The organism is Aquilutibacter rugosus (assembly GCF_036541335.1).
Lineage (GTDB): Bacteria > Pseudomonadota > Gammaproteobacteria > Xanthomonadales > Xanthomonadaceae > Aquilutibacter > Aquilutibacter rugosus.
The window spans coordinates 567,587-624,471 of the sequence record NZ_JAZHBO010000002.1; the positions used below are offsets into that span (position 1 = coordinate 567,587).

At 59.4% G+C, this 56,885-nt stretch carries 57 protein-coding genes, 3 tRNA genes and 1 pseudogene (2 of these 61 running past the window's edge); 18 read left to right on the forward strand and 43 right to left on the reverse strand.

Translation table 11 applies throughout. From position 1 onward, the window contains the following. The 20 genes from nuoG to prmB all read right to left on the reverse strand — a co-directional run. Positions 1-1,888 carry the 5' portion of an NADH-quinone oxidoreductase subunit NuoG gene (gene nuoG / locus V3390_RS07895; RefSeq protein ID WP_331704029.1) on the reverse strand. 386 nt of this gene lie to the left of the window's left edge, so only the first 1,888 of its 2,274 coding nucleotides appear in the window; the start codon lies at positions 1,886-1,888; the stop codon falls past the left edge of the window. Continuing rightward, entirely contained in the window at positions 1,885-3,252 is a 1,368-nt protein-coding gene (gene nuoF, locus V3390_RS07900) for an NADH-quinone oxidoreductase subunit NuoF (protein ID WP_331688765.1), read from the reverse strand. The genes nuoG and nuoF overlap by 4 nt, the downstream gene beginning before the upstream one ends. A 14-nt stretch (positions 3,253-3,266) precedes the next feature. Then, complete coding sequence (gene nuoE, locus V3390_RS07905) at positions 3,267-3,794, reverse strand: NADH-quinone oxidoreductase subunit NuoE (RefSeq protein WP_331688766.1); 528 nt, start codon at positions 3,792-3,794, stop codon at positions 3,267-3,269. Between the two features lie 29 nt (positions 3,795-3,823). Then, entirely contained in the window at positions 3,824-5,116 is a 1,293-nt protein-coding gene (locus V3390_RS07910; RefSeq protein WP_331688767.1) for an NADH-quinone oxidoreductase subunit D, read from the reverse strand. Positions 5,117-5,137: 21 nt separating this feature from the next. Continuing rightward, positions 5,138-5,878, reverse strand: a complete 741-nt coding sequence (locus tag V3390_RS07915) for an NADH-quinone oxidoreductase subunit C (protein ID WP_331704030.1) — start codon at positions 5,876-5,878, stop codon at positions 5,138-5,140. Beyond that, entirely contained in the window at positions 5,875-6,450 is a 576-nt protein-coding gene (locus V3390_RS07920; RefSeq protein WP_331688769.1) for a NuoB/complex I 20 kDa subunit family protein, read from the reverse strand. Before V3390_RS07920 ends, V3390_RS07915 begins: the two co-directional genes overlap by 4 nt. After that, on the reverse strand, positions 6,441-6,797 hold the full coding sequence (locus tag V3390_RS07925; RefSeq protein ID WP_331688770.1) for an NADH-quinone oxidoreductase subunit A: 357 nt from the start codon (positions 6,795-6,797) through the stop codon (positions 6,441-6,443). Before V3390_RS07925 ends, V3390_RS07920 begins: the two co-directional genes overlap by 10 nt. Before the next feature lie 29 nt (positions 6,798-6,826). Next, a tRNA-Leu gene (locus V3390_RS07930) sits at positions 6,827-6,911 on the reverse strand. A 129-nt stretch (positions 6,912-7,040) separates the two neighbouring features. After that, complete coding sequence (secG, locus tag V3390_RS07935) at positions 7,041-7,403, reverse strand: preprotein translocase subunit SecG (RefSeq protein ID WP_406805112.1); 363 nt, start codon at positions 7,401-7,403, stop codon at positions 7,041-7,043. 81 nt (positions 7,404-7,484) lie between these two features. Continuing rightward, a complete protein-coding gene (tpiA, locus tag V3390_RS07940) occupies positions 7,485-8,234 on the reverse strand; it encodes a triose-phosphate isomerase (protein ID WP_331688771.1) in 750 nt (249 codons plus the stop codon). 45 nt (positions 8,235-8,279) lie between these two features. Next, on the reverse strand, positions 8,280-9,221 hold the full coding sequence (locus V3390_RS07945; protein WP_331704031.1) for an isopenicillin N synthase family dioxygenase: 942 nt from the start codon (positions 9,219-9,221) through the stop codon (positions 8,280-8,282). A 15-nt stretch (positions 9,222-9,236) separates the two neighbouring features. After that, complete coding sequence (gene glmM, locus V3390_RS07950; protein WP_331704032.1) at positions 9,237-10,583, reverse strand: phosphoglucosamine mutase; 1,347 nt, start codon at positions 10,581-10,583, stop codon at positions 9,237-9,239. After that, positions 10,580-11,470: an acetyl-CoA carboxylase, carboxyltransferase subunit beta gene (gene accD, locus V3390_RS07955; protein ID WP_331688774.1), complete on the reverse strand. Its 891-nt coding sequence runs from the start codon at positions 11,468-11,470 to the stop codon at positions 10,580-10,582. Before accD ends, glmM begins: the two co-directional genes overlap by 4 nt. Before the next feature lie 41 nt (positions 11,471-11,511). Beyond that, positions 11,512-12,312 carry a tryptophan synthase subunit alpha gene (gene trpA / locus V3390_RS07960; protein WP_331704033.1) on the reverse strand — a complete coding sequence of 267 codons (801 nt, stop codon included), beginning with the start codon at positions 12,310-12,312 and terminating at the stop codon, positions 11,512-11,514. Next, the gene (gene trpB / locus V3390_RS07965; RefSeq protein ID WP_331688776.1) at positions 12,309-13,502 is read right to left on the reverse strand and encodes a tryptophan synthase subunit beta; all 1,194 of its coding nucleotides are present in this window, start codon (positions 13,500-13,502) and stop codon (positions 12,309-12,311) included. The genes trpA and trpB overlap by 4 nt, the downstream gene beginning before the upstream one ends. Positions 13,503-13,514: 12 nt before the next feature. Continuing rightward, positions 13,515-14,144: a phosphoribosylanthranilate isomerase gene (locus V3390_RS07970; RefSeq protein ID WP_331704034.1), complete on the reverse strand. Its 630-nt coding sequence runs from the start codon at positions 14,142-14,144 to the stop codon at positions 13,515-13,517. Next, entirely contained in the window at positions 14,141-14,968 is an 828-nt protein-coding gene (gene truA / locus V3390_RS07975) for a tRNA pseudouridine(38-40) synthase TruA (protein ID WP_331704035.1), read from the reverse strand. Before truA ends, V3390_RS07970 begins: the two co-directional genes overlap by 4 nt. Then, on the reverse strand, positions 14,965-15,984 hold the full coding sequence (locus tag V3390_RS07980; protein ID WP_331704036.1) for an aspartate-semialdehyde dehydrogenase: 1,020 nt from the start codon (positions 15,982-15,984) through the stop codon (positions 14,965-14,967). The genes truA and V3390_RS07980 overlap by 4 nt, the downstream gene beginning before the upstream one ends. Then, a complete protein-coding gene (gene aroC, locus V3390_RS07985; protein WP_331688780.1) occupies positions 15,981-17,069 on the reverse strand; it encodes a chorismate synthase in 1,089 nt (362 codons plus the stop codon). Before aroC ends, V3390_RS07980 begins: the two co-directional genes overlap by 4 nt. After that, the gene (prmB, locus tag V3390_RS07990; protein ID WP_331688781.1) at positions 17,066-17,998 is read right to left on the reverse strand and encodes a 50S ribosomal protein L3 N(5)-glutamine methyltransferase; all 933 of its coding nucleotides are present in this window, start codon (positions 17,996-17,998) and stop codon (positions 17,066-17,068) included. Before prmB ends, aroC begins: the two co-directional genes overlap by 4 nt. 95 nt (positions 17,999-18,093) lie before the next feature. Here prmB and V3390_RS07995 point away from each other — a divergent pair, with 95 nt between their 5' ends. Beyond that, positions 18,094-18,735, forward strand: a complete 642-nt coding sequence (locus V3390_RS07995; protein ID WP_331704037.1) for an SCO family protein — start codon at positions 18,094-18,096, stop codon at positions 18,733-18,735. After that, positions 18,732-19,574 (forward strand): archaetidylserine decarboxylase, encoded by an 843-nt coding sequence (asd, locus tag V3390_RS08000; protein WP_331704038.1) that lies wholly within the window; start codon positions 18,732-18,734, stop codon positions 19,572-19,574. The genes V3390_RS07995 and asd overlap by 4 nt, the downstream gene beginning before the upstream one ends. Positions 19,575-19,609: 35 nt before the next feature. Here the strand turns inward: asd and V3390_RS08005 are convergent, their stop codons facing one another. Then, a complete protein-coding gene (locus V3390_RS08005; RefSeq protein ID WP_331704039.1) occupies positions 19,610-21,160 on the reverse strand; it encodes a transglycosylase SLT domain-containing protein in 1,551 nt (516 codons plus the stop codon). Positions 21,161-21,325: 165 nt separating this feature from the next. Here V3390_RS08005 and V3390_RS08010 point away from each other — a divergent pair, with 165 nt between their 5' ends. Together V3390_RS08010 and greB are read left to right on the forward strand one after the other, a co-directional pair. Continuing rightward, on the forward strand, positions 21,326-22,834 hold the full coding sequence (locus V3390_RS08010; protein ID WP_331704040.1) for a helicase HerA-like domain-containing protein: 1,509 nt from the start codon (positions 21,326-21,328) through the stop codon (positions 22,832-22,834). Positions 22,835-22,836: 2 nt separating this feature from the next. Continuing rightward, positions 22,837-23,313, forward strand: coding sequence for a transcription elongation factor GreB (greB, locus tag V3390_RS08015; RefSeq protein ID WP_331704041.1), 477 nt, complete (start codon positions 22,837-22,839; stop codon positions 23,311-23,313). Between the two features lie 2 nt (positions 23,314-23,315). Here greB and rimO read toward each other — a convergent pair whose 3' ends face one another. Further along, positions 23,316-24,647 (reverse strand): 30S ribosomal protein S12 methylthiotransferase RimO, encoded by a 1,332-nt coding sequence (gene rimO, locus V3390_RS08020; protein WP_331704042.1) that lies wholly within the window; start codon positions 24,645-24,647, stop codon positions 23,316-23,318. Positions 24,648-24,716: 69 nt separating this feature from the next. Between rimO and V3390_RS08025 the strand changes: the two genes are divergently transcribed. Next, the gene (locus V3390_RS08025) at positions 24,717-25,133 is read left to right on the forward strand and encodes an HIT domain-containing protein (RefSeq protein WP_331704043.1); all 417 of its coding nucleotides are present in this window, start codon (positions 24,717-24,719) and stop codon (positions 25,131-25,133) included. Between the two features lie 10 nt (positions 25,134-25,143). On the opposite strand, the gene dcd is transcribed toward V3390_RS08025, so the two are convergent. Together dcd and apbC are read right to left on the reverse strand one after the other, a co-directional pair. Continuing rightward, positions 25,144-25,710 (reverse strand): dCTP deaminase, encoded by a 567-nt coding sequence (dcd, locus tag V3390_RS08030; RefSeq protein WP_331688788.1) that lies wholly within the window; start codon positions 25,708-25,710, stop codon positions 25,144-25,146. Between the two features lie 79 nt (positions 25,711-25,789). Next, on the reverse strand, positions 25,790-26,629 hold the full coding sequence (apbC, locus tag V3390_RS08035; RefSeq protein ID WP_331688789.1) for an iron-sulfur cluster carrier protein ApbC: 840 nt from the start codon (positions 26,627-26,629) through the stop codon (positions 25,790-25,792). Between the two features lie 435 nt (positions 26,630-27,064). Here apbC and V3390_RS08040 point away from each other — a divergent pair, with 435 nt between their 5' ends. The 4 genes from V3390_RS08040 to V3390_RS08055 all read left to right on the forward strand — a co-directional run bounded on the left by V3390_RS08040 (position 27,065) and on the right by V3390_RS08055 (position 33,005). Then, entirely contained in the window at positions 27,065-29,698 is a 2,634-nt protein-coding gene (locus V3390_RS08040) for a TonB-dependent receptor domain-containing protein (RefSeq protein WP_331704044.1), read from the forward strand. A gap of 183 nt (positions 29,699-29,881) precedes the next feature. Beyond that, entirely contained in the window at positions 29,882-30,328 is a 447-nt protein-coding gene (locus V3390_RS08045) for a DUF2147 domain-containing protein (protein WP_331688791.1), read from the forward strand. Positions 30,329-30,434: 106 nt separating this feature from the next. After that, positions 30,435-32,498, forward strand: coding sequence for a methionine--tRNA ligase (gene metG, locus V3390_RS08050; protein ID WP_331704045.1), 2,064 nt, complete (start codon positions 30,435-30,437; stop codon positions 32,496-32,498). 30 nt (positions 32,499-32,528) lie between these two features. Continuing rightward, on the forward strand, positions 32,529-33,005 hold the full coding sequence (locus V3390_RS08055; RefSeq protein ID WP_331688793.1) for an RnfABCDGE type electron transport complex subunit B: 477 nt from the start codon (positions 32,529-32,531) through the stop codon (positions 33,003-33,005). Between the two features lie 13 nt (positions 33,006-33,018). On the opposite strand, the pseudogene V3390_RS08060 reads toward V3390_RS08055, so the two are convergent. The 4 genes and pseudogenes from V3390_RS08060 to tsaE form a co-directional block, all read right to left on the reverse strand. Then, a pseudogene (locus tag V3390_RS08060) lies at positions 33,019-33,906 on the reverse strand (TraB/GumN family protein); the annotation flags it as partial. A gap of 1 nt (position 33,907) precedes the next feature. Next, entirely contained in the window at positions 33,908-35,734 is a 1,827-nt protein-coding gene (gene mutL, locus V3390_RS08065) for a DNA mismatch repair endonuclease MutL (protein WP_331704046.1), read from the reverse strand. A gap of 7 nt (positions 35,735-35,741) precedes the next feature. Continuing rightward, positions 35,742-37,316, reverse strand: coding sequence for an N-acetylmuramoyl-L-alanine amidase (locus V3390_RS08070; protein ID WP_331704047.1), 1,575 nt, complete (start codon positions 37,314-37,316; stop codon positions 35,742-35,744). 141 nt (positions 37,317-37,457) lie between these two features. Next, entirely contained in the window at positions 37,458-37,952 is a 495-nt protein-coding gene (tsaE, locus tag V3390_RS08075; RefSeq protein WP_331704048.1) for a tRNA (adenosine(37)-N6)-threonylcarbamoyltransferase complex ATPase subunit type 1 TsaE, read from the reverse strand. Positions 37,953-37,969: 17 nt separating this feature from the next. Between tsaE and queG the strand changes: the two genes are divergently transcribed. After that, on the forward strand, positions 37,970-39,091 hold the full coding sequence (queG, locus tag V3390_RS08080) for a tRNA epoxyqueuosine(34) reductase QueG (RefSeq protein ID WP_425493028.1): 1,122 nt from the start codon (positions 37,970-37,972) through the stop codon (positions 39,089-39,091). On the opposite strand, the gene pgi is transcribed toward queG, so the two are convergent. From pgi to pcnB, 6 genes are read right to left on the reverse strand one after another with little or no spacing between them, the layout of a single operon-like run. Further along, positions 39,054-40,556, reverse strand: coding sequence for a glucose-6-phosphate isomerase (gene pgi, locus V3390_RS08085; protein WP_331704050.1), 1,503 nt, complete (start codon positions 40,554-40,556; stop codon positions 39,054-39,056). The two genes, queG and pgi, sit on opposite strands and share 38 nt — an antisense overlap. Before the next feature lie 24 nt (positions 40,557-40,580). Further along, complete coding sequence (gene panD, locus V3390_RS08090; RefSeq protein WP_331704051.1) at positions 40,581-40,964, reverse strand: aspartate 1-decarboxylase; 384 nt, start codon at positions 40,962-40,964, stop codon at positions 40,581-40,583. Positions 40,965-40,970: 6 nt separating this feature from the next. Further along, the gene (panC, locus tag V3390_RS08095; RefSeq protein ID WP_331704052.1) at positions 40,971-41,825 is read right to left on the reverse strand and encodes a pantoate--beta-alanine ligase; all 855 of its coding nucleotides are present in this window, start codon (positions 41,823-41,825) and stop codon (positions 40,971-40,973) included. After that, complete coding sequence (gene panB / locus V3390_RS08100; protein WP_331688801.1) at positions 41,822-42,646, reverse strand: 3-methyl-2-oxobutanoate hydroxymethyltransferase; 825 nt, start codon at positions 42,644-42,646, stop codon at positions 41,822-41,824. The genes panC and panB overlap by 4 nt, the downstream gene beginning before the upstream one ends. Then, complete coding sequence (gene folK, locus V3390_RS08105) at positions 42,636-43,163, reverse strand: 2-amino-4-hydroxy-6-hydroxymethyldihydropteridine diphosphokinase (protein WP_331704053.1); 528 nt, start codon at positions 43,161-43,163, stop codon at positions 42,636-42,638. The genes panB and folK overlap by 11 nt, the downstream gene beginning before the upstream one ends. Positions 43,164-43,166: 3 nt before the next feature. Then, entirely contained in the window at positions 43,167-44,444 is a 1,278-nt protein-coding gene (gene pcnB, locus V3390_RS08110) for a polynucleotide adenylyltransferase PcnB (RefSeq protein ID WP_331688803.1), read from the reverse strand. A 47-nt stretch (positions 44,445-44,491) separates the two neighbouring features. Here pcnB and fdxA point away from each other — a divergent pair, with 47 nt between their 5' ends. Both fdxA and V3390_RS08120 read left to right on the forward strand, forming a co-directional pair. Then, positions 44,492-44,815, forward strand: coding sequence for a ferredoxin FdxA (fdxA, locus tag V3390_RS08115; RefSeq protein WP_331704054.1), 324 nt, complete (start codon positions 44,492-44,494; stop codon positions 44,813-44,815). Positions 44,816-44,836: 21 nt separating this feature from the next. Further along, on the forward strand, positions 44,837-45,136 hold the full coding sequence (locus tag V3390_RS08120) for a Dabb family protein (RefSeq protein ID WP_331704055.1): 300 nt from the start codon (positions 44,837-44,839) through the stop codon (positions 45,134-45,136). 47 nt (positions 45,137-45,183) lie between these two features. Here V3390_RS08120 and V3390_RS08125 read toward each other — a convergent pair whose 3' ends face one another. Together V3390_RS08125 and dapA are read right to left on the reverse strand one after the other, a co-directional pair. Continuing rightward, positions 45,184-45,648 (reverse strand): hypothetical protein, encoded by a 465-nt coding sequence (locus V3390_RS08125; protein ID WP_331704056.1) that lies wholly within the window; start codon positions 45,646-45,648, stop codon positions 45,184-45,186. 47 nt (positions 45,649-45,695) lie between these two features. Further along, complete coding sequence (gene dapA, locus V3390_RS08130) at positions 45,696-46,601, reverse strand: 4-hydroxy-tetrahydrodipicolinate synthase (protein ID WP_331704338.1); 906 nt, start codon at positions 46,599-46,601, stop codon at positions 45,696-45,698. Between the two features lie 161 nt (positions 46,602-46,762). Here dapA and V3390_RS08135 point away from each other — a divergent pair, with 161 nt between their 5' ends. From V3390_RS08135 to V3390_RS08155, 5 genes are read left to right on the forward strand one after another with little or no spacing between them, the layout of a single operon-like run. Next, entirely contained in the window at positions 46,763-47,353 is a 591-nt protein-coding gene (locus tag V3390_RS08135; protein WP_406805113.1) for a glycine cleavage system transcriptional repressor, read from the forward strand. 3 nt (positions 47,354-47,356) lie between these two features. Continuing rightward, positions 47,357-47,824 (forward strand): peroxiredoxin, encoded by a 468-nt coding sequence (locus V3390_RS08140; RefSeq protein ID WP_331688808.1) that lies wholly within the window; start codon positions 47,357-47,359, stop codon positions 47,822-47,824. A 53-nt stretch (positions 47,825-47,877) separates the two neighbouring features. Then, positions 47,878-49,281, forward strand: a complete 1,404-nt coding sequence (locus tag V3390_RS08145; protein ID WP_331704057.1) for a PhoH family protein — start codon at positions 47,878-47,880, stop codon at positions 49,279-49,281. Beyond that, positions 49,278-50,081: a bifunctional hydroxymethylpyrimidine kinase/phosphomethylpyrimidine kinase gene (thiD, locus tag V3390_RS08150; RefSeq protein WP_331704058.1), complete on the forward strand. Its 804-nt coding sequence runs from the start codon at positions 49,278-49,280 to the stop codon at positions 50,079-50,081. Before V3390_RS08145 ends, thiD begins: the two co-directional genes overlap by 4 nt. Before the next feature lie 7 nt (positions 50,082-50,088). Then, on the forward strand, positions 50,089-50,940 hold the full coding sequence (locus V3390_RS08155) for an alpha/beta hydrolase family protein (RefSeq protein WP_331704059.1): 852 nt from the start codon (positions 50,089-50,091) through the stop codon (positions 50,938-50,940). On the opposite strand, the gene fabB is transcribed toward V3390_RS08155, so the two are convergent. Further along, on the reverse strand, positions 50,924-52,138 hold the full coding sequence (fabB, locus tag V3390_RS08160; RefSeq protein WP_331704060.1) for a beta-ketoacyl-ACP synthase I: 1,215 nt from the start codon (positions 52,136-52,138) through the stop codon (positions 50,924-50,926). The two genes, V3390_RS08155 and fabB, sit on opposite strands and share 17 nt — an antisense overlap. Then, positions 52,138-52,653 (reverse strand): bifunctional 3-hydroxydecanoyl-ACP dehydratase/trans-2-decenoyl-ACP isomerase, encoded by a 516-nt coding sequence (fabA, locus tag V3390_RS08165; RefSeq protein ID WP_331688813.1) that lies wholly within the window; start codon positions 52,651-52,653, stop codon positions 52,138-52,140. The genes fabB and fabA overlap by 1 nt, the downstream gene beginning before the upstream one ends. A 172-nt stretch (positions 52,654-52,825) precedes the next feature. Here fabA and V3390_RS08170 point away from each other — a divergent pair, with 172 nt between their 5' ends. Beyond that, the gene (locus V3390_RS08170; protein ID WP_331704061.1) at positions 52,826-54,130 is read left to right on the forward strand and encodes a dicarboxylate/amino acid:cation symporter; all 1,305 of its coding nucleotides are present in this window, start codon (positions 52,826-52,828) and stop codon (positions 54,128-54,130) included. A 53-nt stretch (positions 54,131-54,183) separates the two neighbouring features. On the opposite strand, the gene V3390_RS08175 is transcribed toward V3390_RS08170, so the two are convergent. The 5 genes from V3390_RS08175 to alaS form a co-directional block, all read right to left on the reverse strand. Continuing rightward, the gene (locus V3390_RS08175; RefSeq protein ID WP_331688815.1) at positions 54,184-55,239 is read right to left on the reverse strand and encodes an NAD(P)-dependent alcohol dehydrogenase; all 1,056 of its coding nucleotides are present in this window, start codon (positions 55,237-55,239) and stop codon (positions 54,184-54,186) included. Between the two features lie 262 nt (positions 55,240-55,501). Beyond that, positions 55,502-55,578 (reverse strand) — tRNA-Arg (locus V3390_RS08180). Positions 55,579-55,644: 66 nt separating this feature from the next. Then, a tRNA-Ser gene (locus V3390_RS08185) sits at positions 55,645-55,737 on the reverse strand. 106 nt (positions 55,738-55,843) lie between these two features. Then, positions 55,844-56,056 carry a carbon storage regulator CsrA gene (csrA, locus tag V3390_RS08190; RefSeq protein ID WP_331688816.1) on the reverse strand — a complete coding sequence of 71 codons (213 nt, stop codon included), beginning with the start codon at positions 56,054-56,056 and terminating at the stop codon, positions 55,844-55,846. 151 nt (positions 56,057-56,207) lie between these two features. After that, positions 56,208-56,885, reverse strand: partial view of an alanine--tRNA ligase gene (gene alaS / locus V3390_RS08195; protein WP_331704062.1) — the end only. Its footprint extends 1,962 nt past the window's final position; only the last 678 of its 2,640 coding nucleotides appear in the window; the start codon falls outside the window, past its right edge; the stop codon is at positions 56,208-56,210.

Here is a 56,885-nt window from a genome sequence, read left to right on the forward strand (position 1 = left end):
CCTGCAGACCGTTCCAGTCCGTGAAATCAAAGCCGGCGGCACCGAGCTTTTCGCCCAGCACGCGCAGAACGCGCCAGCCGGGACGGGCTTCGTTCGGCAACTTGGCGCCGGCGACTGCGAACTGGTCTTCGCCGTCCATGTTGGTCAGCGAACCGTCAATTTCGGGGAGCACACCAATCGGCAGAATCACATCGGCTACGGCACGAGTCGAACGGCAAGCATATTGGCTAAATGCCACGACCTTGGCGGCCTTAAGTGCCGAATTGGTAGTGGCGACATCGGCAAAATCCAGGCCCGGCTCAATGCCATACAGCACATAAGCACTGCGCGGCTTGCGGGTCATGGCCAGTGCATCGTCACCGGTCGGCAGCACGCCATAACGGCTCAGTCCGACGGCGTTGGCACCTTGCGGAATACGGACAACCCGGCCGCCAACTGCATCGGCGAACTTCAGCGCGGCGGCGCGAATGGCTGCAGCATAGGCAGAATTTTCAGCGATACCACCGACGATCACGACGGTATCGCCTTCGGCACCCTTGACTGCATCAATCAGTGCGGAATCGCCCAGCGCTGTTGCAATGGTCGAAGGCGGGGCCAGTTCGATACCGGACATGGGCACCGAGAAATCAAATTCGACCGGGTTGACTGCGAACACCTTGGCGCCCTTGCGTTGTGCCTGACGGACACGGTGCAGGAGCAGCGGCATTTCGGCGCGCAGATTGGTACCGACCAGAACGATGCGCGCGGCGCGTGCGATCGAAGCGATGGCTACCGGCGAGGCTTCGGCGGTAGCGGCGTCACTCAGATCCAGCTGGCTGATGCGGTGATCGATATTGCCGCTACCCAGTTGAGCTGCGATGCGGGCGAGCAAGGCGCCCTCTTCGTTCGTCGTGGACGGATGCACCAGGAAGCCGCTTTGTTCGCCACCGGCGTCGCGCAGGATCTCAGCCGCCTTGGTCAGCGCCTCATCCCAGCTCGCAACGCGGAAGTCATCGCCTTCGCGAATCATCGGCGCCTGCGCACGATCAGCGGCCTGCAAGCCCTGATGCGAATAGCGGTCGCGGTCGGACAGCCAGGATTCGTTGACGTCATCGTTGTCGCGCGGCACGGTACGCAGCACTTCTCCGCGGCGCAGGTGCAGGTACAGATTGCTGCCCAACGCATCGTGATAACCGAGCGAAGGCTTGGCGGTCAGCTCCCACGGACGGGCCTTGAACTGGAACACCTTGTTGGTGAGCGCGCCAACAGGGCACACATCGACCACGTTGCCCGACAACTCAGTCGTCAGCGGCTTGCCGTCGTAGGTGCCGATTTGCAGATTCTCACCGCGGTACATGCCGCCGAGCTCGTATGTACCCGCGATTTCAGCGGTAAAACGAACGCAACGCGTGCATTGAATGCAGCGCGTCATTTCTGTGGCAACCAACGGACCCAGATCTTCGTCGGGCACTACACGCTTACGGTCGACGTAACGCGAGACCGAACGGCCATAGCCCATGGACACGTCCTGCAGTTCGCACTCACCACCCTGATCGCAGATCGGGCAATCGAGCGGATGGTTCACCAGCAGGAATTCCATGACATTGCGTTGCGAACCCAGCGCCTTGTCGGAACGGGTCAGCACCTTCATGCCATCCATGACCGGCGTTGCACAGGCCGGTGCGGGCTTGGGCATCTTTTCCACTTCGACCAGGCACATACGGCAGTTTGCCGCAATGCTCAGCTTGTCGTGGTAGCAGAAACGCGGGATCGGAATACCGGCCTTGTCGGCGGCTTCGATGATCATCGAACCCTTAGGTACAGCCAGGTGCTGGCCGTCGATCTCGATACCGACGTGACCTTCGGGCACCACAGGCGCCACAGGGGCGGCGGGATTCACGGTACTCATGCAGCCTGCTCCGAAGGGACAACCGTCCCGGCAGCCAAGTCATCAACGTAGAAACGCTTGTTCACGATGGCGTATTCGAACTCATTCCAGAATTGGGCAAGGAAGGCCTGCACCGGCCATGCAGCGGCCTCACCGAATGCACAGATGGTATGACCTTCGATCTGGCCTGCCGCAGCGCGCAGCATTTGCAGATCGTCCATCGTGGCTTGCATTTGGACGATGCGGGTTAGCACGCGATACATCCACCCGGTACCTTCGCGGCACGGGGTGCACTGACCGCAGCTTTCCTTGTAATAGAAACGGGAAATGCGATGGCAGGCACGCACCATGCAGGTGGTGTCATCCATCACGATCACGGCGCCCGAACCCAGACCCGAACCGGCTTTCTGGATCGAGTCGTAATCCATGGTCAGATCCATCATCACGGCGCCCGGCAGGACCTTCATCGAGGAACCACCCGGAATCACAGCCTTGATCTTGCGACCTTCGCGCATGCCACCGGCCATTTCCAGAAGTTCTGCAAACGGGGTGCCGAGGCGTATCTCGAAGTTGCCCGGCTTGGCCACGTGACCGGAGACCGAGAAGATCTTCGGGCCACCGTTGTTCGGCTTGCCCTGACTGAGGAACCACTCGGATCCGTTACGGATAATGGCCGGCACCGACGCATAGGTCTCGGTGTTATTGATGGTGGTGGGCTTGCCGTACAGACCGAAGTTGGCGGGGAACGGCGGCTTGTAACGCGGCTGTCCCTTCTTACCTTCGAGCGACTCCATCAGAGCGGTTTCTTCGCCGCAGATGTATGCACCTGCACCGAGCGCGTTGTAGAGATCGATATCGACGCCGCTACCAAGAATATCCTTGCCCAGCCAACCATTCGCATAAGCTTCGGCCGTGGCCTCTTCGAGATGCTCGAAGGGCTCGTGGTGAAACTCACCGCGCAGGTAGTTGTAGGCAACAGTCGAACCGGTCGCATAACAGGCGATGGCCATGCCTTCGATCACGGCATGCGGGTTGAAGCGCAGAATATCGCGATCTTTGGCCGTACCCGGCTCGGATTCGTCGGAGTTACAGAGAATGTACTTTTGACCGTCGCCCTTGGGCATGAAGCTCCACTTGAGCCCGGTCGGGAAGCCTGCGCCACCACGGCCACGCAGGCCGGAGGCCTTGACCATCTCGATGACGTCTGCAGGCGGAATTTTTTCGGTCAGGATCTTACGCAGCGCTGCGTAGCCGCCGGTCTTGACGTAATTCTCGTACGACCAGGGCTTATCAAAGTGCAGCGTCGTGTAAACGACCTGATGTTCCTTGGGGGCCGGACCGACCGGTCCGTAGCCTTCTGAAACGTGCGAATGTTCGTGTGTCATCGGCGCGCTCCTGTTTATTTCAGATTATCCAGAAGCTCATCCACCTTGGCGGTGTCGAGTTTCTCGTGATAGTGACCGTTGATGACCACAACCGGCGCACCGCAGCAGGCGGCGACGCATTCTTCTTCGCGCTTCAGGTAGACGCGGCCGTCGGCAGTCGATTCGCCCAGCGCGCAACCCAGCTTCTGCTCGGCATGACGAACCAGATCCTCGGCGCCGTTGAGCCAGCACGAAATGTTGGTGCAGAAGGCAACGTTGTTGCGGCCGACCGGAGCCAGCTCGAACATCGAGTAGAACGATGCGACCTCGTAGGCCCACACCGGCGGAATGTCCAGATACTTGGCGACGGCTGCAATCAGCTCGTCGGTCAGATAGCCGCCATTCTGCTCCTGCGTGGCATGCAGACCTTGCAGCACCGCCGAGCGACGGCGATCGGCAGGAAACTTGCTGACCCAATGATCGATGTGTGCACGGGTGCTGTCCGACAGGGCGACCATCGGGTCGACATCGGCGCACGCTGCGAAATTACCGGTTGCTTTCATGTAGTTCTCTAATCCTCGTGCACGCGCGGTTAGCGATCGATTTCGCCGAACACGATGTCGTAAGTGCCGATCATGGCCACCACGTCCGCCAGCATATGGCCGCGAACAATGGCATCCATGGAGCTCAAATGGGCAAATCCCGGGGCCCGCATGTGCAGACGGAACGGCTTGTTTGCCCCATCGGAAACCAGGTAGCAGCCGAACTCGCCCTTCGGGGCCTCGACAGCGCTGTAGGTTTCACCCGCCGGCACGCAATAGCCCTCGGAGAACAGCTTAAAGTGGTGAATCAGTGCTTCCATGTCGTCCTTCATGGCCTCGCGCTTGGGCGGCGCGACCTTGAAGTTGTCAATGTTGACCGGCAGGCCCTCGTTCTCACGGAGCCACTTCACGCATTGCTTGATGATGCGGTTGGATTCGCGCATTTCGGCCATGCGGACCAGATAGCGGTCATAGCAGTCGCCGTTGCGACCGACCGGAATATCAAAGTCCATGTTGGCGTACATGGCGTACGGTTGCTTTTTACGCAGATCCCAGGCGATACCCGAACCGCGCAGCATCGGACCGGTCATGCCCCAGGCCAAAGCCTGTTCCGGCGAGATCACACCGATACCGACGGTCCGCTGTTTCCAGATGCGGTTGTCGGTCAGCAGCGTTTCGTACTCATCAATCTTGGACGGGAAGTCATCGGTGAACTTGTCGAGAAAGTCCAGCATGGAGCCGTCGCGCCAATCGTTGAAGCGCTTGAGCTTTGCGCCCTTGCGCCACTTGGACTCCTTGTAGCGCGGCATCTGCTGCGGCAAGTCGCGATACACGCCGCCCGGACGGTAGTACGTGGCATGCATACGGGCACCGGAGACGGCTTCGTAGCAGTCCATCAGTTCTTCGCGTTCGCGGAACGAATACAGCATCACTGCCATTGCGCCCAGATCGAGACCGTTCGAACCGACCCACATCAGGTGGTTGAGGATGCGGGTGATCTCATCGAACATGGTGCGGATGTACTGAGCGCGAATCGGCGCCTCGATCCCCATCAGGGATTCGATGGCGCGCACATAGGCGTGCTCGTTGCACATCATGGACACGTAGTCGAGACGGTCCATGTAACCGATGCTCTGGTTAAACGGCTTGGATTCGGCCAACTTTTCAGTACCGCGGTGCAGCAGGCCGACGTGGGGATCTGCGCGTTGCACCACTTCGCCGTCCATCTCGAGGATCAGGCGCAATACGCCGTGAGCCGCCGGATGCTGCGGACCGAAGTTGAACGAATAGTTGCGGATTTCCGGGTTATTGAGACCCGAGGTCTTGGATGCTTGCATGTTCATGTGCGATCGGGGCCCTGAGGGTTAACCGGCCTGACGTCCGGGAATCCGGCGTTGTGCCTGTTCACCGGCAGCCGTTTCGTAACGCGCATCATCGCGAATTACACGCGGCACGCCAACTCGCGGCTCAATGCTGACCGGTTGATAGATCACGCGACGTTGCGATTCGTCGTAGCGTACCTCGACATTACCGATCAGCGGGAAATCCTTGCGGAACGGGTGGCCGACAAAACCGTAATCGGTCAGGATGCGGCGCAGATCCGGGTGGCCTTCGAAAATGATGCCGAACAAGTCAAACGCCTCGCGTTCGAACCAGTTGGCACCTGGCCAGATATCCGTAACCGACGGCAGCACCGGCAAGCTGTTGTCCGGTGCGAAACTGCGAACCCGCAGGCGCAGGTTGTGTTGCACGCTCAGCAAATGATAGACCGCTGCATAGCGCAGCTCGTCAGCCTGCTCGGCCGCACCGTTAGGCAGCTCACCGCGCTTGAAGCGACCGGCAGCAGCGCCATCGACACCGCGCGAGAAGCCCTCGGAAGAGACATCGGTCTGCCATTCATCCTGGCCGAACGTCAGATAGTCAATACCGGCGACATCGACCAGCATTTCAAAGCCGAATTCATCACGCAGAGCGTGGCAGGCTGCATGCAAGTCGGCTGCAGGCAAGGTCAGGGTCAGTTCGCCACGCGGCTCGGCAATTTCCACATGCGAGCCATTGAACGCGGCGCTCAGACGATCAGCAATGGATTGCAGAGTCTCAATCATGAGCGCATGCCCTGTGCTTCGGGACCGAAGTTGGTGCCGCGACGAATCTTGCGCTGCAGCTGCAAAATGCCGTGAACCAGTGCCTCTGCCGTCGGCGGACAGCCCGGCACGTATACATCGACCGGGACGATGCGATCGACGCCGCGCACCACAGAATACGAATAATGGTAGTAACCGCCGCCGTTAGCACAGGAGCCCATGGAGATCACCCATTTCGGGTCCGGCATCTGGTCATAAACCTTGCGCAGAGCGGGCGCCATTTTGTTGACGAGCGTACCGGCGACGATCATGACATCGGACTGGCGCGGCGACGGACGGAACACGACACCGTAACGGTCCAAGTCGATCCGTGCAGCACCTGCGTGCATCATTTCGACGGCGCAGCAGGCCAGACCAAAGGTCATCGGCCACATCGAGCCCGTACGCGCCCAGTTCCACAGTGCATCAAGGCTTGTCGTGACATAGCCCTGTTGCATGACGGGATTGTCACTTTCAGGCAGCAGCAAGTCATCCAGCCTGCCCTCAGGCAGCGGATTGTTCATGAGGCCGGAAACGGTTTGGATCACTCCCATTCAAGGGCTCCTTTCTTCCAGACGTAGACGAAGCCGATCAGCAGCATGCCGGCAAAGATGGCCATTTCGACCAGACCGAGCACACCGAGTTCGCGGAACACGGTGGCCCAGGGCACGATAAAAATGATTTCCAGATCGAAGATGATGAACTGGATGGCGATCAGGTAATAACGGATGTCAAACTGCATCCGTGCGTCGTCAAACGCCTCAAAGCCGCATTCGTAAGGGCTCAGCTTTTCCAGTGAAGGACGCTTAGGGCCAAGGACTTTCCCCACCGCAAACAACGCGACACCGATGCCCGTTGAAACCATGAGGAACAAGAGAGTCGGCAGATATTCGGCCAGCATGCGTTGTTACTTCACTGTTTTTTTTGATTTGGTGTCCAAGAGGGGACTCGAACCCCTACGACCTAAGTCGCTACCACCTCAAGGTAGTGCGTCTACCAATTCCGCCACCTGGACATGTTCTTTGTTGTTTTGGCCATCCTGGCCAGATACTACTCAACCGCGATATTGTAGCGAATTCCTGACGATTCATCTATGGATGAATCCGAATTCAAGAGACGAATTGGGCGTCTCCGTTATCGCGATTTACTGCTTGACAGGCTCCGAAGGTTGCGCCGGTGCCTGCTGAGGAACGGCTTGCGAAGACGGAACCGAAGTATTGGCAGCAGGAGCCGATTGTGCACCCGTGTTTGCCGGCGCCTTCGGCACGTTGCCCATCACGCCAAGATCCGTGCCCGGAGCTGCCGAAGAGGCGCTCGAAGTGCTGTGTTTGACATTCCAGGCCATAAACAGGCTGATCGCAAAGAACACGATCGCCAGCCACTTGGTGGACTTGGACAGAAAGTTGGACGAGCCGCGCGAACCGAACACAGTACCCGAGGCACCACCACCGAAGCCACTACCGGCTTGAGCACCGGCGCCGCGTTGCATCAGGATCAGCACGATCATTGCCAGAGCAATGAGCACGTAAATGACGTTAAGAATCAGCACAACCGAAACCTTAAAAATCCGAGGCCAGCGCCCTGCCCTTTAGTCTTGACCGAAGGACTGCGCGATGGCGTTAAATTGGTCGGCGTCTAGCGATGCGCCGCCGATGAGGCCGCCGTCAATGTCGGGCTGGGAGAACAGCTCCGGCGCATTATCCGGCTTGCAGCTCCCGCCGTAGATGATCGGCATGGAATCAGCGATTTTAGCATCAATTGCAGCAATTTCGCTACGGATTGCCCGGTGAACTTCCTGTGCCTCTTCCTTGGTGGCCGTTTTACCGGTGCCAATGGCCCAGACCGGCTCATATGCAATCATGAGCTTGGCCAGATACTCAGCACCAAGAGCCTGAACCGGGGCCAGCTGTTCCTGCAGACGCCAGAAGGTTTGACCTTCCTCACGCTCCTTGAGCGATTCGCCCACGCAAACAATCGGAGTTAGCCCGGCATCAATGGCAACTTTTGCCTTTTTGGCAACCAGCCCACTGGATTCACCGTGATACTGGCGACGCTCCGAGTGGCCGACCAGAACATAACCGGCACCGATATCCTTCAGCATGGCGGCAGACACCTCGCCCGTGTACGCACCGCTGTCACGCGAGCTGACATCCTGAGCACCGAATGCCACGTGCGTAGCGCCGGTATCAATCGCCTCTGCCAGATACGGAATCGGCGGGAACACGATGCGTACCACATCGCCCGTATCGACTGCGTCGATGGCTCGAATCAGATCCTGAGCAAATTGGCGTGAGCCATTGAGTTTCCAGTTACCACCGACAACTTTCCTGCGCGACATGAAATACGTGCTCCAAGTAATGAATAGCAGACCGACGGACGGGCCTTATTTCAGCTTAATCTCGCGCAGGCGTTCTTCGAGATAACCTTGCGCAGTGATCGGTTCCGGATAGCGGCTGGGATTGTCCGGCGTAATCGTGGACGGCAGCACATCGATCAGGAAATCGGGATTGGGATGCAAAAAGAACGGCGTTGAATAGCGCGGGCGGCGGGCGGCCTCCCCCTGCGGATTCACCACGCGGTGCGTTGTGGAAGGCAGTACGTGATTGGTCAGGCGTTGCAGCATGTCACCGATATTGACGACGATAGTGTCCGCTTCGGCAGTGAACGGAACCCACTCACCGTCGTGCGATTTGACCTCGAGACCGGCAGCCGAGGCACCGACCAGCAAGGTGATCAGATTGATGTCCTCGTGAGCGCCGGCGCGGACATTCGGAATGTCATCGGTCGTGATCGGCGGGTAATGAATCGGACGCAGAATCGAGTTACCGAAATTGGTTTTGTCCTGAAAATAGTGTTCAGGCAGATTCATATACAAAGCTAGCGCGGACAGCACCTTGCTGCCCAGAGTGTCGAGCGCTGCATACAGTGCACGTCCCTTCTCTTCGAAGGCCGGCACTTCGGCAGGCCACACATTGGCCGGCATATCATCGGCGTATTTGCTGTCACGCGGAATGTCGCGACCGATGTGCCAGAACTCCTTGAGATCCGAATACTTGGCACCCTTGGCGGTCTCTACGCCGAACGGCGTGTAACCGCGCGCACCGCCGCCGCCCGGGATGTGATACTGCTTCTTCGCCTCTTCGGGCAGTGCAAAGAACGACTGAAACGCCTTGTAGCTGTCGTCGATCAGCTCCGGGCTGATGCCATGGTTACGGATGCCGGCAAAACCCCATTGGCGATACGCATCGCCTAGTTCCCTTACGAAGGCATCGCGATCCGTATCGAATCGGGAAATGTCAAAAGTGGGGATACGTGCAGAATTCACGAACTGTTCCTATTGTTACGCAGCCGCTGCCTGTACAGCATCGGCGAGTGATTTAAGGGTGGATTCCATCAGTTGCTGATCCGTGCACTCCACGGTGACTCGCACCACAGGCTCCGTACCCGAGGGACGAAGAAATGCCCGGCCCTGACCTGCAACTGCCTGCTGTGCCTTGCCGAGCGCCTCCTGCACGGCCGGAGCCTCGGCCGGCTTGGACTTGCCGGCGGCATAACGCACATTGATCGTAAGTTGCGGAACCTTTTTGAAGCCCTGCAGCGCGGTTTCCAGCGTCATGCCGCGACGTTGCAGCACTTCGAGCACCTGCAGGGCCGTCACGATGCCATCGCCGGTGCCGCTGCGATCCAGACACAGCATGTGGCCCGAAGTCTCGCCGCCAAGGTTGCCACCGTTGGCGTGCAGTTGCTGGTGCACATAACGATCACCGACCTTGGCACGGATCAGGCCGATGCCCAACCCCTCCAGCGCCTGTTCCAGACCGTAGTTGGTCATCAGCGTTCCGACCACCGGACCTTGCAGACGACCGGTTTCCTTCCAGTCCTTGGCCAGGACGTACAGCAAATCATCACCGTCACAGACGGCGCCGTTCTCATCGACGAACAGAACGCGGTCGCCGTCGCCGTCAAAGGCGATGCCGATATCCGCGCCGGTCTGCACCACGCGGGCAGCCAATGTCTCGGGATGCGTGGAGCCGACATTTTCGTTGATGTTGGTACCGTTCGGTTCGATGCCAATCGCATCCACCCGTGCACCAAGCTCTCGCAAAACCAATGGCCCTAACTGATAAGTGGCACCGTTGGCGCAATCCATAGCGATGCGCAGACCGCCAAGGTCAAAGCCACGCGGGACGGAGTTCTTGCAGAATTCAATGTAGCGGCCCAGGGCATCGCGTGTACGGATCGCCTTACCCAGATCATCGGAATCGACCGTAGAAAACGGTTGATCCAGAGCAGCCTCAATTGCCAGCTCGACTTCATCGCTGAGCTTTTCGCCCTCGGCGCTGAAGAACTTAATGCCGTTATCGTGATGCGGATTGTGTGAGGCCGAAATCACGATGCCGCCATCGGCACGCAAGGAGCGGGTCAGATGTGCAACGGCCGGCGTCGGCATGGGTCCCATCAGTTGTACGTCGACACCGGCTGCAACCAGACCTGCCTCTAACGCCGCCTCAAACATGTAGTTGGAGATGCGCGTGTCCTTGCCGATGATAACCACCGGTTTGCGCCAATTGCGGCGCGGCAGCGCATGGCCATAGGCATTGCCGAGACGCAGCACGAAATCCGCACTGATCGGACCGGCACCCACTCGACCGCGAATACCGTCGGTTCCGAAATATTTGCGACTCATTGCGACTCCCCTGAAAGTTGCGGCAGCTCCCGTTTCATCAGGATACCAAGCAACGAAATTAAGCGACCTCTTAGCTCACGGCGATCGCAGATCTGATCGATGGCGCCATGATCCAGCAGGAACGGCGGGCGCTGGAAGCCCTCCGGCAGCGTCTCGCGAACCGTCTGTTCAATCACGCGCGGGCCGGCGAAACCGATCAACGCATCGGGTTCGGCAATGTTGATGTCGCCCAACATCGCGAATGAGGCCGAGACACCACCCGTAGTCGGGTGCGTGAGTACCGAGATATAAGGCAACCCGGCGTCGCGAAGTCGCGCCAGCGCCGCAGAGGTCTTTGCCATCTGCATCAGCGAGAACAGGCTCTCCTGCATGCGCGCGCCGCCACTGGCGCTGAAGCAGACGAATGGCGAGCCCAGTTCCAGTGCACGCTCGGCACCCAAGGCGATGCGTTCACCCACTACCGAGCCCATAGACCCGCCCATGTAGGCAAAGTCAAATGCACTGGCGACCAGATCGTGACCCGCCAATTTGCCCTGCAGGGTCACCAGCGCATCACGTTCACCAGTGGCCTTTTGCGCGGCTTTGATGCGTTCGGCATAGCGCTTCTGGTCCTTGAACCGCAGCACATCGGTGGGCCCTAAATTAGCACCGATTTCGATGAGCGGACTACCCTCGTCAAATAACGCACGCAACCGGGCCCGCGCGCGAATCGGACGGTGCGCACCGCACTTGGAGCACACTTCGAGATTCTCTTCGAGCTCGGGACGATACAACGCAGCACCGCAGCGGTCACATTTTTCCCAAAGACCCTCGGGCACGTTGCGGCGCTTTGCAGACGCCGCATCGGTCCGAATACCGGCCGGCTTGAGCTTATTCAGCCAGGACATGAATACCCTTAAATTGACTAATCACTTCTAAGGATGACAGTTTACCGCAAGCCATCCAGCGCCTCACGGACCGGCCGCAGGAAGGCCTCGGCAGCGAGAACCGGGTCATCGGCAGCACTCAGCGTGTCCACCAGGGCCGAGCCGATCACGACGCCATCGGCACCCGCAGCCACGCGTTTAGCCGACTCCGCGTCGCGGACACCAAAGCCGACCACTACCGGCACAGGGCTCTGTTCCTGCAATCGCGCCAGCACGCCGCTGTTGCTTTCGTTCTGCAGAGCCTGTCCGGTCCCCGTTACGCCTGCATAGCTGACGTAGTAGAGATAGCCTTCGGCATGCTGGCAGATCGCGCGCAGTCGCCCGATTGAGGTTGTAGGCGCCACTAGACCGATCCACTCCAGTCCGGATTGCGCGAAGGCATCACGAAACGGCCCGGCCTCCTCATCGGGGAGATCGACCAGCAAAGTGCCATCAACGCCTGCGGCCACTGCACGACGCGCATACTCGGCAGCGCCCAGAATATCCACGGGATTCAGATACCCCATCAGTACGACCGGTGTCACGGAATCCTGCCGGCGGAACTGCTGCACACATTCCAGCGCGAAGCGCAGACCGGCACCGCGCTCAATCGCCCGCTCGGAACTGTGTTGAATGCTCGGACCATCAGCCATCGGATCGGAAAACGGCACCCCCAACTCAATCAGGTCGGCACCTGCACGCACCAGTGCATGCATGACGGGCACCGTGCTGTCTAAGGACGGATCGCCCGCGGTAATAAAGGGGATCAGCAGCTTACGATCGTTGGCCAAAGCCGCAGCGAACTGGCGATCAATCCGACTCATAGCGTAATGCCCTCATGTGCCGCGACTGTGTGCACGTCTTTATCCCCGCGCCCTGACAGGTTGCAAAGCACCAGTCCGTCCGAAGGCATTTCCTTAGCCAGCTTGATCGCCTGCGCCAGTGCATGACTCGACTCCAGTGCCGGAATGATGCCTTCGGTTTTACACAGCAGATGGAATGCTTCCAGCGCTTCCGTGTCGGTGATGCCGGTGTATTCGGCTCGGCCGATTTCCTTTAGGTATGCATGCTCGGGTCCAACCCCCGGATAGTCCAGGCCTGCCGAGATCGAATGGGTCTCGGTAATCTGGCCATCGTCATCACACAGAACATAGGTGCGATTGCCGTGCAGAATGCCCGGCCGGCCCTTGCTCAGCGAGGCCGCATGACGACCGGTTTCGAGTCCGTCGCCGGCGGCTTCGGCGCCGATCAATCGCACATTGGCGTCAGCGATAAAGGCATGGAATACGCCCATGGCATTACTGCCGCCACCAACGCAAGCAGTCACGGCATCGGGCAAACGACCGTATTCAGCAAGCATTTGGGCTCGTGCCTCAATGCCGACAACGGCGTTAAAGTCCCGCACCATGCGCGGATACGGATCAGGCCCGGCCACAGTGCCAATGATGTAGAACGTGTCATCGACGTGGGCAACCCAATCGCGCATCGCTTCGTTCAGTGCATCTTTCAGGGTCGCCGAACCGGAATGGACCGGCACCACTCGGGCACCAAGCAAATGCATGCGGTGCACATTGGCCTTCTGACGCTCAATGTCAGTGGCGCCCATATAAACGACGCATTCCAGACCCAGACGTGCCGCAACAGTAGCCGACGCCACGCCATGCTGGCCTGCACCGGTTTCCGCGATAATGCGCGTCTTGCCCATGCGAGTGGCCAGCAGAGCCTGCCCTACTGTGTTGTTGATCTTGTGGGCACCGGTGTGATTCAGATCCTCGCGCTTGAGCAGAATGCGCGCTCCGCCGACTTGCTTGCTCAGACGCTCCGCGTGATAGATCGGACTGGGACGCCCGACGTAGTGAGCCAGCTCGTATTCGAAAGCCGCCTTGAAGGCCGGGTCGGCGCAGGCCGCGTCATAGGCCGCACTCAGTTCCTGCAGCGGACGCACCAGCGTTTCCGCCACGAATCGTCCGCCAAATCGTCCAAAATGACCCTGTGTGTCAGGTTGCAAAGACATATCCAATTCCACTTAATGTTCCTGATGTGCCGAACGGACCGCTTGCATAAAAGCGGCCATTCGACCGGGTGATTTGACGCCCGGCTCCGATTCGATGCCCGAAGAGACATCGACCGCTGTCGCGCGCGAGACTCGCAAAGCATCGGCAACGTTGCCCGCGTGCAGGCCGCCCGCCAGCATGCCGCGCTCGCCGAGGTACTCTGAGAAAATTTGCCAGTCGCCGACGATGCCGGAGCCACCTGCAGCGCCGGGAGCATGGCCGTCTAGAATGATCCATTCGGCATCGTCGTACGCTCGAATTTGGCCGTGCAAATCGGGCTCGTTAGACGACAATGCCTTGCAATACGGACGCTCAAACTGCCGACAGAATTCAACAGATTCATTGCCGTGGAACTGAATGATGCCGGGATTGATCAGATGCAAAGCCGTGCGAATAAACTCCGCATCGGCATTGCGCACCAGCAGAAAGATGTCCAGACTGAGCGGCGCCGCATTGCGTAGGGCCGCCGCATCCTGCAGGGACAGCGTGCGCACAGACTCCGGCGCCAGTACCAGACCGATCGCATCGACACCTACCGCAACCGCGCAATTCAGATCAGACGGAGTACGGATACCGCAGAATTTGACGTAGGTCGACATCATGCGAAGGCAAACCCATCGGCAATCTGATCGGTCCAGGTCACATCCGGCGGCAAGCCCCACTGTGCGGGATACAGAGGTCCGATAAAACTCAGGCCGTTTGGCGGCGCGGTCGGGCCGGCCAAGGTCCGGTCTTTGGATTCCATCACTTCGTGCAGCCACTGCGCATCGCGCTCACCGGAACCGACCATCATCAGGCTGCCGACCAGATTACGCACCATGTGATGCAGGAAGGCATTGGCCTGCACATCGACAATCACCTGCTGGTGCTGGCGGCGCACCTGCAGCCACTGCAGATTGCGCCACGCATGGGTTGCCTGACATTGTGAGGATCGGAACGCCGAAAAATCGCGCTCACCCAGAAGCGCTTGCGCTGCTTCGTGCATGGCATCGGTATCCAGCGGCCGCCGCTCCCACGACAGGAACCGCCGCTGAAATCCGGGGCGAGTAATGCGATTGACGATACGGTAGCGGTAACGGCGTGCGACGGCGCTAAAGCGCGCATTGAAATCATCCGCCACCGGTTGACACCACAACGCAGCGACTTGCGGCGGTAAATGCCCGGTTACACCCAAGGTCCATGCTCGCGGATCGCGTAGGGCATCACTGTCAAAGTGCACTACTTGACTCAAACCATGAACGCCCGCATCGGTGCGACCGGCACAAACGGTGTCTACAGGCGCATTGGCAACGCCCTGCAGCGCTGCTTCGAGAGCGGCCTGCACACTGCGCGGCACGTCAGCCTCGGGGGCACCCAGCTTGGACAGACGCTGCCACCCGCTGAATCCACTACCGTCGTATTCGACGGCTAGCGCGTAACGCGTCATTGCCGCTCTTTCAGCACCAGTTCTGCCAACTGCACTGCATTCAGTGCAGCGCCCTTTCGAATGTTGTCCGCTACCACCCACATATCGAGACCGCGCGGATGCGAAATGTCTTCGCGGATACGGCCCACAAAGGTAGGATCGGCGTCCGATGCATGCGTGACCGGCGTGGGATAGCCGCCGGGCACCATTTCATCCACGAGCTCCACACCCGGAGCCGTGCTCAGCAACTCGCGTGCCTCAGCCGCCGTGATTTTTTCACGCGTCTCCAAGTGCACGGCTTCGCTGTGACCGTAGAACACCGGCACGCGCACCACCGTGGGATTGACCTGAATGCGATCATCGCCAAGAATCTTGCGCGTCTCCCACACCAGTTTCATTTCCTCGGTGGTGTAGCCGTTGTCCATGAAATCGCCGCCGTGCGGGATGACATTGAATGCAATCTGCACGGGATACACCTCGGCTGCCGGCGGCTGGAAATTCAGTAGCGCAGCGGTCTGCTTACCGAGTTCCTCCATCGCTTTGACGCCGGTACCGGATACCGACTGATACGTGGCAATGTTGATGCGTTCAATACCAACCTGACGATGGATCGGCGCAATGGCCACCAGCAGCTGCATGGTCGAGCAATTCGGGTTGGCGATGATGCCACGCGGACGATCACGCAAGGCCTCGGGATTGACCTCGGCAACGACCAGCGGCACATCATCGTCATTGCGGAAGGTCGAGGAATTGTCGATTACCACCGCGCCTGCGGCGACAAACTTCGGCGCATATTCCTTGGAAACGGCGCCTCCTGCAGAGAACAGGGCGATATCCACACCGGTCGGATCAAAGGTCGCCAGATCCTGTACCACAATGTCCTTACCGCCAAAACGAATCACCTCGCCGGCCGATCGTTCCGATGCCAGCAGCTTGAGTTCCTTGATGGGAAATTTGCGCTCCGCAAGAATGGATCGCATCGCTTCGCCGACGGCGCCGGTGGCACCCACTACGGCAACGGTCACTGCTTGAGTCATGATTGCTCCGAAAACTGAAAAGGAAGGACATCGCCGCATTGCGCGCGATGCGCAAGCGCCAAATCCATCAGAACGAGGGCCGTCATGGCCTCGCAGATGATCGGCGCCCGCAAGGCAACACAGGGATCGTGACGTCCGGTGGTGACCACCTGGACAGGTTCACCCTGCGCTGAAATGGAATCGACGGGGATCCGCAACGACGAGGTCGGCTTGAAGGCCGCTCGACAACGGATCACCTGTCCGGTCGAGATGCCGCCAAGCACCCCGCCCGAATGATTGGATTGAAAACCGGTCGTTGCGATGGCATCGCGATGCTCACTGCCATATTGTCCGGCCGAAGCAAAGCCATCGCCAATATCCACGCCCTTGACGGCGTTGATACTCATCAGAGCCGACGCCAGCAGCGCATCGAGTTTGCCGTAAACGGGCTGACCCCAGCCACTTGGCACACCGTGAACGCGAACTTCGACACTGCCACCGACGGAGTCGCCGGCCTTACGTACCGAATCAAGAAACTGCTCGAGCTCGGGCACCTGCGCAGCATCCGGCCACTGCAAGGCATTGACTAAAGCGGCCTGCGGATCGACAACGCCCGGCACATGCGGACCGATCTGACAGACAAACGATTCGAAGCGAATACCATGCTGCTGTTGCAGCCATTTTTTAGCGACCGCACCGGCCACGACGCGCATGACCGTCTCGCGCGCCGAGGAACGGCCGCCGCCCCGCGGATCCCGAGTGCCGTACTTGGCCTGATAGGTGAAATCCGCATGCCCAGGGCGGAACTGATCGGCAATCGCTTGGTAATCGCGTGAACGCGCATCGGTATTGCGAATCAGAACGGCAATCGGCGTGCCGGTGGTCACACCCTGATAGACTCCGCTAAGAATCTCAGGCGTATCGGACTCGCGGCGTTGCGAGGTATGACGGGAGGCACCTGTGCGGCGACGCGCCAGATCTTCGGCAAAGTCGGCCTCGGACAGAGTCAAACCCGGCGGACAACCGTCGATTACACAGCCCATGGCCGGACCATGGCTTTCGCCAAAGGTTGTGACGCACAGCAGATTGCCGAATCGGTTACTCATTCGCGCTGATCGGCCAGTGCCTTGATCTGCGTGTGATGGGCCAGCATTTCCTCGCGCGTGATGGCAAAGATACCCATGTCACCGACTTTGAATCCGAGCCATTCGAAGTGCACGTCGGGCAACAGACGCACCAGCGCATGTTCAGCCTCACCGACCTCGCAGATGAGCAAACCGTCATCGGACAGATGATCGGGCGAATCGCGCAGAATCTTGAGCGCCAGGTCGAGACCGTCATCGCCGGCGCGCAGACCCAGTTCGGGCTCGTGCGAGTATTCGGCGGGCAGTGCGTCGGTTTCTTCGTGCGTCACATACGGCGGATTGGTCACGATCAGATCGTAAATCTCTCCACCCAGATCGCGGAACAGATCCGAACGAATGAACTGCACGTTGCCGCACATCAGGCGCTCGCGGTTTTCTTCGGCAAGCTCCAGTGCATCGTCGCTGATATCAACGCCATCGACCATCCACTCAGGCTGGTGCAATGCCATCGCAATGGCGATGCAGCCCGAACCCGTACACAAGTCGAGCGCCCGATACACCTCGCGCTCACCGAGCAGCGGTTGAAAATGCGCTTCGATCAGTTCGGCAATGGGTGAACGCGGCACCAGGGCGCGGGCATCGGACTTGAACAGCAGACCGGCAAACCATGCCTCACCAGTCAGATAACTGGCCGGGACGCGGTCTTCGATTCGGCGGCGGAACAGCTCCAGCACCTCAGCCATTTCTTCGGCCGTGACTTTGGCATTGCCGTACACGGGATTCAGATCGTGCGGCATACCCAAGGCATGCAGAACCAGCTGAGTGGCCTCATCCATTGCATTGTCGTAGCTATGGCCGAATGTGAGTTCCGCTTTGCGAAACCGGGTGGCACCCAAACGGATCAGATCAATCAGGGTGACAGACTCAAACGACGGAAGGGATTGGGACACGGCTACCTACCGAGTGGGCAAACAACCATTATAGTCCGCCAAAGCGGCATCCAAGGGTATGATGTGAGCCGTACTTGTGGAGGTTTCCTTTGAATATGCGTCTCGTTTTGGCGGCCATTGTTGGCATTGCCGCGGCCTTATTGGCATGGCAGCTGCCGGGTCGACTGTCCGGCTCCTCGCAGGCCGGTCTGCCGGAGCTGGCGGCGGTCCGTCTTTTTGAACCGCGCCGCGAGCTGGCCGACTTTTCGTTGAGCCAGTCCGATGGCACGCGCCTGATCAAAGGCGAACTCAAGGGCCACTGGACTTTGGTGTTCCTGGGCTTCACGCATTGTCCTGATGTTTGCCCGACGACTCTGGCTCAGTTTGCCAAAGCGCAGAAGGCATGGGCCGCCCTACCGGAGTCGAGCCGTCCGCGCGTGTTGTTCGTGTCGGTCGATCCGGAACGCGACAGCCCGGACCAGGTCGGCGATTATGCTCACGGATTCCATCGCGACACCTTGGCGGCGACCGGCGACATCCCGGCACTCGAGCAGTTCGCACAAGGCCTTTCGATGACCTTTGCGAGGGCACCGCTGGAACCCGGCCAACCCGCGGACCAGTACAGCGTCGATCACACCGCCAGCCTCGCGTTGCTGGACCCGGAAGCCCGCATGGCCGGCGTCCTATCATCGCCCTACGATATCGAGGCCGTGACTGCCGATCTGATCGCACTGACGCAACATGGAGAACGTCGATGAGCCTTCTGACGTACCTGACATACGCCCTGCCCCATCGCGCACTCTCCGGCGTGGCACGACGCCTAGCCTACTCGACCGATCCGCGCGTAAAAACCAAGCTGATTCACGCCGTCGTGCAAAAGTTCGGCGTCAATCTGGATGAGGCCGCCAACCCCGATCCGGACAGCTACCCGACGTTCAATGCGTTCTTCACACGTGCCTTGCGAGATGGCGCGCGCAGCCCTGCTGCCGATCCGAACGTGCTGACCCAACCGGCCGACGGCCGTATCAGCCAATGCGGGCCCATCGCCGGCGACACGATTTTTCAGGCCAAGGGCAAATCGTTTACGGCGACTCAATTGCTGGGCGATGCACAGCTGGCCGCCTCATTCCACGATGGTGTATTTGCCACGGTGTACCTGTCACCTAAGGATTACCACCGCGTGCACATGCCCTGGACCGGCACCCTGACGGAAACGCTGCATGTGCCCGGTCGCCTGTTTAGCGTCGGACCTGACGCGGTCAGTACGGTCGATGGCCTGTTCGCGCGCAACGAGCGTCTCGTGTGCATGTTCGATACCGATTTCGGACCGATGGCCATGGTCATGGTTGGTGCCCTGCTGGTCTCCGGCGTCGAGACCGTCTGGAGTGGCGTCGAGATTCCGGAGTACGGCGATCGCATCCGCCGCAAGGACTATCGCGACCGGAACATTACGCTCGAGCGCTTTGCCGAAATGGCACGATTCAACTATGGCTCCACAGTCATCGTGCTGTTGCCGAAGGCTGCCGCACAACTGGATCCGTCCTTGCTTGCCGAAACGCCCGTGCGACTCGGCGAGCCATTGGCTCGCCGACTGTAACTTGCCGCACCTGTTTTTTACGCGTTAACGATCACTCAGCGGTCCTTGCAGACCGTAATGTCCAGGGTCTGACCAACGCGCAATGGCGAAGTTGTACTCAGCGCATTGGCGCGTGCGAGCTGCGGCACACTGCAGCCGAACTTGCGGGACACCGAGTTCAGCGTCTCGCCGGTCTGCACACGGTAAGTGGTCGGCGCCGGCGGCGTTGAAACGCTGGTTCCGGCATCAGTGGCAACTGCCACACCACCTGTCTCCACTGTCTTGAAATTGCCTACACGCACAATGGCGTTACGGACCTGGCTTTTCATTAGCTGCTGAGTGAGCTGGGCGCGTTCACCGGACCTGCAGTAGTTGCGATACAGCGAAGCAATGCGCGTCGTGCCGTTCAGCACGCTGCCGGCAGGAATCGTGGAATCGGCCTCCCAGCGCGGGTTGAGGTTCCGCAGGGCGCGGAAATAGCCGTCGCGACTGCCACGATTACCGAGGCAGATTGTCAGTTCATACAGCGAAGTAGGACGATCGATGCGGAAGGTCGTCGGTCTTGCGCTGACGCGCGGAAAGTACACGCCGTATTCGCGCGGATGCAGATAGATCCAGGCCGCGGCGATAACCATCGGAACATAGTCCTTCGTCTCGGCGGGAAACTGATCGTAGACCGATTGATTCCAGAAATTGGCTCCGGAAGAGGCCTTGTACACGCGCAGGGCACGGCCTTCGCCACCGTTGTATGCTGCCAGCGCCAACTCAATGGACCGGTTTAGCTCGCCCATCCGCTCGGCCAGATACTCGGCTGCAGCCTGCGAGGAGGCACGCGGGTCAAATCGCGTATCAAAGCCCGTACCGTCATTACCGAGACCAAAACGACGACCCGTTGCCGGCATGAACTGGAACGGACCTGCGGCACCCGCGCGCGAAGATACATGCACCTTGCCATTGGATTCCTTGGCCATGATGCCGAACATCAGCGCTTCTGGCAGACCGTGCTGTTCTGCCGCCGGCGCTACATATTGCCGAATGTACTGATAGTTTTCATATGAGTTCATCAATGCCGGACGCATGTCGGTCAGCCATTTGCGGATGCCGGCCTGAATCGCAGGATTGAACTGCACCATCTCAGTGAACTTGGCACGGCGCTCGCTCAACAGCTCTGCAGCGGAGCGTTGCGAACCGTTACCGACAACATTCGGATTGAAGGCGCGGCTGACGCCTTCGCCTTGGTTCTCTTCGTCTTCGCCGACGACTTCATCGCCGGCGGCCGATGCGGCACTGAATCGCAGAAGCTCGGTGTAACGCGACATCAGCGCACCCAAATCACAACCGTGCTCCTGACCGCAACGCTCCAATACCTGTTTGATCTGCGCCAGTGATGCATCGACCTGAGTGCGGGCCTCTTCATCTCCATCGGCGAGATCCTGAATCCCTTGCCGGTACTCGGCAGCAGCCCGATCAAAATCGGCAGCCGCAGTGGACGTGGCAGAAGTGGTTGCAGACTTGGCCTTGCGCGGCGCACCGGTGCCCGTATTCGGGAGCAATGCGAGATAAGCGGCCAGTACCAGGGCGACTAGAGCGTGAGGTCGGCAATTCAAAACGGCGGGTTCTCGCGGTGGGCAGAGGAACGTTCTAGGGTAGCCCTGCCTTCGGGCCGGTTCAAGCACAGTGCCTGAATCCGGATTCAGGCATTCAGGGTGGCAGTCGGGCGAGCGTATCCGTACACTGGGTTTTCAACTCGACATAGCGGAACTGCATTACTTATGGATCCCATTCTTCTTGGTAAATCCGTCACCACGCCTGAAAGCGGCAATGTCTATCTGGAGCCCAAGCTCGGCAACCGCCACGGCCTGATTGCAGGCGCCACCGGTACCGGTAAGACCGTGACGCTGATGACCCTGGTCGAAGGCTTCTCCAAGATCGGCGTTCCCGTTTTTATTGCAGACGTTAAAGGCGACGTCGCCGGCCTTTCTCAAGCCGGAACTGCGAATGCAAAGATTCAGGAGCGCGTGGCGCTGCTCAATCTGACTTCGTATTCGCCCAAAGCCAGTCCGGTGACATTCTGGGATCTGTACTGCAAGCTCGGTCATCCGGTGCGGGCCACAGTAAGCGAGATCGGCCCTACGCTGCTGGCACGCATTCTTGAACTCAATGACACGCAAGCCGGTGTGCTCGACATTCTGTTTAAGCTCGCGGACGATCGCGGTCTGCTGCTATTGGATCTGGCCGATCTGCGTGCAGTGCTGAATCTGATTGCAGAGCAACGTAAAGACATCTCGACGCAGTACGGTCTGGTAAGCACACAATCAATCGGCGCCATTCAACGTTCCCTGCTGAGACTGGAAAGCGATGGCGGTGAGGCCTTCTTTGGTGAGCCGGCGCTGGAGCTCTCGGACATCATGCGCACAACGGCCGATGGCCGCGGTGTCGTCAACATTCTTGCGGCCGACCAGCTGGTGCTCAAACCGCGTCTGTATTCGAGCTTTCTGCTGTGGCTGATGTCGGAACTGTTTGAGACGTTGCCCGAAGTTGGCGATCTGGACAAGCCGAAACTGGTCTTTATCTTTGACGAAGCGCATCTGCTCTTTGATGATGCCCCGCCGGCGCTGCAGGATCGCGTTGAACAGGTAGTGCGTCTGATCCGCTCTAAGGGTGTCGGCATCTATTTCTGCTCGCAATATCCCGATGACGTGCCCGATGTAATTCTCGGCCAGTTGGGCAATCGCGTGCAGCATGCCTTGCGCGCCTTTACTCCGCGTGATCAAAAGGCCGTAGAAACTGCTGCTGACACCTTTGTTCCGAATCCTGCATTGGATGTGGCCGCTACGATTTCTCAGCTAGGCACCGGTGAGGCGTTGGTTTCCGTTCTGAAGGACGGCGGCATCCCGACTCCGGTCGAACGCACGCTCATTGCACCCCCGGAATGCCGACTGGGACCGGTTACGGCTGCAGAACGTCAGCAGACGCGCGATTCCGGCTCGATCGGTGCCAAATACGATCAGCTACTGAATCGTGAATCTGCAGCTGAAAAATTGGCTGTGCGTGCCGATACGCGAACCGGTGCGACCGATGCTCCGGTTGCCGCTCCCAAGAAAGAGGCCGCCGAAGAAAAAGATGGCGGCGTCATCAGCGACATCCTCTGGGGCAACGGTCGCCGTCAGGGCGTAGTCGAATCCATGGCCAAGCAAACCGCACGCACTGTCGGCAGCCAGATCGGCCGTCAGATTTTGCGCGGCGTGCTCGGCGGCATCTTTGGTGGTAGCCGTCGCTAACTGTGGCAACAAGTCTGATCACACGCGAGGGCTTTGAGCGCCTTCGAAATGAACTCAATGAACTGTGGCGCGTGCAGAGGCCGGAAATTGTTCGGGCGCTGTCGGCTGCAGCCGCTGAGGGCGATCGCAGCGAAAACGCGGAATACATTTACCGCAAAAAGCAGTTGCGTGAGCTCGATCGTCGCGTGCGCTACTTAAGCAAGCGCCTGCCGGATCTGAAAGTGGTGGATCAGCAGCCCGCCGATCCGAACCGGATCTATTTCGGCGCCACGGTGGAACTCGAAAATCTGGGCACCGGCGTTGTCGTGCGGTATCGCATTGTCGGACCCGACGAAACCGATGCCCCCACGGGTCAGATCAGCGTGGATTCGCCGATGGCGCGCGCACTGATCAAACGGCAAGTCGATGACGAGTTCACCGTGCAGCTGCCTTCAGGCGCTGCCAAATTCAGCATTCTGGATGTGCGATACGGCGACTGAATTCAGTCGTCGAACGGAACTTCACCGTAGAGATCGTGCTCGTCCGCGCCCATAATTTCGACGTCGACAAAATCACCGGGCTTCAGTCCGGCTTCAAAGCCGTTCTGAATCTGCACCAGACCGTCAATCTCGGGCGCATCGGCCTTACTGCGGGCAATGGCGAGATCGCCTTCGACCTCATCGACCAGGCAGGTTTGAATGGTGCCGACCTTGGCCTGCAGTTTCGCGGCGGAAATCTCGGCCTGCACTTCCATGAATCGGGCGAGACGTTCTTCCTGGATGGCCGGCGGCACCGGGTCCGGGAGTTCGTTGGCCTTGGCACCTTCGACCGGCGAATAGGTAAAGGCTCCGACGCGATCGAGTTGCGCTTCGCGCAGGAAGTCCAGCAACATCTCGAATTCGGCCTCGGTTTCGCCGGGGAAACCGACGATAAAGGTCGAACGAATGGTCAGATCAGGAGCGATCGAACGCCAGTTGGAAATCCGTTCCAGCAGCTTATCGACGGCACCGGGACGCTTCATCAGTTTCAGGATGCGCGGCGCGGCATGCTGGAACGGGATGTCGAGATACGGCAACACTTTGCCCTCCGCCATCAGCGGGATGACGTCATCGACATGCGGATACGGGTACACGTAGTGCAGACGCGTCCAGACACCGAGTTCACCCAGGCCTTCGCACAGAGACTTCATGCGGGTCTGATATTCGCGACCGTGCCAGGTGCCGGGTGCATAGCCCACGTCCACGCCATAGGCCGACGTGTCCTGTGACACTACCAGCAGTTCGCGAACGCCACCGCGCACGAGCTTCTCGGCTTCGCGCAGTACGTCGTCGACCGGACGCGACGCCAGGTCACCGCGCATGCTCGGAATGATGCAGAAGGAGCAGCGGTGGTTGCAGCCTTCGGAAATTTTTAAATAGGCGTAGTGTTTGGGAGTCAGCTTGAGGCCGTAGTCGGGCAGCAAGTCAATGAAGGGATCATGTTTGGGCGGCACTACGTTGTGGACCGCATTCATGACGGAGCCGTAATCCTGCGGACCGCTAATCGAGAGCACTTGCGGGTGTGCCTGCAGAATATCCTGGGGGCGCTTGCCCAGACAGCCGGTCACAATGACCTTGCCGTTCTCGGAAATCGCTTCGCCAATGGCATCGAGCGACTCCTGCACCGCCGAATCAATAAAGCCGCAGGTATTGACGACGACCACGTCGGCATCGTCGTAGCTTTGGACCAGGTCGTAACCCTCGACCTTGAGCTGGGTCAGAATGCGTTCGCTGTCGACCAGTGCCTTAGGACAGCCAAGGCTAACGAATCCGACTTTGGGTTGGGCGGCGCTCATAGGAATACTGGGGTCATCAGAGAATCGCCTATTATACGATTGACGACCTATCTCCCCGACCGAATCCGCATGACTCCCTTCCGACTGGATCCGCAACTGGCTGCCGACACCTTCGTTGTGGGCGACTTGGCGCGCTGTCGCGTCCTGCTGATGAACGACTCGCGTTACCCCTGGCTGATTCTGGTGCCGCGCGCGAACGGCCTCCGTGACCTCACCGATCTGGACGCCGATGATCTGGCGCAATGCATGCAGGAAGTGCGCACAGCCGCTGCTGCACTGCAGACGTGCGCGCCCTATCAGAAATTGAATGTGGCCTCACTGGGGAATATGGTGCCCCAGCTGCATATTCACGTCATTGGCCGCAACGAAAGCGATGCCGCCTGGCCCAAGTCGGTCTGGGGCCTCGGACAAGCGCAACCCTACTCGCCGGCGCAATTGCTTCTGCAGGAATTGCGCGCCGCCATACCGGGTCTCACCGCGGCCTGAGACGCACCGATCAGGTGCGTGGCAGCGTCACGCCGGTCTGACCCTGATACTTACCGCCGCGGTCCTTGTAGGAGGTCTCGCAGACTTCATCGGACTGGAAGAACAGCATCTGCGCCACACCCTCGTTGGCGTAGATGCGGGCAGGCAACGGCGTGGTATTGGAGAACTCCAACGTGACATGTCCCTCCCACTCGGGCTCGAGAGGAGTCACGTTGACGATGATGCCGCAACGCGCATAGGTGCTCTTGCCCAGGCAGACCACCAAGGTATCGCGCGGAATCCGGAAATATTCAACAGTACGGGCCAGCGCAAAGCTGTTCGGCGGAATGATGCACTCATCGCCGACCACATCGACAAAACTGCCGCTGTCAAAATGCTTGGGATCGACAATGGTCGAGTTGATATTGGTAAAGATCTTGAACTCACGCGAACAGCGCACGTCGTAGCCGTAACTCGAGGTGCCGTAACTGACGATGCGTTCGCCGTTGACCTGCTTTACCTGGCCGGGTTCGAACGGCTCGATCATGCCGTGTTCCTGTGCCATTTGGCGGATCCAGCGGTCGCTCTTGATACTCATAACTAAAAGATTGCTCCGGGGCAGTGCGTAAGTTGCGCGTCAGTGGCCACAGTATAGCGGGCCACTGCTCGTCTATTTGTTAGGCCAGATTGAGATCCAGAGTGCCCCGTACCTTGGGACGCGCCGACAACGCTTCGAGTACTGCATCAAGCACCCGCTGATAGGCTTGGGCGGCCTCGGACTCTGGCTCAGCTACAACCAATGGCACACCGGCATCGCCCTGCTCGCGAATGCGCCGTTGCAATGGCAACTGCCCGAGGAAGGGCACCTGGTACTCCGCCGCCATTTTCTCACCGCCACCTTCACCGAAGATGGGTTCGGCATGACCGCAGTTCGAACAGATATGCAGCGACATGTTCTCAACCAGCCCCAGCACCGGGATCTCGACCTTCTCAAACATCCGCAGCGCTTTGCGTGCGTCCAGTGTGGCAACTTCCTGCGGGGTGGTGACGATGACGGCGCCGGCCACCGGAATTTTCTGCGCCATCGTCAACTGAATGTCACCCGTGCCCGGCGGCAGATCGACGAACAGCAGATCGAGATCGTCCCAGAGACTGTCGTTCAGCAGCTGACTCAGTGCCGAAGTGGCCATCGGCCCGCGCCAGATCATGGGCGTGTCGGATTCGACCAGCAGACCGATCGACATGATCTGCAAGCCATGGGCTCGCAGCGGCTCGATGTGCTTGCCGTCCGGGCTGTCCGGCCGACCGGAAACACCCAACATGGTCGGAATGCTCGGGCCGTAGATATCCGCATCGAGCAGGCCCACCCGCAAACCGCGCTGGGCAGCGGCGACGGCCAGATTGGCCGCCGTGGTGGACTTGCCCACCCCACCCTTGCCGGAACCGACGGCAATGATGTTGCGGATGGCGGGAAGTGGGGTGAGTTCGCCCTGGACCTGGTGGCGTGGCAATACCATACGAATGAGTGTGGATTAGTGAAAATTCATTGTAGGCCAGTCGGCGGAAACCGCCAAAACGGATATTCGCAAACAAATTCATTCCGCGGCTTAACCGGGGTTCATTTTCGTGGTAACTTCACGTTAAGGTTACGTTTATGAACCGATAACACTGACACGAGAAGAAGGATTCATTCAGACATGGCGATCCGTCCCACCTTACTGGCAACCTCGGTTGCTGCCTCGATAGCGGCTTTAGCCGCTCTGCCCGCATATGCGCAGTCCGGAACACAATCTACGTCGGAACAGGAGAGCACAAGCACTCCCGGTCAAGCTTCAAAAAACGTCGGCAAGGTGAAGGTCGTCGGTTCTCGCATCTCCCGCGCAACAGTTGAGGGCCCCTCACCCGTCACAATCCTGACGTCGGACGACATCAGCAAGTAAGGCTACAACACCGTGCGTGAGGCCCTGCAGAACGTCAGCATGAACACCGGCTTCGGCCAGAATGACTTCAATGCAAATGGCGGCTTCACGCCGAATGCATCGGTCGTCAACCTGCGCGGTCTGGGTCCGGGCCGTACGCTGTTGCTGATCAATGGCCGTCGTGCGAACGACTATCCGTTCCCCTACAACGGCCGCAGCAACTTCCAGAATTTCAACAATCTGCCGTCTGCTGCCATTGAGCGCATCGAGATTCTGTCGGGCGGCGCCTCGGCCATTTACGGCTCTGACGCCGTCGCCGGCGTAATGAATGTAGTGCTCAAGACGAACTTTGATGCCAACAGCATCAAGGCACGTGCTACTACATCGACTGATGGCGGTCGCAACACCTTGGATGTGCAATACGTCGGTGGTAAGAGTTTTGATCGCGGCTCGCTGACCTGGGCCGTTCAGTCGTATAACGCGGACCCGCTGTTTGCCTGGGAACGTGAGGAGTTCGACTCAGCAGCAGACAACCCCGCTCCTCCGGGTACGTTCCCCCTGGTTCCCGGTAACGGCGTGGGCGGTTACCAACCGCCGATTGGTATTCAGCTGCGTCGCATCACCGCAACCGGTGCTACCGGCGGCTACATCATGCCGACCGGTCGCGATTGCTCGGCAGACTCGCTTTATCGTCAGTGGACCTACACCAGCTCCAGCACCGGCAACACCTTGGGCCCTGCATGCGGCTACGACCGTTACGTTGCCGAGCAAACGGTTGCCAACGGCACTCGTGACCTTTCCGGTTATCTGCATGGACGTTTCCGCTTCACAGACAATGTCGAAGGCTGGGCAACCGTCCAGGCATTCCAGTCCAAAGGCAAATTGGGCGGCGGTGTCGAACAGTGGTTTGGCGGTCCGCAACCCAACGGCCAGATCTACGACCCCAACCTCAAAATGCGCCTGTTCCCGATTCGCGCCATTACGCCGGCTTCCTACGGCGGTTCGGAAGGTACTTTCCAGAAGTTCAATGAACGTTCGGTCGATCTTTCGATGGGCCTGAGCGGCACGTTATGGGATCGCTTTGACTGGGATTGGCAAATTGGCGGCGCCCAATACAAGGCTATTCGTGATCGTCCGCGCATGACGGTGCAAGGTGCAAAGGATTATTTCCTCGGCCCACGTCTGGGTACGACGACTGCAACCACCAACCCGGGTGTGGTTGGCGCCGGCATTCCGATCTACGCCCTGAATCTGGATCGTTTCTACGGCCCGATTTCGGCAGAAGACTACGCCAAGATGTCGACGATGGTTCATTACGACGGCAACTCGCAAAACGCGTCAACGTCGTTCTCCATCAGCGGTGACATGTTTAAGATGCCGGGCGGCACTGCCGGATTTGCGGCTGTAGTTGAGGCCTCGCATCAGGAATATAAGCTGGAAAGCGACCGCCGGATTTTCCCCGACGTGCGTGAAATCTATAACCTGACCGGTACCGGCGGTGGCGGTAAGCGTAATCGTTACGCGTTAGGTACAGAATTCAAATTCCCGCTTGCAACCTTCCTGACTTTGAACGTGGCCGGCCGCATCGATAAATACGATGACATCACTGAAGTGAACGATGCCAAGACTTGGGGTGCAGGTATTGAATTCCGTCCGTTCAAGAATCTGCTGATTCGCGGCAACTACTCGACGAGCTTTAAGGCTCCCGACATGCACTATGTATTCTCGGAGCGCTCAGGTTCGTTCGGTAGCATCACGGACTATTACAAGTGCGTTCAAAACGGCATCCTGACTGCAGTGGCATGCCAAAGCGCAGGCGGGGCATATAACTATCAGGCATTTACGACTTCTGAAGGCCAGCCGGGCCTTCGTGAAGAAACCGGCTCCTCCTGGACTGCAGGTTTCGTGTGGGATGTCTATAGCGATCTGTCGCTATCTCTGGATTACTACGATATCCGCCTGAAGGATGTAGTTTCCGTCCAGTCCGGCGCTTCCATTCTCGAGGCTGACCTGGGCTGCCGCACCGGCAAGTATGCGAACGGCACTGCCTATCCGTATGCGCTCGACTCGCAGTTCTGCCAGAACACCTTGCCGCGCGTAGAACGCGATCCGATTACCGGCAACATCTCGGAAATCCGCTCTGGTCCGATCAACCTCGCTTTTATTGGGACCCGCGGTCTCGACGGACGCATCAACTATCGTAAGCGCACGGAAAACTGGGGCACCTTCTCCGGTTCGCTGCAGTGGACCCATGTTCTTGATCAGACGCAGAAACTGACCCCGATTGCACAAGTCGATCATTACCGTGACTGGAACAGCAACTGGGATCAGCGCAGCATGGTTTCGCTGAGCACCAGCTGGACCAAGAGCGGCTGGCAGGCCAACTGGGGTGTCACCCGCCGCGGTTCGTCGCCGATTTGGGATCCGACCGTGATTGCAGTCGCGGGCAATCCGTACGGTTTCAGCGGTCGTGGCAAGCCCTTCATCCGTCACAACATGTCGGTATCGCGTGACATCACCGATAACCTGCGCGTACGACTGCTGGTTAATAACGTGTTCGACAATCACGGCGTTAAGGATCCGACCTACTACAGCTATCCGTACCAGTACTACTTCTACGATATGATTGGCCGCACTGTGGGCCTGGAAGCAAATTACCGCTTCTAAGTCATCAACAGGTTTTATGTACGTAGCAAAAAGCCCGGCAATTGCCGGGCTTTTTGTTGTTGCCGGTTTATCTGGCTGTCCCGCAGTCAAATGAACGTTCGATACATGCATTTCATCGAAAATTTACGGTATAAATGAACTATGTGCCGGACGTCCCTGCACGCCATACCAAGGAGTTTCACAATGAAATCCAAGATCGTTGCCGCCCTGCTCGCCGCACCTCTTATGGCGGTCTCGTTTGCTGCTATGGCTCAATCGACCCCGGTCGGCAAGTGGGTCACTATCGACGACAGCACCAAGAAGCCAAAGTCTGTCGTAGAGATCACGGACAACGCCGGCGTGCTGCAAGGCAAGGTCATCAAGGTTCTGCAATCGGATCAAGGTCCACATCCGGTCTGCAAGAAATGCACCGGTTCTAACCAGAACAAGCCGATCGAGGGCCTGACCATCATCTCCAACGTCAAGAAGAACGGTTCGGTCTGGGATGGCGGCCAAATCCTGGATCCGGCAACGGGCAAGACCTATTCGGTTAAGATGACCCCGGCCGCCAACGGCAAGTCCATGCAAGTGCGCGGCTTTATGGGCGTCTCGCTGCTGGGTCGCACTCAAGTGTGGCAGCGTCAGAACTGATCTGCACACGGAGCTAGCATTTTTAGCTGACAGGGCCCGCAATTGCGGGCCTTGTTTTTGGGCCTACATGCGATAATGGGCGTCTTTCCCACAGTTTCTGCGACACATGACCGTACCTGCCCTCGTCACCGCTGCCCTGCCGTATGCCAACGGACCGCTTCATTTGGGCCATTTGCTCGGCTATATTCAGTCCGACATCTGGGTCCGCGCTCAGCGGCTTGAGGGGCGTACTGTGCACTTTGTCTGTGCTGATGACACCCACGGCACACCGATCATGCTGGCGGCACAAAAACAGAACCTGACGCCCGAGGCCTATATCGGCGGGATTCAGGCTGAGCATGCCGCAGACTTTAGCGCGTTCAATGTCGACTTCGACATTTTCGGATCCACCAATGCCGGATCCAACCTGGAGCTGACTACCGAGATCTATCGTCGCCTTCGTGCCAACGGGCACATCACTAGCCGGTCGGTAGAACAACTGTACGATCCGCAGCAGGGCATGTTCCTGCCGGACCGTTACGTTAAAGGCGAATGCCCCAACTGCGGCACAGCGGATCAGTATGGCGACAACTGCGAACATTGTGGTGCCACCTATCAGCCTACTGAACTCAAGAATCCGATTTCCGTACTGAGCGGCGCCACGCCGGAGTTGCGTGAATCGGAACATTACTTCTTCGAAGTCGGCCAGTTCACTGTATTCCTGCGCGAGTGGCTCAGCGGCGACGTCGCCATCGATCCCGTGAAAGCCAAGCTGTCCGAATGGTTGCGCGCCGAGGGTGGTTTGCGTGCATGGGACATCAGCCGTGATGCGCCCTATTTCGGCTTTGAAGTACCCGATGCGCCGGGCAAGTATCTCTATGTCTGGCTGGATGCGCCGATTGGCTATCTGTCCACGTTTAAAGATCTGGCTAAGCAACAGGGCATTGATGCGGATTCGTTCCTTAATGCCGAATCCGTTGCGGAACTGCATCACTTTATCGGCAAGGACATCGTGAATTTCCATGGCCTGTTCTGGCCGGCTGTGCTGCAAGGTTCCGGCTTGCGTGCGCCGACTCGTTTGCATGTCAACGGCTACGTAACGGTTAACGGGGCCAAGATGTCCAAGTCGCGCGGCACTTTTATTACTGCGCGCAGCTTCCTGGACTCTAAGCTCAATCCGGAGCATCTGCGTTATTACTTTGCCGCCAAGTCCAACGGCGCAATTGATGACGTCGATCTCAACCTCGAAGACTTTGCCCAACGCGTCAACTCCGATGTTGTCGGCAAGTTCGTCAATCTGGCCTCCCGCTCGGCCGGTTTTATCACGACCCGTTTCGAAGGCCGTCTCGCCGACCGACTCGACGACGCAGCCATGCATTCACGCTTTGCGGATGCCTTAGGTGCTGTGCGTCAGGCCTATCTGGACAACGAACCGGCTACTGCCCTGCGTCTGATCATGGCCCTGGCCGATGAAGCCAATCGCTATGTCGATGATCGCAAGCCCTGGGTGCTGGCCAAGGATCCGGAACGCCTCGCCGAGCTGCATCTGGTCTGCACCCAAATCTGCAACCTGTTCCGCGTTCTGAACATTGCGCTGAAGCCCGTGATGCCGCAAATGACGGCGCAGGCGGAGTCATTCCTCAACGACCCGATCAGTAGCTGGGATGATGCCCAACGACCGTTGCTTGATCACCTGATCAGCAAGTACAGCAATCTGAGTGGCCGCGTTGATGTCGCAACCGCCGTTGCACTGGCCACACCGGCGCAATCGCATGCTGCGTCGGCCACGGCATCCAACAAGCCTGCAAAGAACAAGAGCGCAACGCCCACCGTAGCTACAGATTCGGAGTCTGCTATGACGCACATCGGTATCGATGATTTTGCCAAGCTCGACTTGCGCATCGGTATCGTCAAAGTGTGCGAATCGGTCGAGGGCTCGGACAAACTGTTGCGCTTTGAACTGGATGCCGGCGCGCTCGGAACGCGCCAGATATTCAGCGGTATCCGCAGCTCGTACGCGGATCCTTCGGTACTGGTCGGTCGCCGCGTGGTGTTCATCGCCAATCTGGCACCGCGCAAGATGCGTTTTGGCCTGAGCGAAGGCATGATTCTGTCGGCCGGTTTTGACGGCGGTTCGCTGTTCCTGCTCGATGCCGACAACGGCGCTGAAGCCGGCATGCCGGTCCGCTAATCCTGATACTCGGCTAATCCGGCAACGCGCATGCTATCCGCCGACCAGTCATTAGCAGGACGCACTGAGCGCCTCGATCGTCTGTTGCCGCAAACGCAGTGCGGACAATGCGGATACTCGGGCTGCCGTCCGTACGCAGAGGCGATGGCCGCAGGGCAAGCCGGCACTGACCGGTGCCCTCCTGGCGGCGACGCCGGGGCTGCGCTGCTTGCTGCGGCCTTAGGAACAGCCTTCGTGCCGTATGACCGTGAGTTGGGACCGTATCAGGCGACACCGCCCTTAGCCCGCGTCATAGAGTCCGACTGCATCGGCTGCACCAAGTGCATTACGGCGTGTCCTGTGGACGCGATAATCGGCGGCGCGAAGGCCATGCACGTGGTTTTGGAAGCGCTGTGCACAGGGTGCGAGTTGTGCGTGCCGGCATGTCCTGTGGATTGCATTGAGCTGATACCTGCGCCGCAGCCGTCGCCGTCGCCGTCACTGAGTTCACGGACGCCAAGTCCGTAACGCGTCGCACTCGGTAACCGCGCTGCTGCAGCAGCCGCACAATGCCGCTTGGACCAATGACATGCAAGGCGCCTACCACGACCATGGCGTGGCCTGAACGTCGTGCGCGCAGGTCCGACTCCAACTGCGGTAGCCAACGACGATTGCGTTCCACGATCAGCGTTGCATGCTGTCGCGGGAACTGGCGTTTCATCTTTCGTTCGACGCGGATGAGTGCCCGGACGTCGCCGCGCAGCCACGCCTGCAGGATGACTTCGGCATCGTTGGCGTCGGCGGCTTTGGACAGCGCCGGACGTCGCAGCGATTCCACCAGATTGGCCAGCTGCGCGTCTTCCGCTGTATCCGCAAGCACGCTTAACTGATCGCGTAAGGTTTCCAGTCCCACCTGCTCGCGTGGACTCTCCTTGACCTTGCGCGCTAACTGCAGATCCACGCCATTCTGCGACTCCAGCCGCAATGCCTTTAGCGTGTCAAGTTCGAGCATCAATGCCGCCAACCACGGACGCATGTGCTGCCATTGCGCCTCCGGGATTCCGGTTGACTGCATGCGGGTGCGCAAGAGCGCGCCATCTTCGGCCGACAGCAAGTCCGTCAGACGGCTGCCATCGTGCGTAAAGCCCATGGTTTGCAGCAGTTCGGGCAAGCGATGCGATGAGTCCGCGAGTTCCTCGGGCGAGAGTTCAAAGTAGATGCGACTGCTACGGTCGGCAATCTGCTGCACGACGGTGGGCAACTTCGAGTCCTCAGGACGCAACTGATGGATGGAGCCGAGGATGTACAGTGAGCTATCGGCATCGCTGACCTGATAAAGAATCGGGATGATGGCGCGCTCAGCTGACCACGCTGCGGCGCTGCACAAGACGGCCGCTAACAGCGCAAGGCGAACGACCGTTCGGCGCACGTCATCGTCCCCGCAGGAACCAGCGATCCATATCCGCCAGAGTCACAGCGGTCCATGTCGGTCGGCCGTGGTTGCACTGATCGGAGCGAGCGGTGACTTCCATATCGCGTAGCAGCGCGTTCATCTCAGGGACGGTCAGACGTCGGTTGGCGCGGACCGAACCGTGGCATGCCATCGTGGCGAGCAGATCATTGCGCGTATTCTCAATGCGCTGCAGGTCACCATGTTCGAGCCAGTCGCCCAACACGTCGCGTACCAGGGCTTCGACATTGCCGTCGGCTAACAGCACCGGCACCGAACGCACCTGCAGACTCAAAGGCCCACTGCGACGCAACTCGAAACCCAGGGCCTCGAACGCGGCACTACCGGCTTCTACGGCATCGGCCTCACGCTCTGCCACGGATAGCGTCAACGGCACGAGCAAAGGTTGCGCGCGAATCCCGTCGCGGTCCATTGCGTCTTTCAGGCGCTCATAGACGATGCGTTCGTGCGCCGCATGCATATCAACAATGATCATGCCTTCGCGCGTCTGACTCAGAATGTAGATGCCATGCAGCTGCGCGATGGCATAACCGAGCGGTGGAATGTCGTCGTCGGATTGAAGCGACGAATCTGCGATCGCAGAAGGTGTAACGGTCGAAGTGCTGCCAGTGGTGTACAGCTGTGCCTGTAGTGCGGCGGACGTGTCGAGTGTCGGCGCACGTAGCGGCAGACTGGACGGCGCCGGGCGCCAATCGCGGAATGAGGTTGGTGTCGACGCGGCGGGGGGCGTATTGCTGCCGGAGCCACTGAGATAGCCGCTAGTAGGCGCGTTCAGATCGGCCTGCGCGCCGGGGCGTGTCTCACGCAAGGCATCGGCAACGGTGCGATAAACGAAATCATGGACAAAACGCGCGTCGCGGAAGCGCACTTCGTGCTTGGCCGGATGCACGTTGACGTCGACCCGCCGCGGATCGATTGTCACGAACAGCACGTAGGCCGGGTGGCGGCCATGAAACAGAACGTCACCGTAGGCTCTTCGTACTGCATGGGCCACGGAACGGTCACGAATGGCACGACCATTGACGAACAGGTATTGCTGATCGGCTGCAGCGCGATTGTAGGTCGGCCGTGCAATCCAGCCGGACAAGGCAATACCAACCGCATCGGCCTCGATGCGCATGGCATTGGCGACAAACGCTTCGCCCAGAGTTTCATCGAGACGGCGCGTGGAGAGCAGATCGTCCTGGCGATTCCAGCGACGCAATATTTTGCCGTTATGACTGACGCGCACATCAATATCGGGACGTGCCAGCGCAAGCTGACGCAGCCATTCCTCGATATGGCCGAGCTCCGTGCGTTCGGCCTTCAGAAACTTACGGCGCGCGGGAATGTTAAAGAACAGGTCACGCACTTCAATGGTTGTGCCCGGCGGATGCGGATGCGGTGATTCGGAAACGACTCGCCCACCCTCAAGCTCGACACGGTGCGCATGTTCCCGCTCGGCAGTGCGTGAGGTCAGTGACAGACGACTGACAGACGCGATCGAAGGCAGGGCCTCACCACGGAAGCCCATGGTCAGCACCGACTCCAGATCGTCCAGGCTGCCAATCTTGCTGGTGGCATGGCGCGACAAAGCCAACGGCACTTCGGCGGGCTCGATACCACTGCCGTTATCACGCACGCGAATGCGGCGGACACCGCCTTCTTCTAGTTCGATTTCAATACGGGTCGCACCCGCATCCACGGCATTTTCAACCAGCTCCTTGACGACGGACGCGGGTCGTTCGACGACCTCGCCCGCAGCAATTTGGTTGATTAAATGATCAGGTAAGGCTTGAATCGGCACTCAAAAATCAGTCACTGCCGCCTGTCGGGCCGGCTTCTTCATCGGCCAAGCTAGCATAAATGGTGCCGGGGGGCGCCAATCGCGAGAAATAGGTATGCACGCCATCGAGTACTGCACCTGCAATACGACGCTGGAAGGCCGGATCGAGCAGACGCTGTTCTTCGTCGGGGTTCGAAATAAACGCTGTTTCGACCAGCATGGACGGCATGTCCGAACCGCGCAACACCGCAAAGTTGGCCTTCTCGACGTTGTACTTATGAATGTTGCCCACGCGCTTCAGACCGGCCAGCACATTGTTGGCTGCATCCTCGGAGGCGCGCATGTGACCCGATTGCGTCAGGTCAATCAGAACATTGGCCAAGCTGTTGCTGGCTTGCGCGAGTTTGACACCGCCCATCATGTCCGCAGCGTTTTCCTTGTCGGCCAGCCACCGGGCACGCTGCGAAGAAGCACCGCGCGTCGACAGCACGTAGACCGACGACCCGTCGGCCCGGCGATTTTCGGCCGCATCGGCGTGAATCGACACAAAGATGTCGGCCCCGGCGCGACGTGCGATACGCGGACGATCCGGCAGCTCAACAAAAAAATCACTATCGCGAGTCAGCACAGCGCGCATGCCGGGCGTCGCATTCACCTGACGTGCCAGTTCACGGGCGATCTGCAAGGTCACATCTTTTTCGCGCGTGCCGTTCAGACCTCGGGCACCCGGATCCTGACCGCCATGGCCGGCATCAATGGCCACAACCAATTTACGCTCACCGCGATTCAGACGTTCTCCGCGCAATTCGGAAACACTTTGCACGGCACCTGCAGCGGAGGTGGGACGCGTAACCGCGGCCGGTGCCGGCGTAGAACGCGGGGGATTCACAGCGACGCCGGCCTTCAGCGCCGCAGCACCCTTGGCCGTCAGCGCCGTCGGGACACCGGTAGCGCGACGCGTTGGCACACCCGTAGCGATCGTCACGGCAGAATTACTCGAGGCGCCGTTGAGCAGCGCTTGCGGCTGCGACATGGCAGCGGCCGGCATCACCTTGGGTTCGGCAGATGCGACAGCGGTGCCACTAGACGATGGCCCCGCCAAATCAGAGATCAGTGCATTGAGATCACGATCACGTGCGGTATCGGCGACAGGCGCCGAGGTCACTTCGACCTTGGTGGGCAGGCTTGCTGCCGAGGAAACGGATGCGGGCTTGGGAACGGTCACGGCAGCGACTTGCGCGCCTTGGCCCGGGAAGGTCAGCACCAGGCGGCGTTGACCGCCCACGGTTTCGATCTTGGAGCGGACACGGGACGCGGTGCCCTGGAGATCCAGCACCACACGCGAACCGGTATCGGTGACGCCGGTACGAATACCGGAGACCCACCCGCCGGGAACCAATGCGGCTTTGGCGGGAATGTCGGTATCGGTCAGATCCACCACCAGACGGTTGGGGTTAGCCAACTTGAGAATCTGATACTGGGTAGTGGCGTCTAAGTCGAGAATCGTACGGGTTCCGGTGGCGTCAACCGTGGTCCGGACGCCTCCCAACTCACTCGCTGCAGCCAAGTTCCAGGCCAAGGCACCGATCAAGGCGGCGCCCATGGCTACTTTTTGGACAGTGATCGCTTTTACGCGCATGGCTACCATTCTCAACTGAATCTGAATCGGGGTGGAGTTACGGGAACCATTTTCCTTTAACTTTCCGCAACTTGCCAAGTTTTTTTAATTCTAGTTCAGACAGTTTTAATGGAATTCTTCTGCAAGTTTCGTGATGAGATCCACAGTTTTGTCATTTGTTGCATTTATTAGCGCTTCGCGCGCCCCGCCAGGCGTCTGAATAAGACGAATGCGCAAGTCTGGCGGGATTAGCTCCGCCCGCCCCCGTTCCGGCCATTCGATCAGCCACAGACGAACCGACGCCTCGTCGAGTCCGAGATAATCGAGCTCTTCCGGGTCGGCAATGCGGTACAGATCCAGATGCCAGGCCTCGGCACCGCCTTCGAGCGGATATCGCTCGACCAAGGTGTAGGTCGGGCTCTTAATGGGTCCGGCAACGCCAAGAGCACGCAGACAGGCTCTAGCCAAGGTGCTCTTGCCGGCGCCCAAATCGCCTTCGAGCCAAATGCGCAAAGGTTCCGAAGGCCGTTCCGCCAGCTGCGCCGCGATCGCCCGGCCCAGGCGCTGGGTAGCCGATTCATCGGGAAGTTGCAGTCGGACGGGGGCGTGGGCAGATGTCATCCCATGCATGATAATGAATGCCCTATGGACTGCCTAGCAGAATCGAATCAACCGTGACGGAATCACTGCCACTGCGCGAGCGCATCGAACAGCTGGCCCGCGAGGCCGGCTTTACTCATTTCGGCGTCACGGATATCGCCGTCGAGACTGATGCCGGCCATCTGCGTGACTGGCTCGAGCGGTCCTATCACGGCGACATGGAATGGATGGAGCGTCATGCACAGCTGCGCTCCGATCCCGATGCACTGCTACCGGGCACCGTCAGTGTTATCTCCGTCGGTTTGGATTACGGTCGTCGCGATGACGATGAAGCATGGCAGACCCTGGCCGACGGGCATCGCGCCTATGTGGCGCGCTATGCGCTGGGACGTGACTACCACAAGCTCATGCGCAATCGCCTGCAGCGTTTGAGCGAGCGGATCGCAGAGCTGATCGGACCGTTTGGATTTCGTGTTTTTGTTGATAGTGCGCCCGTGCTGGAACGCGCGCTCGCACGCAATGCAGGACTCGGCTGGATCGGCAAGCATACCTGCCTGATTGACCGCAATGGCGGCTCGTGGTTTTTCCTCGGCGAGATCTTTCTCGATGCGCCCCTGCCCGCCGATCCGCCTGCAACGGCGCATTGCGGCACGTGCACGCGCTGTATTGATGTGTGCCCTACGCAAGCCATCATCGCACCGTACCGACTCGATGCACGCCGCTGCATTTCGTACCTGACGATTGAGCACGAAGGCAGTATCCCCACTGAATTCCGCCGCGCAATCGGCAACCGCATTTTCGGCTGCGATGACTGCCAGCTGGTGTGCCCCTGGAATAAGTTCGCCCAGCGCACCGAGGTTCCGGACTTTGCGGCCCGCAATGCCTTAGACACTGCCGACCTGCGCTCCCTGTTTGCGTGGACCGAAAAAGAGTTTCTTACGCGAACGGAAGGTAGCACCATTCGTAGAAGCGGCTACCGGCGCTGGCGTCGCAACCTGGCCATTGCGCTGGGCAATGCGCCAACTGATGAAACGCAAACCGATGCGCTACTGCACGCGCATGCAAACGACAGTGATGAGATCGTGTGCGAGGCTGTGCAATGGGCCATCGCCGAACGTCAGCTTAGACGTTCCGAATCGAACTCACTAAGTACGCCGTAACCGGATCGCTCGACTCCGTTTCACCGCGCAGTGCCGGCAACATGCCGTTAGCCAAGCGCTTGCCGAGCTCAACACCGAACTGATCGAACGGGTTGATATTCCACGCGACCGACTGCAGGTAGACGCTGTGCTCGTACAGTGCAATCAGTGCACCTAGCGTACCGGGCGTCAGTGACGGCAAACGGATGACGGTGTTCGGACGATTACCCGCGTAATTGCGATGCAGATCGGTGCTGGCCTGACCGTTTGCAAAGGCTTCGGATTGCGCTAACAGGTTGGACAGTAGCGCCAGATGATTGGTCGCGTAATTGTGAGCCGGCTTGAGCACGCCGATCAGATCCATTGATTCGACTTGCGTACCCTGATGCAGGGCCTGGAAGAAGCTATGCTGCGAGTCCGTACCCGCACCGCCCCACCACACCGGAACGGTTTGGCCGACGACCGGCGAACCGTCAAGCTGCGCCGACTTGCCCAAGCTTTCCATCACCAGCTGTTGCAGATACGGCGGAAACAGTTTGAGCCGTTCGTCATAAGGCAATACCGCGTGCGAGCACAGGCCCAACACGCCACGATTGTAGACCGCCGTCAGCGCATGCCAATACGTCAGATTGGAACGCGGCTCGGATTCGAGCGCGTGCTTGTCCATAGCCGCGGCGCCTTCGAGCAGCTGATCAAATCCATCGGGACCGATCGCCAGCAGTACCGGCAAGCCAACGGCAGACCACATCGAATACCGGCCACCGACCCAATCCCACATCGGCAGAACGCGCTCGGAGGCAATGCCAAATCGTTCGGCAGCACCACTGGCGTTGGTCGTAATGGCAAAGGTGCGCTCGGGCGCCTGCAACCACGCACAGGCAATCTCGCCATTGAGCAAGGTTTCCTGCGTCGTAAAGGTTTTCGAGATCAGCAGGATGGCGGTGCGCGCAGGGTCCAGCGTCGGTAGTAGACGGCCCATTGCAGCGCCATCGACATTGGACACAAAGTGCACGCGAAAGCGCCGATCGGCCTGCTCTGCCGCCAGCGCATCGACCGCTAAACGCGGACCCAAGTCCGAGCCGCCGATACCGATACTGACGATATCCGTGACGTCGCTGCCGGCCAGCTGTTCGTACAGGGCGCGCATCTGCACGCGAGCCTGCTGCGCCTGAGCGAAGGCCGCATCAGCGACCTTGGTATGCACGGGTTGACCACGCAAAGCCGTATGCAAAGCGGCGCGCTGCTCGGTCGGGTTGACAATCTCACCACCCATTTGCCGCTGCAGAGCCGCACCGAAATTGTAGGATGCGGCCAGTGCAAACAATTGATCGACGGCCGCATCGTCGTAGCGTTGGCGCGAGAAATTGGCAGCCAGGCCGCACGGACCGGCGATATCAAAACGTGCAGCGCGGGTCGGGTCCGCATGATTGAGCTCCGCAACGGAGCTGGCGGGGCGCGCAATGGCTACCGGACTCTGATCGGACATGCGGGTTCCCTCCCGGGTAGAAAATTACTGAGCGCGCTGTTCGCTGATCGAATGATTGGTGTGGGTCAGACCGTTCTTGCGGTCCACGTACACCAAGGTCGGCGTGTAGGTCTTGGCTTCGGTCTCATCGCATTGACCGTACGCACAGATGATCACCAGATCACCTGGCTTTGCACAATGTGCGGCAGCGCCGTTAACCGAGATGATGCCCGAACCCTCTTCGGCCCGAATGGCATAGGTCGAAAACCGATGACCCGAGTTGATGTTGTAGATGTGCACCATCTCGTTCTCGAGAATGCCGCTGATCTCAAGCAGACGCGAGTCGATCGCACACGAGCCCTCGTAATGCAGCTCGGCGTGGGTCACGGTGGCACGGTGAATCTTGGCTTTGAGTAGGGTCAGTTGCATGATGCTTTACAGAGTGAATTCGGAATTATCAATCAGGCGGGTTGTACCCAGACGGACCGCAATCAGCGCAACAACGGATTGGCCGGCGGCAACACTTGCCACCTCGGTCAGGTCCGGCTGGCGCACCACGGCGTAATCCACGTCAAACCCGGCTTGCTGCAGGCATTTTACCGCATTGTCCTGAACCGCCTCGATCGACTCCCCGGCCCGCAGGCCCTGCTCCATCGTCTGCAGCATCTGAGAAATCAGAGTCGCCGTACTACGTTGCTCGGCGCTGAGGTACTGGTTGCGCGAGCTCAGTGCCAAACCGCTGTCTTCGCGACGCGTCGGCGCACCGATGATTTCAATCGGCATGGCCAGATCACGGACCATGGCACGAATCACCGCCAACTGCTGGTAATCCTTACGTCCGAAGATCGCCACGTCCGGCCGGACCTGATTGAACAGGCGACACACGACGGTGGCCACGCCATCGAAATGACCGGGGCGATGGGCGCCATCCAGCGTTTCGGTAATCACGGGCACGCGCATCTGCACGGCACGCTCAACGCCCATGGGGTACATGGTCGCTACGTTGGGCATCCAGACTGCATCGCAGCCGGCAGCGCTCAGACCCTGCACATCGGCATCGGGCGTACGCGGATAGCGATCAAAGTCCTCGTTCGGACCGAACTGCGTCGGGTTCACAAAGATCGAAGCGACCACAAAATCCGCATTTTGCCGCGCCAGCTCAATCAGCGAGAAATGGCCGGCATGTAGATTGCCCATGGTCGGCACGAAGGCCACCCGTTGGCCGCGCGCTTTCACAGCGCCGACAGCCTCACGCAGGGCCGACAATTCACGGATTTCTGTGATGCTCATGCGTAGCCATGTTCCGGCGCCGGAAAATCACCGCTTTGCACGGCTTCGATATAGGCGGCAATGGCGCCTTCAATCGAGCCGCCAACAGCCAGAAAATCCTTAACGAAGCGCGGACGGCGGTGGCCCGAATCCATGCCCAACATGTCATGCAGAACCAGCACCTGGCCATCGCAATCGGGACCGGCGCCGATGCCGATTGTCGGGATCTTTAGGGTCCTGGTGATCTCCGCGGCAAGCGCACTGGGCACACACTCCAGCACCAGCATGTCAGCACCGGCCTGCTCCACATCCTTAGCCTGTTGCATCAGTGCAGCGGCAGCGGCCTCATCGCGACCTTGCACTTTGTAACCGCCAAAACGCAACACCGACTGCGGCGTCAGACCTAGATGAGAACAAATGGGAATCTCGCGCTCGCTGAGATAGCGAATGATGTCGCATTTGAAGCCGGCGCCCTCGAGTTTGATCATCTTGGCTCCGGCCTGCAGGAACCGCGTCGATGCCTGCAATGCGCGGTCCGGATCGGCATCGGCCTGGAACGGCAGATCCGCGACGATCAGAGAGTTGAAGGCCGCCTTGGCGACACAGGCCGTGTGGTATTCGATCTGATCCACCGTCACCGGCAAGGTGCTGTCATGACCCTGCATGACCATTCCCAACGAATCACCGATCAGGATCAGATCCAGACCGGCCCGATCCATAGCGCGTCCGAAGCTGGCATCGTAGGCGGTCAGCATGGTTAGCTTGCGGCCCTTGTGCTTGGCTTCAGCCAGCATGGGAACCGTCCACGGGCGGCGCGTTGCCGCTTGTTGTTCAGTGTCCATCGGTCTCCAAAATACCCGAAATTGAAAGGTCTTGCGTCTGCCATTGTCCGCCGATACGGGTGACGGAATCGTGACCGGGGATCACAATTTCAGGTGCGATCTCCAGCAGCGGCACCATTACGAAGGCACGCTCGGTCATACGCGGGTGCGGGACCTGCAGCGTTTCAGTATGAATTTGTTCGCTACCGTACAACAGTAGATCCAGATCCAGAGTTCGCGGTCCCCAGCGCGTCTCCTGCTCGCGATCACGGCCATGAATCCGCTCCAGATCAAGCATGCGGGAATGCAAGGACTCGGGCTTCAACTGTGTCAGCAGCGCAACTACAGCATTCAGGTAATCGTCTTGCTCTACGCCACCCCATGGCGGGGTTCGGTACACAGAGGAGACGCCGATGACGGAGCTCAGCGGCCACACGCGCATCTGCGCGAGAGCCTGCACAAATGTGCTGCGCACATCGCCCACATTGCCGCCCAAGCCGATATAGGCTGTGACCGCCGGCGTCGGGTCTGCAGTCACGCGTCAGCGATCCTTGCGCTTGGCTCTCTCGTTGCCGTTGGCCAACATGGCGTCTAGCGCATCGGCCGGCAGCTGCTGCGCCTGAGTCCAGAAGTCGACATCGGCACGGTGCTCCTCGGAGGCCGAGAGCCGCAACTGCAGGAAATCGTAAGCCGCACGAAAACGGGGATGTGTCAGCAAGCGCGAGACGCGACGGCGCTGACGAGTGCGCAGGCGCTCCTGCATCAGCCACACCTCCTGCATTGGCAGGGTGTCGCGGCGGGGAATGGCAACGCGGCTGAGCTGCTGCACCACGACGCGATCCGCAGCTCGACGCTGTGCGTCGGGAACGCCCATGCCGCCGTGCGCGAGACGACCGAATTCGAGGCAAAACTCGGGCCACATCAACACTGCAAACAGGAAATACGGTGCGACGCTGTCGCCGTTGCGTACCCGCACATCGGTATTGGCCAGACCCTGCATCAGCATGCGACGCAGCGAGCCGTTGGCATTGCGGGCCAGTGCCTTGGCCGTACCGGGGAACAGCCAGCGCAGCAGGTCATAACGTTCCAGGCCCTCAAACGAGGCCACCGCGTGGCCGGCCAGGAACATTTTCTTGGTTTCTTCGTACAGGCGTGCCGGTGACACGTCGGCCAGCAAGGGCGCCAGCTCGGGAATCGGCGCTGCCGTGTCGGGCTCAATCGTGAAGCCCAGCTTGGCCGCCAGACGCACTGCGCGGAGCATGCGCACCGGATCTTCGCGGTAGCGGGTGACCGGGTCGCCGATCAGGCGTAGCACGCGATTGCGAATGTCCTCGAAGCCGTTGACGTCGTCGCGAATCGAGAAATCAGCGATGGAATAGTACAAGGCGTTAGCCGTGAAATCGCGGCGCCATGCATCGTCATCGACCGTGCCGTAAATGTTGTCACGCACCACGCGGCCATCCTGACCGACATGCCTGTCACCGCTACCGTCATCCTCGTTGCCGCGGAAGGTGGCGACCTCGATAATGTCGCGGCCGAAGACCACGTGCGCCAGGCGAAAGCGGCGTCCAATCAGCCGGCAGTTACGGAACAGATGCTTGACCTGTTCCGGCGTGGCGTTGCACGCAATATCGAAATCCTTGGGGTGTCCGTCCACCAGCAGATCGCGGACGGCGCCACCGACGAGGTACGCCTCGTAGCCTGCGTTGTGCAGCTTGTACAGCACCTTTAAGGCATTGGCACTGATCTCGCGACGCGACACATTGTGCGCGTCACGCGGAATAATCAGGGGTTCGGCGTCATGGCGGTGCGTGGGCATTGCGATATACTAACATTTTGCTCCGCGCACCCTAACGATCACCGCCCATGCCATTCGTCGTCACCGAAAACTGCATCAAATGTAAGTACACCGACTGTGTCGAGGTGTGCCCGGTCGATTGCTTCCATGAAGGCCCCAACTTCCTGGTGATCGACCCGGATGAGTGCATCGACTGCACCCTGTGCGAGCCGGAGTGCCCGGCCAATGCCATCTATCCCGAGTTCGATGTGCCGGCCGGTCAGGAACACTTCGTGCAGCTGAATGCCGATCTGTCTAAAGATTGGCCTGTTCTGACCGTGCGCAAAGACCCCTTACCTGATGCTGCCGAGTGGGATGGCAAGCCTGACAAGCTGCCCTTGCTCCAGCGCTGAGCCCTTGTCTGAGTTCGTCCTATGATTCGTCACATCGTCTTCTTTAACGTCACCGACCCGTCGCGCCTTGATGCGGTGGTCGAGGGCCTGAGCATCCTCAAGGATATCCCGCACGCTGACCGTCTTGAGGTCGTGCGCAACACCAAAGTGGACCCGTGGTCCGATGAAGTGGATATCGTGGTGTACGGTGAGTTTCGCGATCACGAAGCGCTGGCTGCATACAAGGCGCATCCGCTCTATTCGGAGAGCGTGGCCCGTGTCCGGCCGCTGCGCGAGATGCGCATCTCGGCCGATATTGATGTCGGCAACCCGAACGTGTAAATAAAAACGCCGGCTTAGTTGCCGGCGTTCTTGTATCCCATCGCGATTTACATCGCGGCTTTCAGCGTCGCAATGAATTCGGAGATGATCGGGGCATTATTGGCCTGACCGCGCGGATCGACGACGCTTACAGTCGACGTGCCATTGGACTCCGTCACACGCACCAGTAATGCGGTGCCCTTGTATTCGATTTCCTGCACGCCGATCAGTTCCGAGCTGGACTTGATCACGGTGCCGGGCACCTTGGCCAACACGGTAGTCAGGCGCTTAAAGACATCGGCGCGGGTGCCGGTGGACTGAAAGCCTTGCAGCGTGGTTTGGCCTGAAGCCAATACCGGACCGGCGGTGTTCGGCGTACTGCTGACGAGCTCCGGCGGTATTTCGAGCGGGCGCGGATTTTGGGTATAGCCATTGCCGCGGCCATTGAACCAGGAACAGCCGGAGGCCACAGTCACTGAGGCCAGAACGGTCAGAACGGCAGCAGCGCGGGCAATGGAGGCGGTTTGACGCATGGGGTGAAACTCCGGGAAATCTGAGGTGAAAAGAATGTCGATAGGGCTTAAATGGAGCCTGCACGCAAGGCTTGCGATTCGAGCGACTCCACCTGTTCTGCCACTTGCCGCATGGTGTTGGCATATTCAGGCGACAGCGACGTGAGCGGCAGACGCAAACCGTAGCCTATACCTTGCTGATGTAACAGCGCCTTTACGGGAATAGGATTGGGCTCAATGCCGAGGAAATCGTACAGATCGGCCATGGCCTGATCGAGCGCCTGCGAATCGCCGCTGCGACGGGCGCGCGACAGATCGCAAAGACGGCGGAACGAGCGCGGGGCGACGTTGGAGCCGACCGAAATCAGACCATCGGCGCCGGCCAGCATGGCGCGACCGGCAGTCGGATCGTCACCGCTCAGAATGGCAAAGTTGGGCGAGCGGAGTCGCAGCAGCGCTGACATGCGTGGGGAATCACTGCGCGCCTCTTTAATGCCGATGATATTGGGATGCGAATGCAAAGCCTCGACTGCAGCAATATCCATATCCACACCGGTGCGGCTGGGGACGTTGTACAGCACAATCGGCAAGGCATTGTCATCGGCGATCGCGCGGTAATGCGCAATCAGTCCGTCCGTGGTCGGACGCACATAGGGCGGCGTGACAACCAAGGCTGCATCGGCACCCAGGGCACGCACGCGACGGGTCAGTTCAATGGTTTTTTGGGTGTTGCTCAGGCCGGTGCCGGCCAGGACCGGAACGCGACCTGCGACCCGCTCTACCGCAAGGCGCAAGATCGCATCGTATTCGGGTTCAAACAGCGAGGCGGCCTCGCCGGTGGACCCGGCAACGACCAGACCCTCGACCCCACCGTCGAGTTGACGGTCCAGCACGCGGCGCCACGCATCGGTATCGAGTTCGCCATCGGCCTCAAAGGGAGTCGCGAGAGCGGTGATGCAGCCGGTGATGCGCAAAGCCATGCGGTTCATTTCTGAATTAGAGAAGGATTTCTCCATGGTAACGGAAAAATGCGACGGATCGCAGTGCCTTCGACACCTTAGTCAATAGGCTCGGAAAGGGCGACAGAATGCAGGGAATTGTGATTGAATAAAGCCATCGGCACTGAACATCGCCGATTTCACCTACTAGGCCCCATCCGTTGACCGATTTAGACCCTGCCAACCGTCCCGGCAATAACACGCACCACCTGCTGATTCACTCGTTCAGCAAGCATCCCGACTCCCCGCTGTTACGTCTGGCGCGCCGGATTACGGATAGCGGCTGCAATCTAGAGGATGCACGGTTGAGCACTCTGGGCGGCGACATCGTGGTCAGCGCGCGGGCTAGCGGCCCCTGGGATGCTATCGCCAAGCTCGAGACCATGTTAAGCCGACTCGCTCGCGAGGACGGACTGCAGATCCATGCGCATCGCACGGATTCGCAGAGCAAGCTCAGCAATCTGTTGCCGTACATGGTCGAGGTGGTCGCAGCTGACCGTCCGGGCATTCTGCTGGCGCTCGCCGATTTCTTCGAAGGCCAGGGTATCGCCCTGGAATCCGTCGCATGTTCGCGCTATCAGGCCATGCAGACCGGCGCCGATATGTTCTCGGCTCAGCTGACGATCGGCATCCCCAGTGATACCCATATCGCGGCCTTACGCGATGACTTTCTGGATTTCAGCGACCGCATGAATCTGGACGCCATTCTTGATCCGATTAAGTTCTGACCTATGAAACTCGGCTCTTCTCTCCCCAAGCTCACGGTGGATGCCACCGGCGAGCAACGCATTGCCCTGCCCGATCTCAAGGGCCAATACGCAGTGATCTATTTCTATCCCAAAGACAGCACGCCCGGATGCACCACCGAAAGCCGCGACTTCAACGCGCTGCTCGATGAGTTTGCAGCCGAAGGCGCCACCATCGTCGGTGTTTCACGCGATTCCGTGAAATCCCATGAAAATTTCCGTACCAGGCAGGAACTGCGCTTCGACCTGCTAAGCGATCCCGAAGAGGCTTTGTGCAAGGCCTTTGATGTAATCCACGAAAAAAACATGTATGGCCGCAAGGTGCTGGGCGTTGTGCGTTCGACTTTTCTGTTCGGTCCGGACGGCAAGCTCAGGCGCGAGTGGCGCGGTGTCAAAGTAAAAGGCCACGCACAGGAAGTACTGGATGCAATCCGTGCTGATCGTGCCGGCTGATTTGCAGTAGAACTCTCTCCGCTACATCTCACACACGGGCAGGAACTGACCGCATGACCAAAGGCAAGCGCATTTACGTCCTTGATACCAACGTGCTGATGCACGACCCCACGGCCCTGTTCAAGTTTCACGAACATGACGTGTTCCTGCCGATGCAGGTGATCGAAGAACTCGATAACAATAAGAAAGGAACGTCCGAAGGCTCGCGCAACGCCCGGCAGGTTAGCCGTTTTCTCAATGAGCTGATTGAAAAGGCCGGTGGTACGGCGGATCTCGAGGCCGGCGTCAAGCTGATGCATCCCGACGGCCTGCGCTTGCGTGAGCTTGACGAAGGCCGTGGTCGCCTTCTGTTTCAGACCCGCAATTTCGAGGCCAACGCGCGGTTCGGCAAAGTCATGCCGGACAACCAGATTCTCTCTGCGATTCTTTCGCTGCAGGAGGACCGTCCGGGCGAAGAAATCGTTTTTATCTCCAAAGATATCAATCTGCGGATCAAAGCCACGATTGCCGGCATTGCATCCGAAGACTACGAAAACGATCGGGCGCTCGATGACTTTGCCCTGCTCTATACCGGCTCGACCGAATTGCCTCCGGATTTCTGGGAGCGCGTTGGCGCGCAGTTGCGCTCATGGACGGACAAAGGCCGCACCCTGTACGAGTTCAACAAGCTGCCGGAAATCGAGTGGTTCCCGAATCAGTTCCTGTACCTTCCCGGTGATGAGGAATCGGAGATGCGGGTCGTCAAGGTCAAGGACGAGACCATCGTCACGCAGATTGTTGATGATTACCGTCACATGCAACATGCGGTCTGGGGCATTACTGCGCGCAACCGCGAGCAGAATTTTGCACTGAATGTACTGATGGATCCGGAGATCGACATCGTCACGCTGCTGGGTACTGCCGGTACCGGCAAGACCTTGCTCGCACTCGCTGCCGGTCTTGCTCAGGCATTGGATCAGCAACGTTATCGCGAGATCGTCATGACGCGCGCCACGGTCAACGTGGGCGAAGACATCGGTTTCCTGCCGGGCACCGAAGAAGAAAAAATGACGCCGTGGATGGGCGCACTGACCGACAACCTCGAGGTGCTGACCGCAAATCAGGATGGCGGTAACTGGGGTCGCCAGGCCACCAACGATCTGCTGGCCTCGCGCATCAAGATCCGCTCGCTGAACTTTATGCGTGGCCGCACGTTTCTGTCACGCTGGCTGATTCTTGACGAAGCGCAGAACCTCACGCCCAAACAAATGAAGACGCTGATTACCCGCGCCGGCCCCGGCACCAAGATCATCTGCATGGGCAACGTGGAACAGATTGACTCCCCGTACCTGACCGAAACCACATCGGGTCTGACCTATGTGGTCGATCGCTTTAAGCAGTGGGAGCATTCGGCTCACGTGACCTTGCGTCGCGGCGAACGTTCGCGACTGGCGGATTTTGCCTCCGAGACGCTATGACCGGTTTGCGTTTAGACCCGACGCCGCGGCCATGCGCTCTAACCATCGCCGGTTCCGATTCCGGCGGTGGTGCCGGCATCCAGGCTGATCTCAAGACGTTTCGCGCCGTTGGCGTCCATGGTCTGTGTGCGATCACGGCACTCACTGCACAGAATCTGCGCGGGGTCACAGCGGTGGGCATCACGACACCATCACTGATTCATGCACAGTTGGATGCAGTCTTTGACGAGTTCGACATCCGCGCGATCAAGATCGGCATGTTGGCCGATACCGTCACCGCCAACACGGTCGCCGATGCGCTGGATCGCCGCCCGCAGGTGCCGATCGTACTGGATCCGGTGATGGTAGCCACCAGCGGCGCCACGCTGCTGGAACGCGATACGGTAAGCGTGCTGCGCGAACGACTGATTCCGCGTGCTGCACTGATCACTCCCAACCTGCCCGAGGCCGAAATCCTGCTCGGCCGCAAACTGTCATATGCATCGGATCTACCCGATGCAGCCGCGGCCTTAGTTGAACTGGGCGCCCAAGCCGTGTTGCTCAAAGGTGGCCATCTCGAAGGCAGTGCCGAGATTGTCGACATCCTGCACACGGCGACAATGACGGTCTCGTATCGTCATGCGCGCCTGCCGTTTGAGGCGCATGGCACGGGTTGCACCTTGTCGTCGGCCATTGCTGCGCACATCGCATTGGGCGATCCGTTGGATGTTGCGGTTGCTGCAGGCATTGCGCGCGTACAAGCGGCCTTGCAGGCCGGTTATCGCCTGAGCGATTCACCAACGCACGTGCTCGGAATTTAATTTAGTAATGAAGCCAGTCATTGAGCCGCAGATCATTGCGGTACGCACTGAAGACGGACACGCGGTGGATGTCATCGCGCTCATCCCACCGCAACCGCGCTCGGCACTGTTGTGGATGCCGGCAATGGGTGTGGCCGCGCGCAATTACCTGCCCTTTGCTCAGGAACTGGCCCGCGCCGGAATTGCCGTCTATCTGCACGAATGGCGCGGCTTAGGTTCCAGCTCCTTACGCGCGTCGCGCGCCGTCAATTGGCGCTACCGGCAGATTCTGGAATTCGACATCCCTGCCACCCACCAAGTGCTGCGCGAGTTCACACCGGATCTGCCGACTCGTATCGGCGGTCATAGCCTTGGCGGTCAGTTGGCCTGCTGCTACGCGGGCCTGCATTCGCAGGAGTTTGACGCCGGACTATGGCTAGCCTGCTCGGGCGCACCCTATCACGGCGCCTTTGCGTTCCCGCGCAACCTGGGCATCCTGGGTGCCGTTGTGGCCTTCCCGCTACTGGGTTGGATACGCGGTTACTTCCCGGGCAAGCAGTTGCGTTTTGCCCGCAGCGAGGCGCGCTCGATGATGGCCGACTGGTCGCGCTCGGCGCGTACCGGAAACTATCAGCCCAAGGGCTACGAACAGCCACTCGATTTGGGCATGGCCCGATTCACCGCGCCGGTTACGGCCCTGGTGACCGAACACGACTGGTTGGCGCCTTACGACAGCACCGCGTTTCTGGTCAACAAGTTCAGCTCGGCACCGCGTGAAATTCAGTTACTAAACGACACCGACATGGGCGTCCGCGCCGATCACTTCGGTTGGATGGCCAAACCGGCCGTCATTGCTCAGCGCTTTATTGAACGCGCTTAAACACCAGCGTCGCGTTGGTGCCACCAAAACCGAAACTGTTGGAGAGCACGCAGTTTAGCTGAGCCTGCCTGGTCTCACGCAAGATGGGAAATGCCTCGGCTCGCGGATCCAGATTCTCGATATGCGCCGAGCCGGCCATAAAGCCATCGCGCATCATCAGCAGGCAGTAAATGGCTTCATGCACCGAGGCTGCGCCCAGGGAGTGACCGCTCAAAGCCTTGGTCGATGAAATCGGCGGGATGGCATCGCCAAACACTTCGGCAATGGCGCCCAGTTCAGTCACATCGCCCACGGGCGTCGAGGTGCCGTGCGTATTGATGTAGTCGACCGGGACATCGAGCGATTGCATGGCGATGCGCATGGCGCGCACTGCACCCTCTCCGCTTGGCGCGACCATGTCGGCACCGTCACTGGTGGCACCGTAGCCGACGAGCTCGCCGTAGATACGTGCACCGCGAGCCACTGCATGATCGTAATCCTCGATCACCAGCATGCCGGCGCCGCCGGCGATGACAAAGCCGTCGCGATCCGCATCGTAAGGACGCGAAGCCACGGCCGGCCGATCATTGAATGCAGACGACACGGCGCCCATGGCATCGAACTGACAGCTCAATGCCCAGTGCAATTCCTCGCCGCCGCCGGCCAAAACGATATCCTGCTGACCCAGGCGAATCAGATCGGCTGCGAGCCCAATGCAATGCGCGGAGGTAGCACAGGCAGCCGCCACCGAATAATTGACGCCGCGAATGCCGTAACCAGTCGCCAGATTGGCAGAGACCGTGGACGACATCGTGCGCGGCACCTGATACGGACCGACTTTACGAACGCCCTTTTCGCGCATCAGATCTGCGGTTTCGACCTGGTACTCGGCCGAGGCGCCGCCGGAACCGGCAATCACGCCCGTGCGCGGATCATTGACTTGCTCGGGCGAAAGACCGGCGTCTTCAATGGCGCTGCCCATGGCCAAGTACGCGTACGCTGCCGCTTCGCCCATAAAGCGCAGCTTTTTGCGGTCAATCGTGGCCTGCAGATCGACTTGCGGCATACCTGCCACATGCGAACGCATGCCGATTTCAACTTGCTCCGGATTGGTGCTGATGCCCGAACGCAATTCGCGCAATGCCGAGGAAACCGTATCCAGATCGTTACCCAGGCAGGACACAATGCCCATACCGGTCACCACCACGCGCCGTGCCATTAGAACGACTCCGTCGAGGTGAACAGGCCGACCTTCAGATCCTTGGCCACGTAAATCTCGCGGCCATCCACCAAGGTGCGCCCGTTGGCGATGATCAGCGACAACTTGCCCTTCAGGACGCGGCGGACATCAATCTCATAAGCCACCATCTTGGCCGAAGGCAGGACTTGCCCGGTGAACTTCACCTCGCCGACACCCAGGGCGCGACCGCGGCCCTTTTCGCCCAGCCACGGCAAATAGAAGCCGGTCAGCTGCCACATGGCATCGAGACCCAGACAACCCGGCATCACCGGATCGCCGGGGAAATGGCAATCAAAAAACCACAGGTCGGGAGTGATATCGAGCTCGGCCCGCATAAACCCCTTGCCAAATTCGCCGCCGGTCTCACTGATCTGCGTGATGCGGTCAAACATCAGCATGGGCGGCGCCGGTAGACGGGCATTTCCCTCTCCGAACAATTTGCCGTGCGCACTGTCCAACAAGGCGGCGCGGTCAAAGGACTGGGGTTGGGTCATGGGCTCGGCAACGTTGAATAAAAGGACAGTTGTCTAGTGTACGAACCCTGTTTGTCCATTCGATAGAGTACGGCTTTAGAGATGCCTTCGAAATGGGGCCTACGAAGGCGAGACTAACGCGCTGACTGAACGGGCGCTGTTACACTTTTGCAATTACCCCGCAGGACTGCATATGACCAACGCCGCCAAGCCCACCGAAAAACTCGCGCTGCACTGGAAAATGGCCATTGGCTTTCTGGCCGGCCTCGCTCTCGGTCTGGCCGCCTATTACGGTGCGGGTTCCGACGCGACGTGGGTGCAATGGCTGACGCACAACGTCACCCAACCGTTTGGCACGCTGTTCCTGCGCCTGATTTTCATGCTGGTGCTGCCGTTGCTGTTCTCGGCGCTGATCATTGGCGTCACTGAGATGGGCGACATTCGCTCGCTGGGTCGCGTCGGTTGGCGCACCTTGGGCTACACGGTCGTTGCATCGGGCATTGCGGTGTTGCTCGGCATGGGCATGGTCAACCTGTTCAAGCCCGGCGCCGGTATTGATCCTGCCAAGGCGCAGTTGATGCTGGAACAGGGGGCCGATCGCGCCAAGGACATCGTCAACGCAACGGCCGAACAACCCAAAGGCATTGATATGCTGTTGGCGATTGTGCCGGACAACGTGTTCAAGGCCGCTGCAGACAATACCATTCTTGCGGTCATGTTCTTTGCGCTGTTCCTTGGCATCGGTCTCGTCTCCACGCGCAGCAAACATACCGAGACCTTACTCAGCGCCATCCACGGTCTGTTCGAAGTTTCGATGACACTGATCGGTTACGTGATTCGTCTCGCGCCCTACGCTGTGTTCTGTTTTATGTTCAACCTGGCCGCACTGTTCGGCTGGGGCCTGCTGGCGACGCTTGGAGCTTACGTGCTGGTCGTGGTTGGCGCGATTCTCATCCACATGTTCGGCGTGTATTCGCTGATGCTGAAATTCCTTGGCGGCTGGTCGCCGGCAAAGTTCTTCCGTGGTGTGCGCGAAGCGATGGTCATGGCCTTCTCGACTGCCTCATCCAACGCCACCCTGCCCGTGTCACTGCATGTTGCCGAAACGGAACTCAAGATACCGCCGAAGATTGCACGCTTTGTGCTTACGGTGGGTGCAACAGCCAATCAGAATGGCACGGCTCTGTTTGAAGGCGTGACCGTGCTGTTCCTGGCGCAGTTCTTTGGCGTGGACCTGAACTTTACGCAGCAGCTCACCGTGATGTTTGTCTGCGTACTCGGCGGTATCGGCACGGCGGGTGTGCCGGCGGGTTCGTTGCCGGTCATTGCACTGATCTGCACCATGGTCGGGGTCCCGGCCGAGGGCATTGGCCTGATCCTTGGTGTCGATCGCTTTTTGGATATGTGCCGCACGACCTTGAACGTCACCGGCGACCTGATGCTGGCAGCGATTGTGTCCTCTGACTCCGAGGAATCAGAGGACACCGGCCTCGCTTAATCGTGTCGGGTGTGTGGCCTGCACTTTTTCAGGCCACGGACGGCACGTCGGGTTTAGCCTTCGAGCGTCGCCATGTCAATGACGAAACGATACTTCACATCACCCTTGACTGTGCGATCGTAGGCGGCGTTGATGTCCTTCATGGCGATCGTCTCGATATCGCAGACGATGTTGTGTTCGCCGCAGAAATCAAGCATTTCCTGAGTTTCCGGGATCCCGCCAATTAGCGAGCCGGCCATTGTGCGGCGCTTGTAGATAAAGGGAATGCCGCTGACTTGTGTGAGCGGCTCGATCGCGCCGACGATCACCATGGTGCCATCGCGCTTGAGCAGATTCATGTAGGGATCGGTGTTGTGACCGACTGGAATCGTGTTCAACAGGAAATCGAAGCTGCTCGCTGCGGCCTTCATCGCATCCTTGTCTTTGGAGATCAGGACTTCGTCTGCGCCGAGCTTGCGTGCATCCTCACCCTTCTCCGGCGAGGTCGTAATCATCACCACATGTGCGCCCATCGCATGGGAAAATTTGACGCCCATATGCCCGAGACCGCCAAGGCCAATAACGCCGACTTTCTGACCGGGGCCAACCTTCCAGTGCTTGAGCGGCGAATAGGTGGTGATCCCTGCGCACAGCAGCGGTGCCGCGGCGGCCGGGTCCAGATTCTCGGGAACATTCAGGACGAAGCGCTGTTCGACCGTGATGTGATTCGAATAGCCGCCTAGCGTATAGGCGTGTGGCGTACCGCCGATCTTGTCCGGGCTGTTGTACGTGCCGGAAAAACCGTTTTCGCAGTACTGTTCGAAGCCGTCGTCACACGATTGGCAATGGCGGCAGCTATCGACCATGCAGCCGACGCCGACCAGGTCGCCCGTCTTGAACTTAGTGACGTCGTTGCCGACCGAAGCCACGCGACCGATGATCTCGTGACCGGGTACGAGCGGATATTTGGCGCCACCCCATTCGTTGCGCGCGGAGTGAATGTCCGAGTGACAGACGCCGCAATAAAGAATGTCGATCACTACATCGCCGGCTTGCGGTTCGCGGCGCTCAAAGCTGATGGGGCCGAGTTCGGATGTGGGGGACTGTGCTGCGTAGCCAAGGGTTTTCATGTGTTTCTGTTCTTCGGTTAGAAGCGATTGCCGCCGATCCACACAGTGTAGGCGGTTTGTGGCGACATCGCATTCGGAAGGATCGGATGCGGCGCAATCCATGCGCCGCCCGCTACGCGCAACTCGCGCCGCACGGCGGCGCTGTTGTCCCGCCCGCACTTCCGTGTGCGGGCGTCGAACCTCCGTCGGAGGTTCATCATCTTCCGGTGCGCCCGCCAAAGAAAAAGCCACCGCAATTGCGGTGGCTTGTATCTTTGTCGATTGGCGCGCCCGGAAGGATTCGAACCTCCGACCCCCAAGTTCGTAGCCTGGTGCTCTATCCAGCTGAGCTACGGGCGCGTAATCGAGTTGCACAGTATGCCGAACGAGCTTTTGGCTGTCAAGCATTTTTATCAGAAAAACAACTGGCGGAAACGGAGGGATTCGAACCCTCGATAGAGCTTTTGACCCTATACTCCCTTAGCAGGGGAGCCCCTTCGGCCTCTCGGGCACGTTCCCGGGTTTGTTGTCTGATATCGGCTGCGGCGACAAGTCCCCGAAACCGAACGCAAATTCTAGCAAAAAACGCACAGAAAACAAAACCCGGCTTGCACCGGGTTGTTGATCACGCGTCGGTACCCGATTCGGGTATGCCTTCTGCAGCTGCATCCGGCTCGCCGCCCTGGATCCGCTGGTAAATCTCTTCGCGGTGGACAGCTACGTCTTTAGGTGCAGTAATGCCGATGCGTACCTGATTGCCTTTGACGCCCAGCACGGTGACCGTGACCTCGTCACCGATCATCAGTGTTTCACCGACACGTCGAGTCAGAATTAGCATGGTTGGAATCTCCTATCCCTGGAAGGGCTACACGACCGGTCCGGCCTTCACCCTAGTGTAGGTCGCGTCATGCGACCAAGTTAGAACGTGCGGTTAACACGCAGACGAGGCCGCAACCTCATCTGCATGCTAAATGCGCGTTTGCTGCCTTTTATGGCAGGCGTTCGCCAACCCAAGCTGCCACATCGGCCAGCGCCGCCTGCAATTCGGGGATGTCATCGCCCCCGCCCTGCGCCATATCAGCCCGACCACCGCCCTTGCCGTTGACGCGCTTGGCCACAGCCGACAGCAGGTCGCCGGCCTTGACCTGCTGGCTCAATGCACCGGTGACGGCCGCGACCAGCAATGCCTTGCCGTCGATCGCAGAGGCCAGAACGATGGCACTGCCCTCGCCCATCTGATCTTTGAGGCGATCCATCAGCTCACGCAGCGGTTTGGCTTCGACACCTTCAATCCGTACGGCCAGCACCTTGGCACCCTTAACCTCGACGGCTTGCGACGGCAGATCAGCAGTAGCCGATGCGGCGGCCTTGGCCTTAAGCGCATCGAGCTCGCGGGTTTGCTGCTTCAGCTTGTCGAGCAAGGCCTGCACCTTGTCGGCGCTTTCCTCGGGGCGGCCGCCAACCAGGTTGGCAACGTGTGACAGCACCTCACGGTCCGTGCGCGAGGCATCTAACGCCGACTCACCGGTCACTGCCTCGATGCGGCGCACGCCACTGGCGACACCGCCTTCGAGCACGATACGGAACGGACCGATGTCACCCGTGCGCTGCACGTGGGTACCGCCGCACAACTCCACGCTGTGGTTGCCGATATTCAGGACGCGCAC

Bases quoted from the DNA above. Each gene is read 5' to 3' on its own strand.
- nuoF (WP_331688765.1), bottom strand. From the start codon at position 3,252: ATGACACACGAACATTCGCACGTTTCAGAAGGCTACGGACCGGTCGGT.
- nuoE (WP_331688766.1), bottom strand. From the start codon at position 3,794: ATGAAAGCAACCGGTAATTTCGCAGCGTGCGCCGATGTCGACCCGATG.
- V3390_RS07910 (WP_331688767.1), bottom strand. From the start codon at position 5,116: ATGAACATGCAAGCATCCAAGACCTCGGGTCTCAATAACCCGGAAATC.
- V3390_RS07915 (WP_331704030.1), bottom strand. From the start codon at position 5,878: ATGATTGAGACTCTGCAATCCATTGCTGATCGTCTGAGCGCCGCGTTC.
- V3390_RS07920 (WP_331688769.1), bottom strand. From the start codon at position 6,450: ATGGGAGTGATCCAAACCGTTTCCGGCCTCATGAACAATCCGCTGCCT.
- V3390_RS07925 (WP_331688770.1), bottom strand. From the start codon at position 6,797: ATGCTGGCCGAATATCTGCCGACTCTCTTGTTCCTCATGGTTTCAACG.
- secG (WP_406805112.1), bottom strand. From the start codon at position 7,403: ATGATCGTGCTGATCCTGATGCAACGCGGCGCCGGTGCTCAAGCCGGT.
- tpiA (WP_331688771.1), bottom strand. From the start codon at position 8,234: ATGTCGCGCAGGAAAGTTGTCGGTGGTAACTGGAAACTCAATGGCTCA.
- glmM (WP_331704032.1), bottom strand. From the start codon at position 10,583: ATGAGTCGCAAATATTTCGGAACCGACGGTATTCGCGGTCGAGTGGGT.
- accD (WP_331688774.1), bottom strand. From the start codon at position 11,470: ATGTCCTGGCTGAATAAGCTCAAGCCGGCCGGTATTCGGACCGATGCG.
- trpA (WP_331704033.1), bottom strand. From the start codon at position 12,312: ATGAGTCGGATTGATCGCCAGTTCGCTGCGGCTTTGGCCAACGATCGT.
- trpB (WP_331688776.1), bottom strand. From the start codon at position 13,502: ATGTCTTTGCAACCTGACACACAGGGTCATTTTGGACGATTTGGCGGA.
- V3390_RS07970 (WP_331704034.1), bottom strand. From the start codon at position 14,144: ATGATGTCGACCTACGTCAAATTCTGCGGTATCCGTACTCCGTCTGAT.
- truA (WP_331704035.1), bottom strand. From the start codon at position 14,968: ATGACGCGTTACGCGCTAGCCGTCGAATACGACGGTAGTGGATTCAGC.
- V3390_RS07980 (WP_331704036.1), bottom strand. From the start codon at position 15,984: ATGACTCAAGCAGTGACCGTTGCCGTAGTGGGTGCCACCGGCGCCGTC.
- aroC (WP_331688780.1), bottom strand. From the start codon at position 17,069: ATGAGTAACCGATTCGGCAATCTGCTGTGCGTCACAACCTTTGGCGAA.
- V3390_RS07995 (WP_331704037.1), top strand. From the start codon at position 18,094: ATGCGTCTCGTTTTGGCGGCCATTGTTGGCATTGCCGCGGCCTTATTG.
- asd (WP_331704038.1), top strand. From the start codon at position 18,732: ATGAGCCTTCTGACGTACCTGACATACGCCCTGCCCCATCGCGCACTC.
- V3390_RS08010 (WP_331704040.1), top strand. From the start codon at position 21,326: ATGGATCCCATTCTTCTTGGTAAATCCGTCACCACGCCTGAAAGCGGC.
- rimO (WP_331704042.1), bottom strand. From the start codon at position 24,647: ATGAGCGCCGCCCAACCCAAAGTCGGATTCGTTAGCCTTGGCTGTCCT.
- V3390_RS08025 (WP_331704043.1), top strand. From the start codon at position 24,717: ATGACTCCCTTCCGACTGGATCCGCAACTGGCTGCCGACACCTTCGTT.
- dcd (WP_331688788.1), bottom strand. From the start codon at position 25,710: ATGAGTATCAAGAGCGACCGCTGGATCCGCCAAATGGCACAGGAACAC.
- apbC (WP_331688789.1), bottom strand. From the start codon at position 26,629: ATGGTATTGCCACGCCACCAGGTCCAGGGCGAACTCACCCCACTTCCC.
- V3390_RS08045 (WP_331688791.1), top strand. From the start codon at position 29,882: ATGAAATCCAAGATCGTTGCCGCCCTGCTCGCCGCACCTCTTATGGCG.
- metG (WP_331704045.1), top strand. From the start codon at position 30,435: ATGACCGTACCTGCCCTCGTCACCGCTGCCCTGCCGTATGCCAACGGA.
- V3390_RS08055 (WP_331688793.1), top strand. From the start codon at position 32,529: ATGCTATCCGCCGACCAGTCATTAGCAGGACGCACTGAGCGCCTCGAT.
- V3390_RS08070 (WP_331704047.1), bottom strand. From the start codon at position 37,316: ATGGGCGCCGCCTTGATCGGTGCCTTGGCCTGGAACTTGGCTGCAGCG.
- tsaE (WP_331704048.1), bottom strand. From the start codon at position 37,952: ATGACATCTGCCCACGCCCCCGTCCGACTGCAACTTCCCGATGAATCG.
- queG (WP_425493028.1), top strand. From the start codon at position 37,970: ATGCCCTATGGACTGCCTAGCAGAATCGAATCAACCGTGACGGAATCA.
- pgi (WP_331704050.1), bottom strand. From the start codon at position 40,556: ATGTCCGATCAGAGTCCGGTAGCCATTGCGCGCCCCGCCAGCTCCGTT.
- panD (WP_331704051.1), bottom strand. From the start codon at position 40,964: ATGCAACTGACCCTACTCAAAGCCAAGATTCACCGTGCCACCGTGACC.
- panC (WP_331704052.1), bottom strand. From the start codon at position 41,825: ATGAGCATCACAGAAATCCGTGAATTGTCGGCCCTGCGTGAGGCTGTC.
- panB (WP_331688801.1), bottom strand. From the start codon at position 42,646: ATGGACACTGAACAACAAGCGGCAACGCGCCGCCCGTGGACGGTTCCC.
- pcnB (WP_331688803.1), bottom strand. From the start codon at position 44,444: ATGCCCACGCACCGCCATGACGCCGAACCCCTGATTATTCCGCGTGAC.
- fdxA (WP_331704054.1), top strand. From the start codon at position 44,492: ATGCCATTCGTCGTCACCGAAAACTGCATCAAATGTAAGTACACCGAC.
- V3390_RS08120 (WP_331704055.1), top strand. From the start codon at position 44,837: ATGATTCGTCACATCGTCTTCTTTAACGTCACCGACCCGTCGCGCCTT.
- V3390_RS08125 (WP_331704056.1), bottom strand. From the start codon at position 45,648: ATGCGTCAAACCGCCTCCATTGCCCGCGCTGCTGCCGTTCTGACCGTT.
- V3390_RS08140 (WP_331688808.1), top strand. From the start codon at position 47,357: ATGAAACTCGGCTCTTCTCTCCCCAAGCTCACGGTGGATGCCACCGGC.
- V3390_RS08145 (WP_331704057.1), top strand. From the start codon at position 47,878: ATGACCAAAGGCAAGCGCATTTACGTCCTTGATACCAACGTGCTGATG.
- thiD (WP_331704058.1), top strand. From the start codon at position 49,278: ATGACCGGTTTGCGTTTAGACCCGACGCCGCGGCCATGCGCTCTAACC.
- V3390_RS08155 (WP_331704059.1), top strand. From the start codon at position 50,089: ATGAAGCCAGTCATTGAGCCGCAGATCATTGCGGTACGCACTGAAGAC.
- fabB (WP_331704060.1), bottom strand. From the start codon at position 52,138: ATGGCACGGCGCGTGGTGGTGACCGGTATGGGCATTGTGTCCTGCCTG.
- fabA (WP_331688813.1), bottom strand. From the start codon at position 52,653: ATGACCCAACCCCAGTCCTTTGACCGCGCCGCCTTGTTGGACAGTGCG.
- V3390_RS08170 (WP_331704061.1), top strand. From the start codon at position 52,826: ATGACCAACGCCGCCAAGCCCACCGAAAAACTCGCGCTGCACTGGAAA.
- V3390_RS08175 (WP_331688815.1), bottom strand. From the start codon at position 55,239: ATGAAAACCCTTGGCTACGCAGCACAGTCCCCCACATCCGAACTCGGC.
- csrA (WP_331688816.1), bottom strand. From the start codon at position 56,056: ATGCTAATTCTGACTCGACGTGTCGGTGAAACACTGATGATCGGTGAC.